The sequence below is a fragment of the Vibrio sp. PID23_8 genome, assembly GCF_003584965.1.
Classification (GTDB): domain Bacteria; phylum Pseudomonadota; class Gammaproteobacteria; order Enterobacterales; family Vibrionaceae; genus Vibrio.
Window position 1 is genome coordinate 57,672 of the sequence record NZ_LIXE01000010.1, and the last position, 57,671, is coordinate 115,342.

Sequence of the window (57,671 nt, forward strand, 5' to 3'; positions counted from 1 at the left end):
TTTTTGAGGAGCGAGAGACTCGGTATTTTCCACTCTAGGTGCAGGTGAAGTGGATTCGAGGTTTGGTAGAGAAATGACTTGCGCACCTTGGTTTGGTGTATCACTGAAGTGCACCTGCCCCTCTTTATCAACCCAAGTGTAAGCCACTTGGGCCAATGAAGCCGTGGTAATTAGCAAGCTGCTGATCGCGCATAGCGATGGTAAAAGCTGAACTTTCATTGCCCACCTTCTTCTGATCGATGATTTCACGTTTTGGTTGCTTACGCTTTGACTCATAAGAAAAAGAGTTTGAGTGTATTTCCGTTATTCCTCCATGTTAAACACCCTAGTTAGTCGAGCGAATACAAAAAAGGCCCACCTGCGAGGCGAGCCTAATATTTAGTAACCTGTGTTTACACCTTACACAGCGAGGGTCTTATACTGAGTAGTATAGTTCGAACTCAAGTGGGTGAGTCGCCATGTTGATACGCTCTACATCTTGAGATTTCAGTGCGATGTAAGAATCGATGAAGTCATCAGAGAATACGCCACCTGTAGTTAAGAACTCGCGATCTTCGTCAAGTGCTTTTAGTGCCACTTCTAGAGACTCTGCCACTTTTGGAATTTCTGCCGCTTCTTCTGCTGGTAAGTCGTACAAGTCTTTGTCCATCGCTTCACCTGGGTGAATCTTGTTCTTGATACCGTCAAGACCAGCCATTAGTAGACATGCAAACGCTAGGTATGGGTTTGCTGCTGGATCTGGGAAGCGAGCTTCTATACGACGCGCTTTCGGGCTTGGTACCACAGGGATACGGATAGAAGCACTACGGTTACGAGCAGAGTAAGCTAGCATAACTGGTGCTTCAAAGCCTGGTACAAGACGTTTGTATGAGTTCGTTGATGGGTTAGCAAACGCGTTGATAGCGCGAGCATGCTTGATGATACCACCGATGTAGTAAAGTGCAGTTTCAGATAGACCACCGTACTTGTCGCCAGCAAATAGGTTAACACCATCTTTTGCTAGAGATTGGTGAACGTGCATGCCGCTGCCGTTATCACCAACAAGAGGCTTAGGCATGAATGTTGCCGTCTTACCAAATGCGTGAGCTACGTTGTGTACCACGTATTTGTAGATTTGGATTTCGTCCGCTTTAGCCGTTAGTGTGTTGAAACGCGTCGCGATTTCGTTTTGACCTGCCGTTGCTACCTCGTGGTGGTGAGCTTCTACAACTAGGCCCATCTCTTCCATGACTAGACACATTGCAGAGCGGATGTCTTGAGATGAATCCACTGGTGCGACTGGGAAGTAACCGCCTTTCACGCCTGGACGGTGACCTTTGTTACCACCTTCGATTTCAGTACCGGTGTTCCAAGCTGCTTCTACGTCGTCGATCTTGAAGAAAGAACCAGACATGTCGTTAGAGAATTTCACATCGTCAAATAGGAAAAACTCTGGCTCAGGACCGACAAGAACAGTGTCTGCGATACCCGTAGAGCGCATGTAGTCTTCAGCACGTTTAGCGATTGAACGTGGGTCACGATCGTAACCTTGCATTGTTGCAGGCTCAAGAATGTCACAACGAACGTTTAGCGTTGCGTCTTCTGTGAATGGGTCAAGCACTGCAGAAGATGCGTCTGGCATCATCACCATATCTGACTCGTTGATACCTTTCCAGCCCGCTACTGAAGAACCATCGAACATCTTACCTTCTTCGAAGAAGTCTGCGTCGATTTGGTGAGCAGGGATAGAGATATGTTGCTCTTTACCTTTCGTATCAGTAAAGCGTAGGTCAACAAACTTAACTTCGTTTTCTTGGATCAGCGATAGAACGTTTTCTACTGACATCTTGGATAACCTCCAGTGTTAATAAAGCGGTAAACTCGATTGATGAATCGTTGATAAAATCCAGCATTGATTAATCTGTTTGACATATCGTTAATCGATGCTTGTTTATCTAAAGCCAAAACCGTGCCAAAAAAAATATTACTGTATTTTCAGTGCCTTGTGGTTTTTGGTGCTCATTTGGTGCAAACCTTTGCACCAAAATGATCTAATGATGCACAGGTTTGGTGCGTCAAACTAGTGTTGCACCATCATGTGACAAAATTATTGTTCATTCAGCCTGTTTTTTGAGCGTTGGTCAATTTCTATTAACGGTGATGGGGATAAAATTGAGCTGAATCAATCCGCTGTACATCAGAAAGTGAGCGTTAAGCGTAAATTTGACAGAAATGCTCGGGAGTAGATCACATATTTCTATGCTTTTTGCTAAAATCTGGTACATTATGGCCGTTTTTTTAATCAGCAAATGTCACCTAGAGAGCACCCGTTCTCAGTGTGGGGGCATTTCATCTATCTAAGTGAATCAAATCCATGGCTACTCCACAGATTGATAAATTAAGAAATATCGCGATCATCGCGCACGTTGACCACGGTAAAACAACACTGGTTGATAAACTACTACAACAATCAGGTACTCTAGAGTCTCGCGGCGAAGCTGAAGAGCGAGTCATGGACTCAAACGACATCGAAAAAGAACGTGGTATTACCATTCTTGCTAAAAACACAGCAATTAACTGGAATGATTACCGCATCAACATCGTTGATACTCCGGGACACGCGGACTTCGGTGGTGAAGTAGAACGTATCATGTCGATGGTAGACTCAGTACTACTTATCGTAGACGCAGTTGACGGCCCAATGCCACAAACGCGTTTCGTTACACAAAAAGCATTCGCGCATGGTCTTAAGCCAATCGTTGTAATCAACAAGATTGACCGTCCTGGCGCACGTCCTGATTGGGTTATGGACCAAGTGTTCGACCTATTCGACAACCTAGGTGCAACGGATGAACAGCTAGACTTTAAAGTGGTTTACGCATCAGCACTAAACGGCTGGGCGACGCTAGAAGAAGGCGAAACTGGCGAAAACATGGAACCACTGTTCCAAACTATCGTTGATCAAGTAGAAGCGCCAAATGTTGACCTTGACGGTCCACTACAGATGCAAATCTCTCAGCTAGATTACAGCTCATACGTTGGTGTAATCGGTGTGGCTCGTGTAACTCGTGGTACAGTGCGTCCTAACCAACAAGTGACTATCGTAAGCGCTGATGGTAAGAAACGTAACGGTAAAGTGGGCACAGTAATGGGCTACCTTGGCCTAGAACGTCATGACATCGAGCAAGCTAACGCAGGTGACATTATTGCGATCACAGGTCTTGGCGAACTTAAGATCTCTGACACTATCTGTGACGTGAACAACGTTGAAGCGATGATTCCGCTTTCTGTTGATGAACCAACAGTAACCATGACGTTCCAAGTAAACACTTCACCGTTCGCGGGTAAAGAAGGTAAGTTCGTTACTTCACGTAACATCCTTGAGCGTCTACAAAAAGAGCTTGTTCACAACGTTGCTCTACGCGTTGAGGAGACGGATAACCCAGATCGCTTCCGCGTATCAGGTCGTGGTGAACTTCACCTATCTATCCTGATCGAAAACATGCGTCGTGAAGGTTTCGAGCTAGCGGTATCTCGTCCTGAAGTAATCATCAAGCGTGATGAAAATGGTAACCTAGAAGAACCGTTTGAAACGGTAACTATCGACGTCATGGAAGAAAACCAAGGCGGTATCATGGAAGCTATCGGTCTTCGTAAAGGCGAACTGACTGATATGTCTCCAGATGGCAAAGGCCGTGTTCGTATGGACTTCATGATGCCTTCTCGTGGTCTGATTGGTTTCCAAACAGAATTCATGACACTGACTTCAGGTTCTGGTCTTCTTTACCATACGTTTGATCACTACGGCCCACACAAAGGCGGTACGATCGGTCAACGTAACAACGGTGTTCTAATTTCGAACGCAACAGGTAAAGCTCTGACTTACGCACTGTTCAACCTTCAAGAACGTGGTCGTTTATTTGCTGAGCACGCGGATGAAGTATACGAAGGTCAGGTTATCGGTATTCACAACCGTTCAAACGACCTAACAGTAAACTGTCTGAAAGGTAAGCAGCTCACCAACGTTCGTGCATCAGGTACTGATGAAGCGCAGGTTCTTACTCCAGCAATCAAATACACGCTAGAGCAAGCACTGGAGTTCATCGATGATGACGAACTAGTAGAAGTAACACCTGAAAGCATCCGTATTCGTAAACGTCACCTGACAGAAAACGATCGTAAACGTGCTTCACGTGATGCAAAGTAATCCTCTAATCTAGGTTAGTTGATATCAGAAAGCCCTAAGCCGCACTGCGACTTAGGGTTTTTTATTGCCTGATTCTCACCGATTCCGTATGACGACAGAATCGGTGAGAGATCTTAGATCGATGAGCAATGAGGTCATGAGTGAAACCCATCATCATTACTGGCGGACCGGGAGCCGGAAAAACCACACTTGTTAAGGCTCTGTCTGAATTTGGTTATGCCACTTTTGAAGAAGCGTCTCGTCGGTTAATTGCCGAGCAAAGTCGTATTCCTAATGGAGTGCTCCCTTGGACGAATTTGCCGGCGTTCGCTAAGTTATGTCTTGCATTGATGAGGAAGCAAAAACATCAGGCTTTGTGTCATGAGATTGCTTTTGTTGATCGCGCGATCCCAGATATCGCCGCATACTTGAAAATCGGCGGTTGTAGTGTGGAGAGAGCCTTTGCTGTTGAGGGGATAGGCTACCATCACCTGGTATTTGCCTGCCGACCTGAAGCGGCTATTTATGTGCAGGATGAGGTTCGTCCACACCGTTTTGAGGAAGCACTGCAGATTCATCAGACGTTAGTCGATACTTATGCAGGACAGGGTTACCAAGTGGTCGATGTGCCATGGGGAACGGTAGAAGACAGAGTCGCTTTTATTCGGCGTGCTAGTGGGTTGCTTGGGCGATAAGAAAATGAACCCCTCCTCACGAGGAGGAGGGGGTAGTTAGATATAGTCTGCTTATTTTTGGTTGAGCTTTTGCAGGAACTTGTCTGACTCAGCAATCGCCGCGTTCATCTGTTTGATCGCGTACTGAATGTCTTTCTCTAAGCTAGAAAACTCCCCCTTTAGAGAGCCGATAGCGCTGGCGTTGAGGTTATGTTTTAGGTAAAGGGTATTGTCGCGCAGCGTGTTCAATACTGGCGTCATTTTTTGCTCAGCACGTTTCATTGCACTTAGCATGCTTTTGTAAGACGATTTGGTTTCACGCAGCTTTTGCTCGCTCGAACGGCGCAGCTTTGCGTTGGTGTACAGCTCTAATTCATCTTGCCATTCATCAAACAGAGCATCAGAGACATCTTCAATTGCCGCAATACGATCGCGCACGTCTTGTGCTGCTTTCTCGCTGTCTTCGTACTTATCATTAATATTGTTGTAGACCGATTCTAGCTCACCACCATCGAAGTTGGTAAGAGCGGAAAGTGCTTCAAGCGCGCTGGTAAACTCTTCCTGTGCATCTTGTTGTGACTCTTTGGCATCTTCAACCCGGTCGACCATGATTTCTCGCTTGTGATAGCCCACTTGCTCCATCGCTGAGTAATAAGCGGACTGACATCCTGTCAAAGTGAAAATTGATAGTACAATTGCTAATAAATAAGGCATTCTTATGTCCTCGACGCTAATTTATGAGATGAACTATGAACCAGTTATCAGAGAGTTACAAGGTGAGATTGATCAAGCTCGTGCCGGGGAGCGTCGCATTTGTTAAATATTTGCTTAAGCGCATGACACATGATCGCGTGAATGTGAATGCCGGCTATCTTGCTTATATCACTCTGTTGTCTATTGTACCGATGTTGACCGTTCTGTTATCGATACTGTCTCAATTCCCGGTATTTGAAAACGTTGGTGATGTGCTTCAAGGCTATATCATCGACAACTTTGTCCCTGCATCAGGAGACGCAGTAAGAACGGCGCTACAAGAGTTTGTCGCGAATACCGGTAAGATGACGGCGGTTGGCGGTGCGTTTTTGTTTGTCGCGGCGTTAATGCTGATCTCCAATATTGATAAGAACTTAAACTATATCTGGCGAGTAAAAGATAAGCGTCGACCAGTTTTTTCATTCTCAATGTACTGGATGGTGCTTACGTTAGGGCCTATTTTGGTGGGGGCCAGTATTGCGGCGACGTCGTATGTGACATCGTTAAAAATTATCGACAATGAAACGCTTACAGGAGCCTATAACGTGTTCTTGCGTTGGCTACCATTTCTGTTGTCTTTCTTTGCTTTTATGGGCCTGTACTTACTTGTTCCGAATAAGAAAGTATACCTGTCCCATGGTACCGTTGGGGCGGCCATTGCGGCGTTATTGTTTGAGTTGAGTAAGAAGGGGTTTGCTTTTTACATTACTCAATTCCCATCTTATCAGCTCATTTACGGTGCATTAGCGGCCATTCCGATCCTATTTGTTTGGGTGTATTTGTGCTGGTTGATTGTACTGATTGGCGCAGAAGTCACGGCTGCACTTGGTGAAAGAGAGCACTGGAGTGATAACTTAGAAATGATACACTCGACCGCTGAATCTCAATTAACAAATGAAGGAAGCGAGAGTCGTGATAGCGCTAATCCAACGAGTCAGTGAAGCGGCCGTTCGAGTCGATGGTGAGGTAGTCGGTGCGATCGACCAAGGCCTACTTGTCCTACTTGGTGTCGAGAAGGATGATGATGAAGCAAAAGCAAAACGTTTGATGGAGCGTGTAACTACTTACCGTGTGTTTGAAGACGATGAAGGAAAAATGAACCTGAACGTCAAGCAAGTGAGCGGTAAGGTTTTGGTGGTGTCGCAGTTTACGTTACCAGCGGACACCAAAAAAGGCACTCGCGCGGGGTTCTCTCGTGGTGCACACCCTGCCGATGCAGAACGTCTGTATGACTATTTTTCTGATCTGTGTGAGCAAGAGTTGCCAACGCAGCGAGGCCGATTTGCGGCTGATATGAAGGTGTCTCTGGTAAATGATGGCCCAGTGACGTTTTGGCTGCAGGTTTAATTGCACTCGAAAAACCAATGTGCCCTAGCAACCATAACATCATGGTCTAAGCTTTAAGCCCAAGTGTATTGAATTTGCTTGGGTATTTTCCATAAGACTTTCATTTGATTTGTACTTTCAAGGATTGATATGTTCAAACTTATAACGCCAAAAACAGAAAATCAGCTTAATAAGTACTATCAGTTTCGTTGGCAGATGCTGCGAGAGCCTTGGCAGATGCCGGTCGGTTCGGAGCGCGATGAATTTGATGCGATGAGCCACCACCGGATGATTGTCGATGGTCGTGGCCGCCCGATGGCGATTGGGCGTTTGTACATCACCCCAGATAACGATGGTCAGATCCGTTATATGGCAGTGAAAAACAATCGTCGTAGTAAGGGGGTGGGCTCCTTGGTGTTGGTGGCATTAGAATCTTTGGCCCGTCAGGAGGGAGCAAAGCGCCTGGTGTGTAATGCGCGCGAAGACGCGATCGCTTTCTATGAAAAGAGTGGCTTTGAACGTCGAGGTGAACTGACCGATGAACGAGGTCCAGTTCGTCACCAGCAAATGGTGAAGCCGCTCGATCCAATGGCGGAGGTATTGCGTCGTCCTGATTGGTGTATGGAGTTGCAACAACGTTGGGAAGAGCAGATCCCAATTAGTGACAAAATGGGCATCAAAATCAATCAGTATACAGGCTATCAGTTTGAGTGCAGTGCGCAGCTCAATCCAAATTTGAATCCGCATAACACCTTATTTGCGGGATCTGCTTTCACCTTAGCGACATTGACTGGCTGGGGGATGACATGGCTGTTGATGAAAGAACGTGGTTTACATGGCGATATCGTTTTAGCCGACAGTTCGATTCGATATCGTCACCCAGTGGAGCAAAATCCCGTCGCTAGCACGTCACTTGATGGTATCAGTGGTGATTTGGATCGCTTAGCATCTGGGCGTAAAGCTCGCATTGTTATTCATGTGGTGATTTACAGTGGGGATGTGCCAGCCGTCGATTTTGTTGGCACTTACATGCTACTGCCTAACTACTCGAAATTACTCCGCTGTTAGTGTTTGTTCTGTTGCGTTATCTTTGTCACCTGAGGCAGATTGATCTTCGGAAATAGAGGGCTTAGCTGGCTCATTTTCTTCGATAATTTCTTCGGGGAACTCCTCTCTCGGTTCCTCTATAGTCGGTTTATCGAAGGCATTGTGCTTTGCGGGTTCACTTGTCATTTGGACCGCTTCCGCTTGAACTTGCGCCACTTCCTTCTGTTGCTTGGGGTTACTTACACATTCGTTTATCTCCACTTCTTTACTGAGTACGTCACCTCTGATGGCCCCGCATACGTCATTTAGCGTATATACAATGCCACTCAGTGGATTATTTGCCATATCAAACTCGCCCGATATTTTGCCAGTTATGCTTTTGCCAGAGAGGGCAATAGGCTGGATGGAGACCTCGCCACGCTGAGCATCTAAACGAAGTGGGCTCAATATGACGGCTTTGAGTGAATGGTCAGCTTGTGATTTCAAGGTGGTGTCACGCAAGTTGGCCTCAACATGGCCCGTTAAGCTATAGGCAAGCATATTGCGATCGCCAACCAAGCCTTGCAAATCTAGGCTCAGGTCGGAGAAACCATTCAGTGCCAGTGCCTTTGGCAAATATGGGTGGAATAGTTGCAATGGGATGCCATCGGCATTGAGATTGAGCGTCCACGGTTGGCTAGGGGGGCTTAATTCTACTTGGCCAAAGCCTTCAATATAGCCTTGTTCAAGCGGTGCAAATAAGCGAGTGAGCTGCCACTGACCGTTGTCACTTTGCATTGAAAGCGCCGCATGAGAGGACAGTACTTGGCCATAGCTGGCATTGACGACGCTGGCATCGAGTTTTCCATGCCACATCCCCCAGTGTCCGTGGCGATGTTTCACTTCAAGTTGGTCGCCTTCCAAATTCAAACCAGAAAGCTGCCAGTAAGGTTGTTTAGATAATTGGATGACTTGGCTGCGTTCAATCTCTAATTGCTTAATATCGACTTGGTGGAGTTTTTTTGTGGCGGTTTGCCACCAATCGGTCTTATCTTCGGGTTGAATTGCCCACTTCAAGCCACTGATGGTAGCGTTGCTGATTTGCCAATGGTGTGGCTCGAAGTGGCCTGATACTCGTACTGCGCCTTGCTGCCAATCTAAGCTCAGTTCTTGCAGCCGGATCTCGCCCGGTTTGAGTTGGGCATTCAGTCTAGGTTCTACCGCAGTTTGTTGTTGAAAATGCACGCTGTCTGCTTGCAGAGAAAGTTGAGCGGTTGTATTCCATAGTGAGAGCGGCAGTGTGGCATTTTCTAGTGACAATTCTAGGTTTTTCCAGTGCCAATCACCGTACTCGATATCGGCATTGAGCAGATCGAGACTATTGATATGAGTGATCGTAATTGGCAGTTCTTGCCAAGGCTTAGCGAGCAAGGATTGCAGTTGTAGGTTGTTGATATTCAGCTTATCTACGGTCACATTCACCAGTGACCAACCTTGTGGGTATTGCTCGCCTTGGCCTGAAACTTCGCTGCCGCGCCAGTTAAACGATGCACCATAGAGCGTGCTGTCTTGCGCTCTGTAGTCTACGTCCAGTAGGAGCTTATTAAACGCTTCTCCATTCCAATACCATTGTTCGGCAGAAAGTTGGATCTCTCCATATGGTATTTGCTGAGTGTCGCTTGACCAAGTTGGTTCCTGGATTTGTATGTTCACCCCATTGATGCTGAATGCATCATCGGCGTAGTCGAGGTTCTTCAAGGCAATTTGGTGGAAGTAAACCGTGGCTAGGTTTGGCAGAGTTGGCATCCCTTGCTGAAGATCTAGACCATCGATCAGCAAACTATCGAAAATCCATTGTCCATCTCGACGAATGTCTGGGTTAAGCCATATATCCACTTGATCAATGAACGGCAGGCTTTCTTGCTTGAACGCAATTCTGTTGAGGGTGAGATGGTATGGGAACTCGTACTGAACGTTATCTGCTTGCAGTGGTAGGTCGACCAGATCCGAAATCAGATGCCATGTTTGGCGAGAATAGGAGGTGGTCAGCATGGTTACAAAGGCCGCTGGAATTGCAATGGCGAGTATGAGTATAAAAAGTAGAATCCGACCTGCTGTTTTCATCCGACTAAAGCCTGTACGTAATGTGGAGTAAGTCGCGAGTCGTTGACTTACTTAGATAGGCTTAAGCTTGTATCAATCTTGGGTGGGATTCAATAAAAAGCCCCTCAAAATAGGGGCTTGACGATGGTTTTTGTAGCTAAGTCACGAAGACGTAGATCGTGGTTTAGTCGAGTTGAGGACCAGCAGTCACCAATGACTTACCTTCTGCGTTGTCAGTGTATTTATCAAAGTTATTGATGAAACGCTCTGCTAAATCTTTCGCTTTGCTTTCCCACTGTAGTGGGTCAACGTAGGTATCACGAGGATCAAGGATGCTTGGATCCACACCTGGTAGTGAAGTTGGCACTTCTAGGTTGAAGATTGGAATGTGCTTCGTTTGTGCGTTTTCAATTGAACCATCAAGGATGGCATCAATGATGCCGCGTGTATCTTGGATAGAGATACGTTTGCCACTACCATTCCAGCCCGTGTTCACCAGGTAAGCTTCTGCACCTGCCGCTTCCATGCGTTTCACCAGTACTTCTGCGTACTTAGTTGGGTGTAGCGTTAGGAACGCTGCGCCGAAACAGGCAGAGAAGGTTGGTGTTGGCTCTGTAATACCACGCTCTGTACCTGCTAGTTTGGCCGTAAAGCCTGATAGGAAGTGGTACTTAGTTTGCTCAGGTGTTAGTTTAGACACGGGAGGAAGTACGCCAAATGCGTCTGCCGATAGGAAGATCACTTTGTTTGCATGACCGCCTTTCGATACTGGCTTCACGATGTTGTCGATGTGATGCAATGGGTAAGACACGCGAGTGTTCTCTGTCTTAGAACCGTCATCAAAGTCGATAGAACCATCATTGCGAACCGTCACGTTCTCTAGCAGCGCATCGCGACGGATGGCGTTGTAGATATCTGGTTCCGCTTCTTTCGATAGTTTGATGGTCTTCGCGTAACAGCCGCCTTCGAAGTTGAACACGCCGTCATCATCCCAGCCGTGCTCATCATCACCAATCAGTGCACGTTTAGGATCGGTCGATAGGGTAGTTTTACCTGTACCAGATAGACCGAAGAAAATCGCTACGTCGCCTTCTTCACCCATGTTAGCACTACAGTGCATAGATGCGATGTCTTTTAGCGGCAGGAAGTAGTTCATCATCGCGAACATGCCTTTCTTCATCTCGCCGCCGTACCAAGTACCGCCGATCAGTTGCATGCGCTCTGTTAGGTTGAATACCGTGAAGTTTTCAGAGTTAAGACCGTGGTCTTCCCACTTCTCGTTAGTGCATTTCGCACCGTTCATTACCACGAAGTCTGGTTCAAACGTTGCCAACTCTTCTTCTGTTGGACGGATGAACATGTTTTTTACGAAGTGCGCTTGCCATGCGACTTCAGTGATCACTCGAATGCTCAGGCGAGTGTCTGGGTTTGCACCACAATAACCGTCAATCACAAATAGGCGCTTACCAGAAAGCTGGTTGGTCACGAGCGCTTTTAGGTCATTCCATACTGCTTTGTTGATTGGTTTGTTGTCGTTTTTCACTGCATCGGAAGTCCACCACATGTGCTCTTCAGTGGTTTCGTCTTTAACGATGTACTTATCTTTTGGTGAGCGACCAGTAAAGATGCCGGTATCTACGGCTACCGCACCGAGTTCTGTCACCACACCACGTTCATAACCTTCCAGGTCAGGACGGGTTTCTTCCTCGAACAGCATTTCATAGCTCGGGTTACGAATAACCTCTTTGACGTTATGCAGTCCATGCTTGGTTAGATCAAGTGTTGCAGCCTTTGTATGTTCCATAACGGTCATAGGTGCTCCTTATTAGGATTTTGTAGGGATTTTGTAATATTGTTTTTAAATTTATCTACTCACATGCTAGCAACGGGGCGGGGAGAAAACAGGGATATAGGTCAAAAAATACCCACTATTTACATGTGGATTTAGGTGTCCCGTCACATATTGGTTTGAGTAGTTTATCGTGTGCACAATCCATTGCGCCAGAGCAAAGTGATTATTAATCTTTTAAAATTAAGAGGTTGCTTTATTACATGCAAAGCTAGATGTTACGGGGGTTGGGTCACAAAAAGGCCAGCATAGCGCTGGCCTTTTGATAGGTAAATTACAAGCTTGGTAAGCTATGAAAATTAATGTAGCGTTTTGCTCTTTGGCTGAGCTTGTACATATAGCTCGGTGATCTCAGATTCGTCAAATGAATATGACGTGCCGCAGTAATCACAATGTAAAGAAACTGATCCTTCTTCGGCCAAAATGTCATAAATTTCAGACTTTTCTACCGTGATGATGGCTGCGCCACTGCGTTCGCGTGAGCAACCGCAATGGAACTCCACTGGTTGCGGCTCGTACAGGCGAACTTTGTCTTGGTTGTACAGTCGGTATAGCAGCTCATTGGCTTCTAGCGTGAACAACTCTTCATTTTTTACCGTGTCGGTTAGTTGCTCTAAGTGCTCGAAATCTTCAGGTGTGCCTGTACCATCTGGCATGGTTTGAATCATCATACCCGCCGCGTGTGCTTTACCTTCATGCTCGCCAGTGCGGATCCATAGACGCGTTTTTAGCTGCTCTGAGTTTGCGAAGTAACCTTCGATCACTTCTGCTAGCGTGTCACCTTCTAGGCCTACGACACCTTGGTAGCGCTCACCTTTCTTCGGCTCGATAGTGATCACTAGGTAGCCTTTACCCATCATGTCATGCAGGCTAGCGTCATCAGCAATGTTGCCTTCCCAGCGTGCAACGCCACGGATTTTCTGGTCATGGTCACCATTGATAACCGCGAGAGACACCGGACCATCACCTTGCAGTTGGATGGTGATTGAGCCTTCGAATTTCAAAGTTGCCGTCAAAAGTGTGGTTGAAACGAGTAGCTCACCCAACAGCTTTTGCAATGCTGCCGGATATTCCTTGCTGGAGATAATACGTTGGTATGCTTCATCCAATTGTACCAACTCGCCACGCACTGAAAGGTCTTCGAACAGGTAGCGGTTTAAAACATTATTTGCCATGGAGTGCTTTCCTCGTGGGTAATTCCGGCTTCTATTGGTGTTTGAACTTGATGATGTCACGACGCTGCTTTTTATCTGGGCGGCGCTCGGGACTTGGGTTATGGGCGTTCAGTTTACGTTGTGTCGCCATCTCTTCACGTTGACTGATGCTTGCTTCAGTTTCGCGATAGAGCGTTTGTGCGACAGGTGCACCCATACGTCGGTCGGAGATTTTCTCGATAACCACGGTTTTCTCTTCGTTACCCTGACGAAGGCGGATCTCTGCACCCAGCTCTACGATTTTACTCGGTTTGCTTCGTTGGCCATTATAGTGGACTTTGCCACCATCGACCATATTACGAGCGATAGAGCGGGTTTTATAGAATCGGGCTGCCCAAAGCCATTTATCTAGCCTTACGGCTTCATTTTCGGAACTCATAGAACTCTACACTATCTAATCACTGCACGAATGGTGCAATGACTGGTGGATTATTCACCTATAGATGGTGTTAAGGCGGTTTTTTTTCAAGGGAGTTGGCAAAAACTCAATAAGAAAAAAGGTACAAAATTTAAGTTGTGATATAGTTTGGCGCTCTTTGTTGAGTAGTAATTTTATTGCAAATTTAGCAACGTAGAGTCGTTTTCGCCTATAACAAGGACGGCTGACGTTAGAATAAAGGAATGAGTTCAGTGAAGCGTTTAGAGCTAAGTGCAGGATTATCAAGTAGCCCGCTACTGGCTCAGATCAAGTCCAATCATCGTGCTATTCAAGCAAAACTCAGTTTGTTTTTAACTTGCCTATTTATTGCCATTACTGGGTGGATTCTCGGTAAAGTGGTGTGGTTAGTCATGCCTCAAACGGCGGATGTGGCTCAATGGAAACCGTCAGTCAGCGACGTCTCATTGAACAACCAGCGTGATGTCATCGACTTTAATGCCCTCCAAAGCGCCAATTTATTCGGTCAATACACGGAGCAAAAGCCGGTCGTCATTGAGCAGCCCGTGGTGAAAGATGCGCCGAAAACTCGGTTAAACCTTACTTTGGTTGGGGCAGTGGCAAGTTCCAATGCCAACACGAGCCTGGCCGTTATCGCGAATCGTGGTAAACAAGCGACTTACGGCATTGGTGAAGAGATCGAAGGGACACGAGCGAAATTAAAAGCGGTATTGGTGGATCGTGTGATCATTGATAATCAAGGCCGTGATGAAACTCTGATGCTGCAGGGTATTGAATACAAAAAGTTGTCTGAAGCACTTCAGGCGACCCGACCACAAGCCACAAAGCCAAATAATGCGTCGGCAGAGGGTGATAAGTTAGATCAAATCCGAGCGGAGATTGCGCAAGACCCGCAGAGCGTATTTAAGTACATCAGCATTTCCCCTGTGAAAAATGACGGCGGAATTGTCGGTTATCGCGTCTCACCAGGTCGTGATCCGGCGCTGTTTAATGATGTCGGTCTAAAAGCGGGTGATATTGCCGTGCAACTAAATGGGATCGATTTAAGTGATCCGTCATCTTCAGTACAACTGATGCAGGTGATGAACGATCCGCAAGAGCTGAATTTGACTGTTGAGCGTGATGGCCAGCAGTACGACATCTATATCCAATTGTAATACTTAGGCAATCTGCGTAAGTTCAGGGAGACATACGTGAAACATTGGTTTAGCAAAAGTGCTTGGTTATTGGCAGGGACTCTTCTCTGCGCACCAAGTGCGATGGCGAACGAATACAGTGCCAGCTTTAAAGGCACGGATATTCAAGAATTCATCAACATTGTTGGTCGTAACTTAGAAAAGACCATTATTGTTGACCCCTCAGTACGCGGAAAAATCGACGTACGCAGCTATGACGTATTAAATGAAAAGCAGTACTACAGCTTTTTCCTTAATGTACTCGAAGTGTACGGTTACGCCGTGGTTGAAATGGAAGATGGTATTCTCAAGGTCATCAAAGCCAAAGATGCAAAAACGTCGGCGATTCCTGTGGTGAGCAGTAACGCGGAACCGGGTGATAGCGTCATCACTCGCGTTGTGGCGGTACGTAACGTTTCGGTGCGTGAGTTATCTCCTTTGCTGCGTCAGCTTATTGATAATGCTGGCGCGGGTAACGTGGTGCACTACGATCCAGCCAACATCATTTTGATCACAGGTCGCGCTGCGGTGGTCAACCGTTTAGCAGAGATCATCAAGCGTGTAGATCAAGCTGGCGACAAAGAAGTGGAACTGGTGGAGTTACGTAATGCTTCTGCTGCGGAAATGGTACGTATCGTTGATGCCTTGAATAAAACCACCAATCAGAAAAGCACACCTGAATTCCTCGAGCCAAAAATTGTGGCTGATGAGCGTACTAACTCGCTGTTGATTTCTGGTGATCCGAAAGTACGTGCTCGCCTGAAACGTTTGATTCGTCAACTTGATGTAGAAATGGCGACCAAAGGCAATAACCGAGTGGTTTACCTCAAGTATGCCAAAGCAGAAGACTTGGTTGACGTGCTTAAAGGCGTTTCTGACAACCTGCAAGCAGAGAAGCAAGCAGGTCAAAATGGTGCATCGAGTACGCAACGCGGTGAAGTCGTGATTGCGGCTCACGAAGCGACCAATTCACTCGTATTAACGGCGCCGCCAGATATCATGATGGCCTTGCAAGACGTGATTGCTCAATTAGACATTCGCCGCGCGCAGGTATTGATTGAGGCACTGATTGTCGAGATGGCTGAAGGCGACGGCGTGAACTTGGGCGTGCAGTGGGGTTCGCTAGAGACAGGCGCGGTGATTCAATATGGCAACACTGGCGCACCGATCGGCCAAGTTATGGTTGGTCTGGAAGAAGCGAAAGACATCACTAAAACAGAAAGTTTCTGGGATAGTGAAAACAATCAGTGGGAAACCCGTGAATACACTGAAGATGGGGATTACTCGACACTCGCCGCTGCACTCGGCGGTGTTAATGGCGCTGCAATGAGCATCGTTATGGGTGACTGGACGGCGCTGATCAGTGCGGTGGCGTCTGATTCAAATTCCAATATTTTGTCTTCACCAAGCATTACCGTGATGGACAACGGTGAAGCATCTTTTATCGTCGGTGAAGAAGTCCCCGTGATTACGGGCTCTACGGCGGGCTCAAATAACGATAACCCATTTCAAACCGTTGATCGTAAAGAAGTGGGCATCAAGCTGAAAGTGGTACCTCAAATCAACGAAGGTGATTCCGTGCAGTTGAACATTGAGCAAGAAGTCTCCAACGTTCTCGGTGCCAACGGCGCTGTTGATGTGCGCTTTGCTAAACGTCAATTGAATACCTCCGTCATGGTGCAAGACGGCCAAATGCTGGTACTTGGCGGCTTGATTGATGAGCGTGCGTTAGAAAGCGAATCGAAAGTGCCACTGCTTGGTGACATTCCCGTGCTTGGCCATTTGTTCAAATCGACCAGCACTCAGGTAGAAAAGAAAAATTTGATGGTGTTCATTAAGCCAACGATTATTCGCGATGGCGTGACGGCCGATGGCATTACGCAACGTAAGTACAACTTTATTCGTGCAGAGCAGCTGTACAAAGCTGACCAAGGCTTGAAACTGATGGCGGACGATAATATTCCAGTGCTTCCAGAGTTTGGTCACGAACGTAAGCACCCAGCAGAAATTCAAGTATTCATCGACCAAATGGAAGTGAAGTAATGGTGGATATGTTAGACACAGCGCCAAGCTTGCGTCGTCTGCCATTCAGTTTTGCCAATCGCTTTAAACTGGTATTGGAGACGGAGCACCCTGAGCGCCCTCCAATGTTGTATTACGTTGAGCCGCTTAATCCAGCGGCTCTGGTTGAAGTGCGCCGCGTACTCAAACAAAGCTTTATACCTCAGCCTATCGACAAAGAGGCATTTGATAAAAAGCTGACAGAAGCGTATCAACGCGACTCTTCTGAAGCACGTCAGTTGATGGAGGACATTGGTGCGGATAGCGATGACTTCTTCTCTCTGGCGGAAGAGCTGCCACATGATGAGGACTTGTTAGAGTCTGAAGATGACGCGCCAATCATCAAATTGATCAACGCCATGTTGGGTGAAGCGATCAAAGAAGGGGCGTCGGATATCCATATCGAGACATTTGAGAAAACCCTTTCTATTCGTTTCCGTGTCGATGGTGTTCTACGTGAAGTCTTAACCCCAAGCCGTAAGCTGGCACCGTTGCTGGTCTCCCGTGTGAAAGTCATGGCGAAACTGGATATCGCAGAAAAGCGCGTGCCTCAAGATGGTCGTATCTCACTACGTATTGGTGGGCGTGCCGTTGACGTGCGTGTCTCGACCATGCCTTCTTCACACGGCGAGCGTGTGGTAATGCGTCTATTAGACAAAAATGCCACTCGGCTTGATTTGCATAGCCTAGGTATGACGCCATCGGTGCATAGCAGCTTTGCTCACCTGATTCAGCGCCCTCACGGCATCATTTTGGTGACCGGCCCAACCGGTTCTGGTAAATCAACCACGTTGTATGCGGGCTTGCAAGAGATTAACAGCAACGAACGTAACATTCTGACGGTTGAAGACCCGATCGAATTTGATATCGATGGTATTGGTCAGACACAGGTCAATCCAAAAGTGGACATGACTTTCGCCCGTGGTTTGCGTGCGATTTTACGTCAGGACCCGGACGTGGTGATGGTGGGTGAGATCCGTGACTTGGAAACGGCGCAGATTGCCGTTCAAGCCTCGTTGACGGGTCACTTAGTGATGTCGACCCTGCACACCAATACCGCGATTGGTGCGGTTACGCGTCTGCGTGATATGGGTATTGAACCTTTCCTCATTTCATCTTCGCTACTTGGCGTACTTGCGCAACGCTTAGTTCGTACGCTTTGTCGAGACTGTAAAGAGCCTTACGAAGCGGACAAAGAACAGAAGAAATTGTTTGGCATGGCAGAGCATGAGTCTCTGGTTCTGCATCGTGCCAATGGCTGTGAAGCGTGTAACCATAAAGGCTATCGTGGCCGTACTGGTATTCACGAGCTACTGATGATGGATGAGAAAGTGCAAGAACTTATCCATCGCGAAGCGGGTGAACAAGAAATTGAAAAAGCGGTACGTGCGCACACGCCAAGTATTCGCAGCGATGGACTGAGTAAGGTACGTCTTGGTATTACTTCTCTTGAGGAAGTGATGCGCGTAACCAAGGAAGTGTAATGGCGGCATTTGAATACAAAGCGCTGGATGCGAAAGGCAAGCAAAAGAAAGGCACGATTGAAGGGGATAATGCCCGTCAGGTGCGCCAACGCCTAAAAGAGCAGGGAATGATCCCTGTGGAGGTGATGGAAGCCAAAGCAAAAGCCGCTAAGTCTTCAACGACGGTGGGGTTTAAGCGTGGCATCAAGACTGCCGAGCTCGCACTGATCACGCGCCAACTTTCTACGTTAGTACAGTCAGGCATGCCGCTTGAAGAGTGCCTCAAGGCGGTTTCAGAACAAGCAGAGAAGCCGCGTATTCGTTCGATGATTGCTGCTGTTCGCTCCAAGGTCACCGAAGGTTACCCACTGGCTGATAGCTTAGGTGATTACCCCCATGTGTTTGATGAGCTGTATCGTTCAATGGTGGCGGCGGGTGAAAAGTCGGGTCATCTTGATGCGGTTTTGGCGCGTTTGGCCGACTACGTAGAAAACCGTCAGAAGATGCGCTCTAAATTGCTGCAAGCGATGATTTACCCAGTGGTATTGGTGGTCTTTGCTGTGGGCATCGTCTCTTTGCTGCTCTCTTCTGTGGTGCCGAAAATCATCGAACCTATCATTCAAATGGGACAAGAATTACCGCAATCGACCCAAATTCTGCTGGCAGCCAGTGAGTTTGTTCAAGCGTGGGGCTTCATTATCTTTGTCGTGGTGGTGGTGTTTTTTTACGGCCTCAAACTCGCATTGCAAAAACCAAACTTTCGCTTGTCTTGGGATAGAAAAATACTCAGTTTGCCGCTGGTCGGCAAAATTTCAAAAGGACTCAACACGGCACGATTTGCGCGTACCTTGTCTATTTGTACATCAAGCGCGATTCCAATTCTTGAAGGCATGAGAGTGGCGGTGGACGTGATGTCGAACCGTTACGTGAAACAGCAAGTACTCATTGCGGCAGATAACGTACGAGAAGGGGCGAGCTTGCGTAAGGCATTGGATCAGACTCGTCTGTTTCCACCTATGATGCTGCATATGATCGCCAGTGGTGAACAAAGTGGTGAACTGGAAAGCATGTTGACTCGTGCGGCAGATAACCAAGATCAAAACTTTGAATCCACAGTTAATATTGCTTTAGGTATTTTTACGCCCGCATTGATTGCATTGATGGCTGGCCTGGTGCTTTTCATCGTGATGGCGACCTTGATGCCAATGTTGGAAATGAATAACTTGATGAGCGGATAAAATTCGGGTTAAGACGTGTCTATTGATGACATGGCTTGAATCTAACTTTTGGAGAAAACAATGAAATTTAAGCGTAGTAAACAGCAAGGCTTTACACTTTTAGAAGTGATGGTTGTTGTCGTTATCTTGGGTATTCTGGCGAGCTTTGTGGTGCCAAACCTACTTGGTAACAAAGAGAAAGCCGATCAACAAAAAGCGATCACAGACATTGTGGCGTTGGAAAACGCATTGGACATGTACAAGTTGGATAACAGCGTTTACCCAACGACAGACCAAGGTCTAGACGCATTAGTAAGCAAACCGTCTAACCCAGAGCCACGCAACTACCGTGATGGTGGTTACATTAAGCGTTTGCCAAACGATCCTTGGGGTAACGAGTACCAGTACCTAAGTCCTGGCGATAACGGTACGATTGATATTTTCACCCTAGGCGCAGATGGCCAAGAGGGTGGTGAAGGCCCTGCAACAGATATCGGCAACTGGAACATGCAAGATTTCCAATAATATTGAGCTTAAACCAGCACTAATGAAGCAAATGCAAAAACATCAAGGTTTTACATTAATAGAAATTCTATTGGTGCTGGTTTTGTTATCTCTTACCGCCGTTGCGGTGATCGCTACTTTGCCGACCAGTCAAAAAGACCTTTCTAAACAGTACGCACAAAGTTTTTTTCAGCGCTTACAACTGCTCAATGAAGAAGCGGTGCTAAGTGGCAAAGATTTCGGTCTGCGTGTTGATGACGTTAAATCTAGTTATGCATTGCTCAGTTTGACCCAAGACGGTTGGCAACCACTTGAATTAAAGCAGATCCCAAGCGAAACAAAGCTCGAGGGGGATATTTCACTGCAATTGGATTTAGGTGGCGGTGCGTGGGATAAAGACGAACGGTTGTTTGAACCTGGCTCTTTGTTTGATGAGGACATGTTTGCTGAGGAAGAGGACAAAGAGAAGAAAAAAGTGAAGCCACCTCAGGTGTTCATTTTTTCAAGTGCAGAGATTACGCCATTCACGCTTTCTTTCTTTCCTGAAGATGGTGATACGTTTAATGACGGTTGGCGAATCATTGGTAAAGAAACTGGTGAGATAAAACTACTCGCACCAGGAGAAGAAGCGGAAGACGATGACAATACGACATTCTAAGCCAAATCGTATTGGCGCATCGCACCGACAAACACGAGGCATGACGTTGCTTGAGGTGTTGGTAGCGCTCGCGATTTTTGCCACGGCGGCGATCAGTGTCATTCGCTCGGTGAGCCAGCACATCAATACCGTCAGCTATTTAGAAGAAAAAATGTTTGCAGCCATGGTTGTGGATAACCAAATGGCCAATGTGATGCTCGCAACTGAAAAGTTAAAAGCTAAAAACGGTACCGAAGAGCTAGCAGGGCGCACTTGGTACTGGAAAGTCACGCCGGTTGCCACTACGCAGCCATTGCTGAAAGCATTTGATATTAGCGTTGCGACGGAGAAAAACGCGAGTCCAGTGGTGACGGTGAGAAGTTATGTGGCTCAGTAGAATTCAACATACCGCTAAACGCGCCAATCGACAGCGTCAGCAACGTGGCTTTACGTTGATCGAAGTGTTGGTGTCCATTGCGATTTTTGCCAGTTTGAGCGTTGCAGCCTATCAAGTGGTGTCTCAGGTACAGCGCAGTAATGTGTTATCGCAAGAGCGTACACAGCGTTTGAATGAACTGCAGCGTGCCATGGTGATGATGGATAACGATTTTCGTCAGATGGCAATGCGGCAAATGCGCACCAACGGTGAAGAACCGTCGAATCAACTGATTTTTTGGTCGGATTATCTGTTGGATTCGGACGCGAAAGGGGTGATGTTTACGCGTGTTGGGTGGCACAACCCACAACAGCAATTCCCACGAGGCGAAGTGACGAAAGTGGGTTACCGCATTAAAGACAATGTGTTGCAGCGAGTCTGGTGGCGCTATCCTGACACGCCAGTTGGTCAAGAAGGGGTTATTACCCCACTTTTGACTCAGGTCGACGGGTTGGATATGCGATTTTACGATGGTAAATCGTGGAAAAAAACGTGGGAAAGCAATCAAGAATTACCCCAAGCCGTCTCGGTGATCTTGCAGTTGAAAGATTACGGTGAAATTACGCGTACTTATTTGACGCCCAATGGCAAGTTGATCGCAAGTGAACAAGAGGGAGCCTCGGGAAATGACTCTGCCAATGGCGGATCCGGAGGCAACAATGGCTAACCGTCAGCGCGGCGTTGCGCTCATTATTGTCCTGATGCTGCTCGCGATCATGACCACGATTGCAGCGAGCATGTCTGAGCGTTTGTTTTTGCAGTTTCAGCGCGGCGCAAATCAGATTCATTACCAGCAAGCCTATTGGTACAGCTTGGGAGTTGAAGCGTTGGCCGAAGTGGGTATCGAACAGAGCTATAAAGACAGCGATACCATTAACTTAAGCCAGCCTTGGGCAATCAAAGAACAAGTGTATCCGCTTGATTATGGCCAAGCCGCGGGGCGCATTATTGATAAGCAAGCTTGCTTCAATCTGAATGCACTCGCAAGTGTCCAACCGACAGGTGAACAAACAACACGGCCGTATTTAGTGCAAGTGCTCCAGCGTTTGTTGGAAGAGTCTGATGTTGAGCCGTATCAAGCGGAAGTTATTGCTGACTCCACCTGGGAATATGTTGACAGTGACAATAGCGTGCGTTCGACAACGGGCGTAGAAGACAGTACTTACGAAGCGATGAAGCCTGCTTACTTGCCGCCAAATGCTTGGATGGCGGATGCCAGTGAGCTTCGCGCGGTGTACCAGGTTTCGGGTGACATTTTTCAAAAGGTGGCGCCTTTAATTTGTGCACTCCCTAGCGATGATTGGCGATTGAATGTCAATACCATTGAGGTAGAGCAAGCGCCGATTCTGGTGGCGATGTTTACGCCAGGATTGAGCAACAGTGATGCGGTGCAGTTGATCGAGAAACGCCCTTTCGATGGTTGGGACAGTGTTGATGAATTTTTAGCCGAGTCAGAATTAGCTGGCTTAAGTGATGATGTAAAGAAAAAGGCCAAAGGCTATTTGGGTGTAGACAGCGCCTTTTTTGAGTTGGATGCGCAAGTGCTGGTGGATGAATCCCGAGTACGTATCCGCAGTCTTTTGCAAAGTACGAATAGAGAAACGGTGACAGTCGTTCGCCGTCGTTTTGGAGGAATCAGTGAGCGAGTTTCTGACCGTTCGGCTGAGTAGCGAACAACAAAGCACCATTCCATGGTTGGTTTGGTCGACACAACAGCAAGAAGTGATTGCCAGTGGTGAAATCGCCGGATGGGAACATCTGGATGAACTGGTCGCGTATGCTGAGCAGCGTCCCGTGGTGGCGTTGTTGGCAAGTAATGATGTGGTACTCACCGAAGTGGATATCCCACCGGGTGCCGCACGTCAGTTTGATAGCATGTTGCCGTACTTGGTTGAAGACGACGTCGCGCAAGATGTCGAAGGTTTGCATTTTACCGTATTAGGTAAGCAAGCTGACAAAGCGCAGATATGTGCGGTTGAACGGGCATGGATTCAAACCATTTTGAAGCGCTTTTCCAGTCAAGGTATTACGATTAAACGACTCTTACCGGATGTATTGGCGCTGCCAGCTGCGAATGAAAGCAGCACGGCGGTATCAATCGGAGAGCAATGGTTGATCCGTCATACGCACACTCAAGGTGTCGCGGTGGATACCTCTTGGCTGGACTTATATCTGTCGGCTTATCTGCAAAGTAACCCGGGGTGGAAGTTGGAGTGCTACAGTTCACTGCCAGAGTCAGCCGCCAATGAGCTTTGGGTTGCGAAGCCAGAAGAGATGGCCATGGCGTTACTCGCAAAAGGCGTGGCAGATAGCAAAACCAATCTTCTGACTGGTCGTTTTAAGCCAAAATCTTCATGGGGCAAATACGTGAAGGTATGGCAAACCACGGCGATCGCCGCTGGCGTGTTACTGGTTGTGATGGTGGCTCAACAATTGTTGATGGTGCACAAGTACGAGGCGCAAGCTCAAGCTTACCGAGATGAAAGTGAACGTATCTTCCGCCAAGTTTTTCCGGACAAGCGCCGCATTCCAACCGTTAGTTATCTGAAGCGTCAGATGACAGATGAAGAGCGTCGTTTATCCGGTGGTGCAAGTGATGAGCCTATGCTCTCTTGGTTGGCAGCGTTGCCTTCTACTCTTGGTCAGGTAAAAGCATTGCAGATCACCAGCTTCAAATATGATGGCCAACGAGGTGAAGTCCGAATTCAAGCGAGTAGCTCCGGCTTCCAACCATTTGAGGAAGCGCGAGTGAAGTTGGCCGAGAAATTTAATGTCGAACAAGGCCAGCTTAACCGCAACGGGGATGTGGTAATGGGCAGCTTTGTGTTGAAGCGTTTATGAGGTTGATGATGAAGAACTTAATCTCTCCAGTTCAAACTTGGTGGAGCAGCATCTCGCAACGCGAGCAACGTCTAGTGATGGGTTGCGGCGCGATGGCGGTGGTGGGCGTTCTCTATTGGGGAATTCTGCAACCAATGAATCAGCGTGCTGAGTTAGCTCAATCTCGCATTCAAAGTGAAAAGCAGTTGCTGAACTGGGTGCAAGATAAAGCCGATGACATTACAACGTTGCGCAAAAGCGGTGGTGTCAGCTTTTCTAGCCAGCCACTTAACCAAGTGGTGTCCTCTTCTGCCCGCCGATACAAGGTTGAATTAATTCGAGTGCAGCCACGAAATGACAGTGTTCAAGTTTGGATCAAGCCATTAGCGTTCAACCAGATGGTAGATTGGCTGCGATACTTGAAAGAACAGCAAGGCATTGAAGTGGAATTCCTAGATATCGATCGAACAGAGCAAGCCGGTATGATCGATGTCAACCGTCTGCAATTTAAGCGAGGTTAAGGTGAAACGAGCAGTACTTTACGTTGTTATTTTTATTGCCTTTTTCTCAGTTAGCTTACTTGCTGGTTTGCCTGTCTCTTGGGTGTTGAAGCAAGCACCTACCGTGAGAGGCTTGGATATTCAAGGTGCACAAGGCACAGTATGGCAAGGCAGTGCAACGAGCGTGCGTTGGCAGAACCAAGACATTGGAGAAGTGAACTGGGACTTCCAATTATCGAGCTTGTTTGCTGGTAAAACCGAGTTTTCGGTTCGCTTTGGCCGTGGCAGCGATATGGATGTGCGTGGCCGTGGCTTAGTGGGTTATAGCTTAACGAGCGGTCCTTATGCAGAAAACCTTGTTGCTTCGATCCCTGCTGCCAAAGTGGTTGAGCAAGCGCGAATTCCGGTACCAGTCGGTGTGGAAGGTCAGCTAGAGTTTAATATCCGTCATGCGACTTACGCCGCGCCTTGGTGTAAGACAGGCGAAGGTACGTTAGTTTGGAGTGCGAGTGGTATTCAAAGCCCGCTAGGTAGCCTTGAGCTTGGTCCTGTCATTGCAGATTTGAACTGTAAAGACAGTGTGCTAACCGCATCAGGCGAGCAGCAAAGTAAGCAGGTATCGGCCGCATTTTCTGCGGAGCTGACACCGAATCAGCAGTACTCAACCAAAGCATGGTTTAAGCCGGGGGCAGAGTTTCCTTCTGGCATGGCCGATCAGCTTAAGTGGTTGGGGAATCCAAACCCTCAAGGCCAATACGAGTTTGATTACAAAGGGCGTTTTTAATCACATCTAGAAACTATCTCATCGTCAAAGAGCTGCCAATGTGCAGCTCTTTTTGCTTTTAGATCATCATAGGCCAAAATCTAATTTTGCTGTACAGTCATTTTTATCCAACATTGCCGCATTGGTTAAAAAATTGATTTTTAAATGCTTATCTGGTTGGCGTACAGGTATGAAAGTCTTTGGGTTGCCATAGGAAAAATGTGCTTAACGCTGTACCGTCGATAAAAAGGAAGGTCACGAACAGACTTCGTGACCTTATTGAATGAATGGAAAGAATGGTGAGCCTGGCAATTAATCTTTGCGTTGTAAAATCTCATCCCAAGGTAAGTCTGCATCCCCAAGAACGATGAAGTTCGGGTTCTCCAGCGTCTCGCGTTTGTTGTAAGACAGGGGCTCAAGTTGGGTGCTTAGAATGCGTCCACCGGCTTCTTCCACAATACACTGAGTCGCGGCGGTATCCCATTCTCCCGTCGGGCCCAAGCGCAGATAGCAATCCACGGCACCTTCTGCAACCAAACATGCTTTCAGTGCTGCTGAACCGAGTGGAATTAAGTCGTAGTTCCAAGCGCTGCTCATGCGGCTGGTGATGCGGTTGATATCTTGACGGCGGCTGATGGCAATCGCGATGTTTTGCCCTGGTTGTTCATGCTTGTGCGTGTGAATTTTCACGCTCTCAGACATGTCAGGAATTTTCCATGCACCTTTGCCGCTATAGGCGTAGTAAGTGACACCTGAGACAGGGCCATAAACGACGCCCATGGTCGGTTTGTTGTTGTCGACCAAAGCGATAATGGTTGCGAAGTCACCACTACCTGCAATGAATTCTTGTGTGCCATCGAGAGGGTCGACTAGCCAGTAGCGCTGCCATTGAGCGCGTTGTTCTAAGCTGATGTCTGCATCTTCTTCAGAAAGTACCGGAATATCAGGGGTTAGCTCGCTTAGGCGTTCTGTGATCAGTTTGTGCGCAGCAATGTCGGCACTGGTGACTGGGGTTTTGTCACTTTTGGTGTAGGCTTTGAACTGCTTATTTTCGTAGATATCCAAAATCATTTGCCCAGCGCTGCGGGCGACCTCGATAACTTGCGGAAGCAGATGAGATAAATCTTTGGTCATTGGCATAAGTATGGATCCTTTCTCACAATGATTGCTCGGTTTTTAAAACCGTTATTGGTTTTGGATGTGAGTGGTGTTTTGTAAGTGTTTTAGTGCCAACATTAACGCTGTGATGCTTCGTGCTTCACAAAAATCCAAGTGGGCTAATAGCTCTTCAGCTTGCGCCAGTGGCCAGCGAACGATTTCCAAGGATTCTGGCTCGTCACCTTGTTGTTTCTCTGGATAAAGAGCTTGCCCTAAAAACAGCGTCATCTTACTTGAGAAGTAGGATGGTGCGAGGATCACCCGTTTTAGAGGGACTAAGTCTTGAGAACCAAAGCCGATTTCTTCTTTGAGCTCGCGATCGGCCGCTTGTTGTGGTGTTTCCCCTGGATCGATGAGTCCTTTAGGAAAACCTAACTCATAGCGTTCCGTTCCTGCAGCATACTCGCGTACCAGCAGCAAATCGCCTTGCTCTGTGACTGGCACTATCATCACGGCATCGCGTCCGCTTGGTTTCAAGCGCTCATAAATACGGTGTTCGCCATTGGAGAAGCGAAGGTCGAGGGCTTCCACTACAAACAGGTTTGATTTTGCGACCGTCTGGCAAGAGAGAATCTCTGGTGGGGTCCTTTTCGACATAGTGCTGGTTCCTTGGTGCATTGACTCAATAAGGGAAATGAGATTTCTTAATATATGAGAAGAACGCTTGAGTTTCTAGTTTGATAAACGGGTGAAAACAAAAATAGGAGGCAAATGCCTCCCATTTTATTCAGTTAAATCGATCTAAATAAGTAGCAGGTCGCTTTCGCAAGTACTCGGTGCAGACGTATTCAGAAGACGATGGTTGATGCTCTTAATAGTAAGAGTGGTCGCCACGGTCATGTTCCGTTGCGTCGCGCACGGCCGTCAGTTCACCAGCGAATTGGTTCAATAGCTCTTTTTCGATGCCTTCTTTCAATGTTACATCAACCATTGAACAGCCATTACAACCGCCACCGAATGCAACGATAGCAATGCCATCGTCTGTAATTTCAACGAGGTTTACGTGGCCACCGTGACCAGCCAGTTGTGGGTTCACCTGAGTTTGAAGTGCGTACTCAACACGTTCTACTAATGGTGCATCGTCAGCCACTTTACGCATTTTCGCGTTAGGTGCTTTTAGGGTCAGTTGTGAACCCATTTTGTCATTGACGAAGTCGATTTCCGCGTCTTCAAGGAAAGGCAAGCTTAGCTCATCTACGAATGCTGAAAAGCCGCTGTAAGCGATCTCAGTATCGGTTGCTTCAACCGCTTCCGGTGGGCAGTAAGATACGCCACACTCAGCGTTTTGTGTTCCTGGGTTTACGACAAATACACGAATGTTAGTCCCTTCAGGCTGTTGGCCTAAGAGGTTGGCGAAGTGTGTTTGCGCAGATTCTGTAATAGTAATATTTGACACGACGAATACCTGAGTGAATTTGTAGGTTATTGATGCTATTTTACTCCTGTTTATGTCTCGGTCTAGTCTTTTTGATGCTAAGGCATGGCGAAGTCATCTAAGTTGAACCGGGAGCAGGAGTTCTGCATATGCAGTAAATATCAATGCTTTCTACGCCAACTTCAAGTAGTAAATGACATAATTGTCGAACGGTACTGCCTGTTGTCACCACATCATCAACAATGGCGACATGAGAGTAATCTATTTGGGTTCGCAACGAAAACGCCCCTTTTAGGTTCTGCTTACGGGTGATTTTTTTGTTGCCACGCTGAGTTTTTGTCGGCTTTGCGCGTTGAAAAATCTCGCCATCAAATGACACATTCAGGTGATGAGCGAGGTGCGTGGCTAAGACGTGGCTTTGATTAAAACCTCGTCGTAAGTACCTTTGCCAGTGTAGTGGCACGCTTGTCACGACAGGGGCCGGTTGTACTATTCGTTCTGCCAGCAGTTGGGTTAACGCACTCACATGCCAAGACTCACCATGGTCTTTAAAGCGCTTCACTTCATTTGCAAGAGGAAAGTCATAATCGCCAAGTGTGAACAGCCGTTGCCAAGGCGGAGGCTCTTTGAGACATCCCCCGCACTCAGTTCCCAAGGGTAGCTCCTCTTCATTGAGTACGAGGCCACAGCGATGGCAGCGCTTGATAGGGGCTAATAATTCAAAACAGCTGCCACACCAACGGATGCTATTCGTTTGGTGAGTGACATCGAGAGGAAATCGGCATAAGCCACATTGGCTGCCGAGTACGCGATGCATGATGTTTTGCCATTGATGAGATAACATACATTTTATTCAAGGTTGGAGTCTAGTTAGGCTAACGCTTGTTTAAAGTGCTAAGGAATAAAAATAGTGGGGGAGAACGAGAGCATGAACACGAATTTACACTGGCAGTCGTTTGGTCAAGGGCCCGACTTGGTGTTGCTTCATGGCTGGGGTATGAATGGTGCTGTGTGGCAGCAAACCGTAGAATCACTTCAGCCTTACTTTCGTTTGCATGTCGTTGATCTACCTGGCTATGGACACAGTGCCGAACATCACGCACAGGATTTAGCACAGATCGCAGAGATGGTCTTGCAAGGCGCGCCATCAAAAGCAGTTTGGCTAGGTTGGTCTCTGGGAGGCTTAGTTGCGACACATATTGCGCTCAATACACCGGAGCGAGTCAGTAAGTTAATTACCGTAGCCAGCTCACCTAAGTTTGCGGCTGAGCGTCCTTGGCGAGGGATTCAACCTAATGTACTCAGTGCTTTTACCGAACAGTTAATGGAAGACTTTTCTCTTACTGTTGAGCGCTTTATGGCATTGCAAGCCATGGGCAGTCCATCTGCGCGTCAAGATGTGAAGCAACTTAAACAAGCGGTATTATCGCGTCCCCAACCGAACCCCAACTCGTTGTTAGTGGGCTTGAATATTCTTGCTGACGTTGATCTGAGAGATGCTTTAACGGCTCTGACGATGCCAATGCTGCGCCTTTATGGTCGACTGGATGGTTTAGTGCCGATAAAAGTGGCTACGGATTTGAACGAGCAGTTGCCTAACACACAACAGTTTGTATTTAATCAATCTTCTCATGCGCCATTTATGACTGAACATGACGCGTTCTGCTCACAAGTTCGAGATTTTGCTCACAGATAAAGAAGCACCGAAAAACACTAAAGCTGTTCAAAAAGTGGTCGATATAAATATTGACCTCGTTTTATGTGAATAAACCGGTCATATTGATGAGTGGGCGGCTCTGAGGAGGGTTCGCAATGATTGTGTCACCGGCGAACGTAAGTGTGCCGTTGATCGCCCCATCTGTGAATGTGCAAACGGAACAAGCGGCTCGGGATAATAAAATCCGAGAACCTGTGACACCGACAGTCGCATTAGCGAAAGCCAATGCAGAGCGCAAAGTAAAAAGTGATGAGAAAAGGCGACGCCAGTCGGCTTGGGATCCTTCAGAACATCCAGGTTATGAAGTGGAGCCAGAAGTGGATAGCCGTTATCACAACGAATCTGAGGATGCGCTTGAGCGTCTTTTCGGTTTGCTAGCGCTCAAGTCCTACAGTGAAGAGCAGGGGAAGGGTTACACGATACGCTTTCGGTTACCTAAGCGCATTTTGGATGCAGCGATCAAAGAGGGATTGATGGAAAAGCGCAGGAAGGTGATTAAGTTTCATTATGGTCACTCAGTTGCGCCCCATACACCGTCAGAAGTGATTGCAGTACTATGACGACTCAAACAAAAACGCACCAGTCAGAGCTTCTGACTGGTGCGTTTTTTAGCAATAGCGCGGTTGAATGCGATTACTTCTTCGCTTTAGCAAATGCGGCGGCAAAAGCGCCACCCATCGCATTGTTTTGTGAGGCATCATCACGGCGAGGCTGGCGACGTTGTTGGTCATTGCGGCTTGGCGCGGAGGCGCGCTGGCTGCGATTGTCTTGGCCTGGTTCGTCGTTCAAACGCATCGACAGACCAATACGCTTACGCTGTACGTCGACTTCCATCACCTTGACTTTTACGATGTCGCCCGCTTTCACCACTTCTCGTGGATCAGACACAAAGCGGTCGGTTAGGGCAGAGATATGCACCAGGCCATCTTGGTGAACACCGATGTCGACAAACGCACCAAAGTTCGCGACGTTAGAGACCACGCCCTCTAGAATCATACCAGGCTCTAGATCGGACACGGAATTGACGCCGTCGGTGAATGTGGCAGTTTTGAACTCTGGACGCGGGTCACGACCTGGCTTATCCAGCTCTTTGATAATGTCGGTGACGGTTGGGATACCAAAACTGTCATTGGTGTAATCCACGGCGTGCAGACCTTTTAGGAAGCTCGAATCGCCAATCAGTGCTTTGATGTCTTTGTTGTTTTTCTCAGAAATCGCTTTGATCACTGGGTACGCTTCAGGGTGAACCGCAGAGGCATCAAGTGGGTTCTTGCCATCCATAATACGTAAGAAACCTGCACACTGTTCGAACGCTTTTGGCCCTAAGCGCGGCACCTTTTTCAAGGTGGTGCGTGCGTCAAAGCGGCCATTTTCATCACGGTAATCGACAATATTTTGTGCGATGGTGGTGGATAGACCTGCCACCCGCGTTAATAGTGCCGCAGAGGCGGTGTTCACATCCACACCCACTGCGTTTACACAGTCTTCGACAATGGCATCTAGACGTTTCGCGAGCATCGATTGGCTGACATCGTGTTGGTATTGGCCTACACCGATCGATTTCGGATCGATTTTCACCAGCTCTGCAAGTGGATCTTGCAGGCGGCGTGCAATCGAAACCGCACCGCGCAGCGATACGTCCATATTCGGGAATTCCTTCGCCGCGAGTTCAGAGGCAGAGTAAACCGATGCACCGGCTTCGCTAACCATGATCTTCTGTACTTTGAGGTTGCCGCGTTTGATGAGATCTGCGACAAAACTGTCCGTCTCACGCGAAGCGGTGCCGTTACCAATCGCAATCAAATCCACATTGTACTTGCGCACTAACTGATCAACGATTTGCGCTGATTTGTCGTATTGTTTTTGCGGTGGGTGAGGGTAGATGGTTTCTGTGGTCAGAACCTTACCGGTTGAATCGACAACGGCGATTTTTGAGCCTGTACGCAGCCCCGGATCCAGACCCAGAGTGGCGCGAGGACCAGCCGGCGCAGCCATCAACAAATCTTTGAGGTTGGTCGCGAACACTTCAATAGCTTCGAGTTCTGCGCGCTCTTTCATTGCGCCCATCAGCTCGGTTTCCATGTGCATCGACACTTTGATGCGCCATGCCCAACTGATCACTTGCTTGCGCCATGTATCCGCTGGTGCGCTGCTCAGTGTTACGCCATAGTGATCCGCGATAATCGTTTCACAATAAGACTGACGAGCGCCTTCTTCCTGCTCAGGGTCGGCATTCATCGCTAGCGTTAGGAAGCCTTCGTTACGACCACGTAGCATCGCTAGAGCACGGTGTGATGGCACTTTGCTTAGTGCTTCGTTGTGGTTGAAGTAGTCTTTAAACTTCTCACCTTCTTGCTCTTTGCCTTCCACAACTCGCGCCACTATATCGGCATGACGGTTTAGGTGACCGCGGATTTTTTCCAGTAAGTTTGCGTCCTCAGCAATGCGTTCCATGATGATGGCACGTGCACCATCAAGGGCGGCTTTGGTATCGGCAATGCCCTTATCTGCATCTAGGTATTTGGCGGCTTCGCTTTCTGGCTCGGTCTGTGGGTGATCCCAAAGCTGATCCGCTAATGGTTCAAGCCCGGCTTCAATGGCTATCTGGCCTTTAGTACGGCGCTTCGGTTTGTATGGGAGATACAGGTCTTCTAGGCGAGTTTTGCTGTCTGCCTGAGTAATCGCTTGCTCAAGCTCGGGCGTTAGTTTGCCTTGCTCTTGAATCGATTTCAGAATGGTCTGGCGGCGATCGTTTAATTCACGAAGGTAAGACAGACGGCTGTCCAGATTACGCAGTTGGGTGTCATCAAGACCGCCCGTTACCTCTTTACGGTAACGGGCAATAAAAGGGACGGTATTGCCGTCATCAATTAAGGTGACAGCAGCAGTGACTTGCTCTGGGCGAACATTCAGCTCTTGAGCGATCATGCGACAGATAGCTTGGCTCATCCGTGTATTCTCTTTAATTCTCTATAAACCAAGCATCTCGAGGTGACTTGGGTATAGTGGGTTTGTATTGTTAGGTTTAAACATTGGGGTCATTGCGGGAATTTGCAATGTTTTATCCCCAATGAGCTTCGAAATACGAGGTGCTGCGCTTTATCAGCGACTTTTGTGCAACAATGATTCAACGTAACTCTAAACCGAGCAAAAATTTACCTAGCGCTGATGGACATTGGTCAGATTTATGTCAAAACTGTAATTAAATTGAGAACTTATACGCCTGGTTGTCAACTAACCCTTGTAATTTTGCCCATACGGAAAACACTGATGAAGAAAATCCCTTTGGCTTTAGCGCTTTCGGCAGCCTTGCTGGGGGCACCATTCGCGTGGTCACAATCGCTTTCTGCGACCACGCAAAACCCAATTTATCAACTGGATGACAAACCTGTTCTGGGGCGAGTAGAAAGCGTCTATTACAGTGATATCCCTGAGTTAAGTGGCGTTCCTTTTATCGGTAAGATCGATACTGGTGCGGATACCACATCGATGCATGCTGAAAATATTCATTTATACAGCAATCATCCTCAGTTCAATAAACTGAAAGATAACGAGTTAATGTGGGCAGTACTCGGCGATCTCATTGGCACAGATGGAACGTGGGATGCGGAGAAATTTGCTCGTGCAGATTGGGATAAAGAGGATTTTGATGCTTATCAAGTGCATGTCACATTTACCATGCAGCACCCATTTACGGGTGAGCAGATCAAGGTGGATGATGAGCTCGAGAGGCTGAGCATTATCCGCAATCGTACTAGTGAAACGCCGATTTTACGACCAACCATCAGTTTGCCGATGACCATTGCGGGTAAAACGGTCGATACCGAGGTGAATTTAACCAAGCGTAGTCAGTTTTCTGCCCCTATTTTAATTGGTAAAACGTACCTTGATAATAACGCTTGGGTGTTTGCAGGCTACGACTATCTGCAAGAGCAACCCAATGCGCAGATGATTGGCAAAAATGAGACCGTCGACGTTGAAGGGGTTCCGTACAAAGTCAGCGTTTCGACCACCAGTCGTTACACCAACGTACATGCGCTGGATATTCACGTTGATAAAAATAAAAAACAGGTCTCCTTTACCTTAGAAGGTGAAAACGGTAAGCGTCACTCTATGACATTGCCTCTGGTACGTATGCTGAAAACCAGTAAGACTGAGCGTCCGTTGGTCTACTTACCGGTTAAAGTGGGTGAAAACGAAACGCAACAATGGCTGGTTTACTTGCGAGATCGCAGTAAGCTCAGCTCACAAATTCGCCTTGGCAAAGATGTCGCTAGCCAACATTTTGTGATTGATACAGATAAAGAAAACTTGTTAGGTGGTGTTGAGAAATCCTATAAGAGCGCACTGAAGTCCAAGCCTCTGGTGATTTCCCCACAAGAGTCGATCAATATTGATGGCTATCTACTGCCTGCTTATCCCACCTTTGCGGTAAAAACACCACTATTGCGCGTCAATGGATTTGAGCTGAGTGAAAAAGGCAAAGAAGAAGTGGTGACCTTCTACCTACCGACAAGTAAAGGAAAAGAAGAGAAAATCACCAAACCCGTACTGAAAAAGTTAAAAGTGGGTGAGGCGGTTCGTCCGGTCGTCGAGGGGGACTTTATGCTTGGAGGCAAAGAGAAACCCATCGAATTCGCGATTGATGTGCTGGAGAAAGAGAATCAAACGCAGCCATTTTTTGTCTTTGGCCACAATATGGCCAAGGGGGGCGTTCTCTTAAATACCCGCACAGACCATTTACTGGATGCGAGACCACTGTTTAAAGCGGGCCACATTGAAGTGGCAGAAGTCGAAGGCATGTTGTTCCCTGTCAAACTGGATACGGGCGCGGATGTGAGTTCGATTAACGCGAAGAACATCAAACAGTTTAAGAAAGATGGTGTTGATATGGTGAGCTTTACCTACGAGAACGATTTGGGGATGACGAAATCATTCACTAAAGAAGTGGTGGAGGTAATGCGCATTACTGCCAAGAAAGGCGAAAAAGCGAATGTGCGCCCGGTCGTCGAAATGCATGTCAAACTTGGTGAGTTAGAGAAGAAAGTTCGAGTGAATTTACAAGATCGTAGCCGCTTCCATTACAGCATGATTTTGGGCAATAACTTCTTAAAAAATGGCGCGTTGGTGGCCAGTGATACGAACTATATCTTGACGGATAAACCGGATTACGAAGAGTGATCTGTATGAGAAATAAACAATGCCGCCCTTTTGAACAAAAAGGGCGGCATTGTTTTACTGTTCGTCTGCTTGGTAGCGAATGTTATTCACAAACCATTCTTTGTACCCTTCCGGGGTTTTTACCGCGAACTCGTCGTCGACTTCTTTTTTTAGTAGAGCGCGTGCCATTGGTGAGTCAATGGAGATGTAGCCCTTTGCATCGCCGTAGATTTCATCCGGTCCAACAATGCGGAAGCTTTTGACATCACCTGCTTCGTTTTCAATTTCTACCCATGCCCCAAAGAAGACTTTTCCTTCCTGCTGGGGGGCATAATCCACGACTTTGACTTGCTCAAGGCGTTTGCGTAAATATCTGACTCTACGGTCAATTTCACGCAGACGTTTTTTGTTGTACTGGTAATCTGCGTTCTCACTGCGATCGCCCAAACTTGCTGCCCAAGTGACTTTCTTGGTGACTTCCGGCCGTTCTTCTCGCCACAAAAAATCGAGTTCAGTTTTTAAGCGGTTGTAGCCTTCGCGAGTAATTAGATTGGTTTTCATCAGACGTAAATCAGAGGTTATTGGGTTCTGCTGCTCATATTAGCCTTGAATTAAGCCGACTGTAAATTGTTGTGAAAGGGAGATAAAGCCTCTAGCAACCCGAAATAAATGCAAAAACAGTGGCTAAGATAAAAAGAGTAACAATTTGCACAAGCACGTTTGAAAAAACAGTGATACATTTTTGCCATTAGATGCTTTTGAAAGGATGTTTCAATGCAGGAAAATCATAAAATTTTAGTGGTTGATGACGATGCTCGTTTGCGTGCTCTTTTGGAGCGTTACCTTTCTGAGCAAGGTTTTCAGGTGAGAAGTGTTGCTAATGGCGAACAGATGGACCGTCTTCTGACCCGTGAAAATTTCCACCTTATGGTGCTCGATTTAATGCTGCCGGGCGAGGATGGCTTGTCGATTTGTCGTCGTCTTCGTCATGCAAATAACATGTTACCGATCTTGATGCTGACCGCAAAAGGTGACGAAGTCGACCGTATCGTTGGCTTGGAAGTCGGGGCTGATGATTACCTGCCGAAGCCGTTCAACCCTCGTGAGCTGCTCGCACGCATTAAGGCGGTATTGCGTCGCCAAACGGTTGAACTGCCAGGCGCGCCAAGCACGGAAGAAAAAGTGGTGGAATTCGGTGACTTCCGTCTGAACTTAGGTACGCGCGAAATGTTCCGTGGTGAAGAGGCAATGCCGCTCACTTCTGGTGAGTTTGCGGTACTGAAAGCCTTGGTAACAAACGCTCGTGAGCCTATGTCTCGCGATAAGCTGATGAACATGGCTCGTGGTCGCGAGTACTCAGCAATGGAGCGTTCAATTGACGTGCAAATTTCGCGTTTGCGCCGCATGTTGGAAGATGATCCAAGCAAGCCTCGCTACATTCAGACAGTATGGGGCTTAGGCTACGTATTTGTCCCAGACGGTAAAGAGACATAATCTTTCAAAAAGGTTTGCCGATATTCGCAACCCATATTCCGCCCTCAAGCCTCCTTCCTGATTGAGGGCTGGAACCTCGCAATTAAGGCTTTCCACTAGGAACGGTCCATTAGGAACTCTCCATGCGAATCCGAAGTTCATTTACACAATCTATCCTGTTGTTTATCTCCTTGCTGCTCGCTAGCCAAGTCTTTTCTTATTACGCTGTTTTTAATTATGCGTTGATGCCAAGTTTGCAGCAGTTCAACAAAATTCTCGCTCATGAATTGAATCTAGTACTGGATGAAAATGGTCCACTCAAATCGGATGCACCATTGCGTCATCAGCTGTTAGAAAGCTTGGGTGTGACGGTGCATAGCGTAGATAGTGAGGTGATGAATGAATTCAATCATGCGATGCCTATCGACCTGATGTCTGAAGAGATGACGCAGGAACTGGGTTCACCAACGGAAGTACGCTTACAGCTAGGCAGCGAGAGCTACATCTTGTGGATGCGTATTGATCAACTACCGAATTCCATTATTCGCATTCCACTTTCTGAACTGCAAGAAGAGGACTTTGCACCGCTGTTCCGTAATAGCTTAATCATGGCACTGCTGATCATTGCGGGAGGGTGGCTGTTTATTCGCTTGCAGAATCGTCCACTTATCGCACTGGAGAAGGCGGCAAAAGGCGTCGGTCGAGGTGAAATTCCACCACTATTGCCGGAGAAAGGCGCATCGGAGATTCGTTCAGTAACCCGTGCGTTTAACCAGATGTCAAAAGGCATCCAAGAACTGGAAGAAGACCGTGCGCTATTGATGGCGGGTATCAGTCATGACTTACGGACGCCACTGACGCGTATTCGCCTCGCGACAGAAATGATGTCGCCAGAAGACAGTTATTTAGCCGAAGGCATCATCAGCGATACTGAAGAGTGTAATGAGATCATCAGCCAGTTTATGGACTACCTCAAGCCGGTAAATAAAGAATCGTTTGAGCAGGTGGACATCAATACCATCACTAGCGATGTCGCGACGTCGGAAGGGGGTTATGAAGTCGAAATCGAAACTGAGTTCAACCCAACGATGCCGACCGCCAAGGGCAGCCCAATCGCAATTAAACGCGCGGTGAGTAACCTTGTGGTCAATGCTCTGCGTTACGGTAATGGCTGGGTGAAAATCAGTACTGGCGTGACTGCGGACAAACAGCTGGTGTGGGTGTGCGTTGAAGATAATGGTCCGGGTATCGAGCAATCCCAAATTGCGCGTTTGTTTGAACCTTTCACTCGTGGCGATACGGCGCGAGGCAGTGAAGGGACGGGGTTGGGCCTAGCTATCGTGAAGCGCATCGTTAGTCAGCATTCAGGCTCGGTTGTGGTGCGTAACCGCAGCGAAGGCGGCTTAATTGCACAGATCAGTTTCCCTACCAAGTAATCTTTTCTCAAACGCTTCCAATAAAAAAGCCCAACCTATTGCTAGGCTGGGCTACCCGATAATCCTAGGCAAGGTTAGGATTTTTGTCCCTCTTGAGCAACGAGCTCATCTTCCTCTTCCAATTTCTCTGGAAGCAACAGGTTCAATACGATCGCAGTGATACCGCCAGCGGCGACACCGGTTGAAAAAATGCTCTTAATGAATTCCGGCATAAACTGAAGAATTTCCGGTTTTTGTGCGATTCCCAACCCCATTGAGAATGACAGTGCCATGATCAGGACAGCACGGCGGTCTAACTCAACACGAGAGATGATGCGTACACCTGCTGCCGCGATCGTACCGAACATCACAATCGTTGCTCCGCCAAGCACGGGTTCAGGAATCAACTGCACGAAGCTTGCGACCCCAGGGAATAGCCCGAGAATAACCAACATACCCGCAATGAAGTAACCCACATAACGGCTTGCAACGCCCGTTAGCATAATGATGCCGTTATTTTGGCTGAAGGTAGAGTTTGGGAAGCTGTTGAATACGGCTGCGATTGCTGAGTTGAGGCCATCGGATAAAACACCACCCTTAATACGTTTCATGTAGACCGGGCCTTTTACTGGCTCGCCGGACACTTCAGACGTTGCGGTGATGTCGCCAATCGCCTCTAGTGCGGTAATGAAGAAGATCAGCACTAATGGAATGAACAGTGACCAGTCGAAGCTAAGGCCGTATTGCATTGGGATCGGTAGCGCAATCAGCTCTGTTTTACCGAGCTTAGCGGTATCGACCATGCCCATAAAGTACGCCATCACATAGCCAACCAGCATCGCAATCACGATAGAAGCAACGCGTAAGTATGGGTTTTTAGAGCGGTTTAGTATCACGATCAAGCCAAGCACGGTACCGGCTAGCGCGAGTTTATCTAAGCTGCCAAATGTACCATCACTCATCGCTGCGTAGCCGCCGCCCATCGATACCAAGCCCACTTGGATTAGGGTTAGGCCGATAAGCGTTACGACGATCCCTGACACTAAGGGGGTAATAATGCGGCGTGCGTGTTCTAGAACGCGAGATAAGAACACCTCTGCAAATGAGGCGACCAAAATAGTACCGAAAATGGCCGCCATCATGGTGTTGATATCAGCCCCACCGGCTTTAAGCGACAATCCTGCACCAATAATTGGACCTAAGAAGTTAAAGCTGGTGCCTTGTACTGATAACAAGCCAGAGCCAATAGGGCCAATAGTACGAATCTGAATGAATGAAGATACCCCGGATGCAAATAAGGACATGCTGATGATGGTGTTGGTTTGGTCTGCTGGCACCCCCAATGACTGACATATGATCAGAGATGGGGTGATGACCGCGACGAACATCGCCAATAGATGCTGAAGTGCCGCAAAAAGAGTTTGAGGTAGTGGTGGACGATCGTTTAACTGATAGACCAGTTCCGAAGCTCGGTTTGAAGTTGTCATTGTTTGTCTCGCTAGTCGCAATAGTTCTTGCCCAGAGCTCGCTGAATGGGAGTGCTGGGTGGAGTTGACGTTATTGCCTGTGATTGCTGTTAATCAGTGTCAACTCAGGTTGGTTTGATGTGACAAGGCGCACATCATCAATTTTGAGCGCGATTATAGAGGGATTTATTTGAAAGGCAAACGTTTGCTTGTGTAAAAAAAGGCGATAACCGTGCAGTTATCACCTTTTGATGTTTAAGTTAGCTGATTAGTTCTTCAGATGCTTGTCGAAGAAATTGAGCACATGAGCATAGTATTTTGCTCGATGCTCATCTTTGTAAAAACCATGCCCCTCATCATCAAGCACAAAGGACTCATAAGGGTAGTTGATGTTGTCTAATGCTTTGGCCATCGCATTAAAGTGCTCAATTGGCGCGCGCTGATCTTTACCACCGTGAACCAGTAGAATCGACGCTTTCAGCTTATCGACATTGTGCGTAGGGGACATCGCTCTTAGGGTTTTAGGATCCGTACCAAGAACCTTAGTTAAAAAGCTAAGTCCCATTTTACTATCTGGGACATCTCCTTCTTTGAACATCAGTTCAAGGTCGTAGACACCTGCGCTCCCAACGGCGCATTGAAACAGTGCTGGCGCGACGGTTGCTGATTGCAAGGCGCTGTATCCACCAAAGCTACCACCAGAAATACAAATTCTGTTCTTATCTGCGATCCCTTCTCCGATGATGTACTTGGTCGCATCGATAATGTCATACTGGATGTTGGTTCCCCATTTTCTATAGCCCGCTTCTTCAAATTGTTTACCAAAGCCACCACTTCCGCGGAAGTTAACTTGTAATACCGCATAGCCATGCTTTGCAAGGAATTGGTTTTCTTCCGTAAAGCCCCACCAATCTCTTGGTCCATGCGGCCCCCCATGTGGGTTGACGATGAGTGGTAGGTTTTTGGCTTCTGAGTTCGGTGGAAGGGTGAGGTAACCTGTGATGTTCTTACCATCACGACTGGTAAATTCGATTGGCTTCACTTCTGCCATTTGTGCTGGATCTAACCATTCTCTTGCGGAGAATAGGTAGCGTATTTCTTTTGGCTGTGTTGTAAACAGGTAGTAGTCACCTGGGTTTCTATCATTAAACGCCATGATAACGTAAGCATCGCCAGCGTCGGTTTCACTGACTAATCTGACTTGGTGTCCCGGTAGGGAGGTTAATATTTGCTGTAGGTATTCACTGCGCTTGTTTTTGGGATCCACAAAGGCATAGGTTGGGTAATCACTCTCAAACTCTACCGCATAAAGCTGCTTTGAGTCAGGATCTAGCCAAAACGCTTTAGGATCGACGGCGCTATCTGATGCAACTTTGGTGCTTTCACCTGTTTTAAGGTTTAAGTGATGTACCGCTCTTGGCTCGCCACTATGGCTGACCGCTGCATAAACTGCGTCTTGATTTTCAGAAAAAGAGATAGGGTAGAATTCTTTGAAACTTTTCAATGACTTAATGTTATCTGAGATTTCCCATTGGCCGTTGACACGGTAATAAAGTTCAACCTCATCCTTGCTGTTTCGGCCAGAAACAAAGCGAACGTCGCCATCATGGTCAGTAAGAAAACGGCTAAAACCAACCGGAGAAGTGGTTATCTTAGAGCGCCGCCCATTGTATACGTTAACGCGATAAACCTCTCTAGGCGCTTCCATATTGAAGCTATATTCTCCGAAAGGTAAGGAAGAAACCAAGATATGGCGATCGTCATCAGGTAAAACATCCATGACTTCACCATAGGCTCGCACGATAGAAGAGGCGCGTACAAGTCGGCTGGATTTTGGTGGGTTGTAGCCAAAGATGTAGGCGTATTTTTTTCCGTCTACGTTAGCGGAGACTAACTCACCATAGTTCACTGGAGCTGTCGACCAACTCTTTAAATATTCTTTGGAGGCAACGACGCGCTCGTTGTTGATCCAATAGTAATCGCCCACTTGTTCATTGCCATTGAAACGTAAAACGCTGCTAGGTTGCATGGTTTTACTGTCGAGTATGACCAAAGCATCTTTACCATCGATGCTGGATTCGAACGCTAAGTGCTTTCCGTCCGGAGATATTTTGGGGTTGAAATAAGCAGAGCTTTTGGCAAACAGTTCTGCGGATTTGAGAATGGAATCCTGTCCATCTTGAGCCGCAAAGGATGCCGTGTGAGTAAAGCCAACTAGCGCTGCACTAGCGGCGAGCAAAGTACTTTTCTTCATGCATCTATCCTTGATGACATTGATTTCTTGATTGAATGTTAGGTACGAAGACCTTGAGGTAATATTTTGACTAATTTGAAGTATCTAAATTGTCGTAATTATTGAATAAAGTCGAGTGGTGTTTTATTTAATGAGAGATAGATTGGTGAAATAAATGTATATGAAACCAGTCTTACAGAATTCCATCTGTAAGACGTGTCATCCACATAAGGGTTGTTCAATAGATACGGTTTACGCTTTGGAGTAAATATCGCGCTCACCAAGCCAGCGATCGATGATGGCACTCGCATTGTCTGGGTAAGTATCATGAATATGGCGAGCAATGCGCTGAACTTCTGGAATTAAGCGCTGATCTCGCACTAAATCGGCAATTTTAAAGTCTGCCAAGCCGGTTTGCTTGGTTCCTAGTAGTTCACCCGGCCCACGAATCTCCAAGTCTTTCTGTGCAATCACAAAGCCATCGTTGCTTTCACGCAGTACGCCTAAGCGTTTCTGGGCGGTTTTCGATAGGGGAGAGTGGTAGAGGAGCACGCAGTGGCTGGCAACTGAGCCTCGCCCTACACGACCTCGTAATTGGTGCAGTTGAGCCAGGCCTAATCGCTCTGGGTTTTCGATGATCATCAAGCTAGAGTTTGGTACGTCCACGCCGACCTCAATAACGGTGGTTGCGACGAGCAGGTGCAGCTTGTTGTCTTTGAAATCTTGCATTACCGCTTGTTTCTCTGTCGGCTTCATTCGTCCGTGCACTAGACCAATTTTTACGTCGGGCAGTTTACGTTGCAGCTCTTCGGCGGTGTCGGCGGCGGCTTGAGCTTCCAGCACTTCGGATTCATCAATCAAGGTACATACCCAATACGCTTGTTTGCCTTCGTTTAAGCAGGCATTGCGCACACGTTCGACGATGTCATCACGTTTGGTGTCAGGGATCGCCACGGTTTGAATGGGTGTTCGCCCTGGTGGCAACTCATCAATCACAGAGGTTTCCAAGTCAGCGTAGGCGGTCATCGCTAACGTCCGCGGAATCGGCGTTGCTGTCATGATGAGCTGATGTGGATAAGCGCCTTGTTTCGCGCCTTTCTCGCGCAACTCCAAGCGCTGGTGGACACCAAAGCGGTGCTGTTCATCAATGATGACCAAAGCGAGATGATGGAAATCAACATGTTCTTGGAATAGGGCGTGAGTACCCACTACCATTTGTGCTTCACCACTGGCAATGCGTGCCATCTCGGCTTCTCTAGCTTTGCCTTTGAGCTTGCCCGCGAGCCAACCAACTTGAATGCCCATTGTTTTAAACCAGTTGGCGAAGTTCGTTGCGTGCTGCTCAGCAAGCAGTTCGGTCGGTGCCATCAAGGCGACTTGGTAGCCATGTTCGATGGCTCTGACGGCGGCTAAAGCGGCAACCAAAGTTTTACCTGAGCCCACATCACCTTGCACTAGGCGCATCATTGGGTGGGCTTTTTCTAAGTCGGCTTCAATTTCTTTCACCACTCGTGCTTGCGCATTGGTCGGTGAAAACGGCAGCTGTGCTAGCAAGTTCTTTTTGAGCTTATCGCAAGGAGGGAGTGGCAGCGCCACATCTTGTTGGCCTTTACTGCGTACCGCCAGCATAGAAAGGTTTTGCGCCAATAACTCTTCCATGATCAGGCGAATTTGTGCAGGGTGTTTACCTTGGTCAAATTCATCTAAGTTGATGTTTGGTGGTGGGCGATGGATGGTGTGCAGCGCTTGCGACATGGTGATTTGGTGATTGTACAAGCCAGATGGCAGCAACTCTTGTACCGCCGCTTTGTCGAGTAGAGCCAGTGCCTGCTGGGTAAGATTACGCAGGGTGATTTGACGCAGCCCATCAGTGGTTGGATAAACCGGTGTTAAGCTTTGCTCCACATCGGGCTTTTGTTCGCTAGCATAAAATTTATAGTCAGGGTGAACAATCTCTAGGCCCATACCGCCACGCTTAATCTCGCCGTAAGCATGCACTAACTTACCTTGCGAGAAGTTGTTTTTCATTGCGGCGGTGAAGTTGAAAAAACGCAGTGTGATGGTGCCATTGCCGTCACTGATTTTTACCGTCAACATTTTACGCTTGCCGAAAATGGTATCGACAGCCATGACCTTGCCTTGCACAGCAGCCCAAAGGCCAGCATGCAGCTTGACTATTGGGTAAATGCGCGTGCGGTCTTCGTACCGTAAAGGAAGGTGGAATAGCAGATCTTGAACCGTATGTAAGCCGACCTTGGCCAGTTTTTCTGCGACTTTAGCGCCAACCCCAGACAGTGAGGTTAAAGGAATAGCAGATAACAGTTGGGCAGACATAATGGGCTCAAGAAAATGGTTAACATAGCAGTATGTTAACCATGGAGCTGTGTTTTTGTACAGGAAAAAAATAGGTAAGTCTTCATGAGGAGTAGGATTTCGCTGCCCCGTCATTCCGAGGAGCCGGAGCGACATCAGGAATCTACTTGTCGCTAGTGTGCCAGCGAAGTTAACGCCAGTAACATTAGTGCACTCAGATAGTCGATCCTGAATCACGCTCCTTCGTCGCTGTTCAGGATGACAAGAGTTGATTATTTACTTTGCATCTCTTTCCACCACGCTTCATCGGCCATGATTTGGCCTTCATCATCGAGTTGTGGGTAATCAAGCCCTTTACGTTTTGCAACTTTCGCCAATACCGGATGGCCACGCTCAAATAGAATGCGGTTGATGGTCTCTTTTGGCAGTGTGCTTTCTTCTTTATCGTACATGCCTGCTGCTTGGCGTTGACGCTGCGCTTCATACAGAATCACAGCGCTGGCGACGGAGACATTCAAAGACTGCACCATACCGATCATTGGAATAATGATGTCTTGATCAGCCAGTTTTTTCGCTTGTTCTGATGCCCCTATTTTTTCGCTGCCCAATATGATTGCGGTTGGCTTGGTGTAGTCGATGTCACGAAAATCAACCGCTGTGTCTGACAGGTTGGTGACCAACACTTGCATGCCTTGCGCTTTGAGCTCGGTGATGGCCGTTTCAATCGAGCGATGCGTCTCGACCTCTACCCAGTTACGCGCACCTGCGGAAGTGTGGGTGAGTGTGCGCATTTTATCAGGCCAGATAGCATGAACTTTGTGTAATCCAGTTGCGTCGGCAGTGCGGATCACGGCAGAGACGTTATTGGGCTTGTGTACTTCTTCAAGGCAAAGAGTCAGATCGGTCTGGCGTGCGGTAAGGACTTGATGGATGCGGTTGTAACGTTCTAGATTCATAGTCAATTTGGGATATAAAAAATCGCCACCCAGTTTGAGTGGGTGGCGATAAAGGTTAGTTCTTTCTGCGTCTGACGCGTGTCGCCTGTGGCATCGCTTTGATTTTTCGCATGATACTAGCAAGATGAACACGGTCTTTGGTGGTGAGCAGTACCGTAACGGTATACAAACGTCCGTCGCGTTCCTCCGTCGAGAGACCATGGATGTTCGAGCCTGTTTTCGAAATCACATTGGTTAACTCAGCAAGGGCACCTTGGTGATTGAGCATGTCGACTTTCAGTTCAGCAATGAACTCTTTGTCGTAATCCTCAGACCAAGCGACGGCCATGTACTTGTCTGGCTCTCTTTGGTAACCACGTACGTTTGGACACGTTTCTCGGTGAACCACTAAGCCACGACCCGGTGATACGTGCGCAATGATATGGTCATCCGGGATCGGGTGACAGCAGTTAGCGAAGGTCAGTAATATGCCTTCAGCCCCACGAATTGGCAGCTTTTTCTTCGAGTCGGTTGGAATGGAGCTTGTCGTGGTGAGCTCTTCCGTATCACCCAACAAACGACGAGCGATGACGATACTCATTAATTCGCCCAAACCAATCGCGGCTAACAGATCATCGACGCTTTCTAGGCGTAGATCCGCTAAAACTTCCTGGATATTTTCAGGGTAGATAGAATCAATCGAGTGTCGACCTAGTGCATGGTTTAGCAGACGACGCCCAAGCGTAATCGACTCTTCACGACGCATGGTCTTCAATACTTGACGGATCTTGGTGCGGGCACGCGATGTCACCACGTAGTTTAGCCATGCGGCATTTGGGCGAGCCCCCGGCGCGCTGATGATTTCCACCGTTTGACCGTTTTTCAGCGCCTTACTCAGTGGGTAAGGATTACGGTCTACACGAGCACCAACGCATGAGTTGCCCACGTCAGTATGCACCGCGTAAGCGAAGTCAACGGCTGTTGCGCCTAATGGTAATTCGACAATGCGGCCTTTTGGCGTGAAGACGTAAATCTCATCAGGAAACAGATCGGATTTTACGTTTTCGATGAATTCGAACGAGTTACCTGCACTTTGTTGTAGCTCAAGTAAGCTTTGCATCCAACGCTGTGCTTTCACTTGTGCTGTAGTGCCAGACTTTTCGCCTTTGTCTTTGTAAGACCAGTGAGCCGCGACCCCTTTATCCGCCATTTGATCCATATCTTCGGTACGGATTTGGACCTCAACCGGCACGCCGTGAGGACCAACCATTGAAGTGTGCAGCGATTGGTAGCCGTTCGCTTTTGGTACCGCGATGTAATCTTTCATGCGGCTCGGGCGTGGCTTATACAAGCTATGCACTTGGCCTAACACGCGATAGCAGGTATCCGGCGTATCAACAACCACTCGGAAGGCGTAGATATCCATGATAGTGTGAAAGCGCTGTTCTTTGGTCTTCATCTTGTTGTAGATGGAGAACAGGTTCTTTTCACGGCCCAACACGCGAGCATTTAAACCCACATCTTGCAGTCGACCTTCAATCTCGCTGTGGATACGTTGGATCATCTCTTTACGATTACCACGTGCCGCTCGTACCACTTCTTTTAGAACACGGTAGCGGTTCGGGTAAAGCGCTTCAAAACCAAGCTCTTCGAGTTCTGTTTTGATATTGTGAATACCAAGACGGTGAGCCAGTGGCGAGTAGATCTCGAGGGTTTCACGAGCAATGCGACGCTTTTTATCTGGGCGAAGTGCGCCTAGCGTGCGCATGTTGTGCGTACGGTCAGCCAGTTTGATCAAAATAACGCGGATGTCTTGCACCATCGCCAGAACCATCTTACGGAAGTTCTCAGCTTGCGCCTCTTTTCTATCGCGGAATTTGAGTTTGTCAAGTTTAGAGACACCATCAACCAATTCTGCGACGGTCGTGCCGAACTTCTCTTCGAGATCTTCTTTGGTTACGTCACAGTCTTCGATGACGTCATGCAGTAAAGCAGCTTGGAGGGTTTCGATATCAAGACGCATCTCAGCTAAGATACGAGCAACAGCGACGGGGTGGATGATATATGGTTCCCCGCTTGAACGGGTTTGCCCTTCATGGGCATCTCTCGCTACCACATAAGATTGACGCAGAGCCTCAATTTGAGGCTCTGTTAGGTATTCTTGGGCAACGTCTTTGAGGCTATCAAATAGATACAAATTATAGGCCCGGGAGGTTGTTGAATTCTAAAGCCAGAATTAACGGTTGTGAGCGATGCTGCTTACTGCCGCTAGCTCTGCCGCTTCTTGTTCTTGTTGTTCTTGACGTTCGCGAGCGTCTAGAACTTCTTTAGTAATTAAACCTTCTTCGATTTCGCGTAGAGCGATAACCGTTGGCTTATCGTTCTCTTCTGGCACTAGTGCATCTTTACCGCCAGTTTGCATTTGACGAGCGCGGCGAGCCGCAATCAGTACTAGGTCGAAACGGTTGCCAACTTTTTCAACAGCGTCTTGAACAGTTACGCGTGCCATGAGGACTCCAAATAGTTAACTAAATTTTGAATGACGAGAAAGTATACAGTCTCAGCGTAATATTTACTAGCGATAAGACGTGCAACAACAATGACTTTCTATATAAGCAATATAAGCTTCCTTACCGTAATAAAGAAGCGAAAATTTGTATTTTAGTGCAGAATTACTCTGCTAGAAGCGCATCAAGCATACCTTTATATTTAGCAGCTTGTTTTTCTTGCTTCAATCTTTCCGCACGTAGGATGGCTTTAAAGTCCATCAATGCTGTATCGAAATCGTCGTTTACGATCACGTAATCGTACTCGTTGTAGTGCGAGATTTCTGACTTGGCTTCTGCCATGCGTTTTGCGATCACTTCTTCGCTGTCTTGACCACGAGTGTTTAGACGGCGCTCTAGCTCACCATTTGATGGTGGCAGGATAAAGATGCTTCTCGCTTCTGGCATTTGCTCGCGGATTTGACGCGCGCCTTGCCAGTCGATGTCTAAGAAAACGTCGATGCCTTTGTTTAGCGTTTCTTCAATCCATACGCGTGATGTGCCGTAGTAGTTACCAAACACTTCTGCGTACTCTAAGAAGTCGCCTTGTGCAATCAGAGCTTCAAACTCTTCTTTTGCTACGAAGTGGTAGTGAATACCGTTCTCTTCGCCTGGGCGCATGCCACGAGTGGTGTGAGACACAGACACTTTCATTGCGTACGTTGGGTTACGTTCCAACATTGCTGAGATCAAGCTAGATTTACCTGCGCCGCTAGGTGCAGATACGATATAGAGAGTACCTTTGCCCATTGTACTGTTCCACTTTTGGTTGGATTGAGTGAGTGCCGAACGAAAGTCTCGACAATTTATAACGATAGCACTGGCATAAGAGTGTTCACCATCAAATGGATTGAGGTTGGTGATAATCTCGCCAGAAAAATGGAGGCGAAGAGTATCACGATCTCTTATTTGTTGCTAGCCGATCTTTTGGATCTTTGGTGAGCGGTTATGATTGCATATCGAAACGAAAAAAGGGGAAGCTTTCACTTCCCCAGGCGTGCGACTGACTCACACTTAATTTTCGGTGCAACGGATAGATTCGATTGCGACTTACATTTATCTCTAAGTCAAATTAGCCTTGAGACTCGAGGAAATTGATCCAAGGGTTCGCTGCTGCTTTCATGTCTGGAGATTGAGCGGCACTTTTCATCGCTTTGAGTGCATTAACGGGTTGGTTTAGCTCAAAGTAAGCCATGCCTCGAATGTAATTCAACTCACCCTTTTGCTCACGATTGGCGTCGGGGGCGATATTATTGGCAAACTTTGTGGCCGCCATATATTGCTTATCCAAGACCATTAAACGGGCAATCTTGATCTGAGTCTTTGCCTTTGGTGCAAGTCGGTAGGCTTGCTGGTAGACATCAATCGATAATCCAAGCTCTTGAGCTTGCTGCCAAAACGACCCCAACTTCTCTAGGTTGTCGACGTTACCTTCAACATGGCCTTGTTCTATTGCCTCTTTCAACGTCTTGGCCGCACGGTATGGTACGCCTTGGTAAGCTTGAAAGTTGACTAAGCGTAAATACTCTTTCTCTTTATCAAATAGGCCCATTTTATGTGCCATTTCTAACGTAGAAAGTGCATTTCGCTCCTGATTAAGCTCCATGTAGATACCAGATAACTGTGTCCAGTAACGTTTGTTCTTTGGATACTTCGTCGTCAGAATTTTAAGTACACCAGCAACACTCTTAAACTGCTTGAGTTCGTAGTGGGCTGACATCAGCAATTGGTACCAAGATTCACTAGGGTTTTTACTCATTGCGATTGCCTTCTTCGTTGGCGGAATCGCATTTTTGTAATCTTCTAGCTGAATATAGGCACTGGCTAACGTGATGTAAGCGTGTGCTTGTGGTTTTTCTTCTGTCGTTTCCGCAATTTTGAACCACTCGTTCATCGTGTTGACGGATTTTTTGAATTGCCCTTCAGCAAGATACAACTGAGCAAGGCTATAGCGAACCTGTTGTGCAACCGGCACTGGCAGTGCGTTCAGTTTGAGTGCATCAGCAAAGTACTTGGCTGCTTTCGGGTAGTCATCCTTTAACGAGTAAAGAAATCCCATCTGTTGCAACAAGACCGCTTTGTCATATTGCTTTTTACCTGAACTCTCGAGTGCAGAATTTATCTTTGATATCGCTTGAGAGTATTTTTCCTCGGCGATAAGTTCTTGAACTTTGTTCACCGTGCGGAATGTTCTGTCAGACAACTCAGGGTTACTGGCAAAAGCAGGCGCGCCGTACGCGCCTGACATCAACACCAGAGAAGCCAACAATTTTGTGTATGCTTTCATATTGCGACTCCTTAATTGGTAGAGAACTCGATTTCTTGAGATAAGCGAGAGGTCACCGGCTTACCATCCACCATTTTTGGTTTGAAGGTCCATTTCGACACGGTTTTCTTCGCCGCTTTACCCAAACCTAACTTACGCGGTGTCTCTTTCAGTACTTTGACGTCTTGAACACTGCCACGCTCGTTAACGGTAAATTCGATCAGTACAATACCTTTTTCAATTCCAGCTCTAGTTGCTTTACGCGGCATTTGCGGTTGGAATGTCGCAAGAGGAACGGGGCCTCCGCTGCCTGCCATTTGAGCACCACCGCCTTGGGTATAGTGTCCTAGTACAGAACCGCCCGTAACGTTGACCGGCAAGTCCAGTTTTGGCATATCCATCGGAATTTGATCCATCACCGGTTTGACTGTCGACGTCACCTTCATTTCTGGTGGCGGCGGCGGACGCTTCGGTGGTGGTGGTTTCGGGAGTTCGCGTTTTTTCTCCTGTATTTTTTCGTCCGGTTTAATGCGGATAAATTCCACCATACGGAGGTCATCATCCGACACTAGCTCGTGGCGCTCTTTGTTTACCAGCTTGTCCATCCCCCAGAATAATCCGAGGGAGACAACGAGCGCCAGTGCAATTGAGGCCAGATACCGCATAGGCTTAATCCTTACTGGTTGCGGCAATGGAGATGCTTTCTACACCTGCCATCTTGATCTGGTCCATGACTTTCACGACTACGCCCGCGTTTGATTCGGTATCCGCTTGAATAACAACGGCACCATCAGGGCTCTCTGCACGTAGACGTTCGATGTTGGCGCGAACCGCGTCGACTTCAATACGACGTTTATCTACCCAAACATCACCAGCTGCGCCAATGGCAACCATAATGTTCCCTTTCTTCACGGTCTGCGCGGAGCTTGCCGTAGGACGATTTACTTCTAGACCCGCTTCTTTAACGAACGATGTTGTTACGATAAAGAAGATCAACATGATGAATACGATGTCGAGCATCGGTGTCATATCGATAGCGGCTTCTTCACTGCTATCACTGCTATAGCGTCTCTTCATGACCTATACCTCTAATTCCGTTTACTCAGGCAATTCCCATTTACTTAGCTAACGTGCTTTAGCTTGTCTTCAAGCTTCTGCGTGGTGACTTTGGCTAAATGATCAAGACGAGTACTAAAAAACAGTCCTGATAGCGAAGCCACCATCCCGGCTAAGGTTGGGATTGTTGCCTTTGAGATCCCCGAGGCCATTGCTCGAGGGCTTCCTGTACCTGTTACCGCTAAGATGTCGAATACCTGGATCATGCCGACAACCGTGCCGAGCAGACCGAGTAGGGGACAAAGCGCAATCAATACTTTAACGATTGGTAGTCCCTTTTTATTCTCAATATCCTGACGAGAAACGATTTCTTGTCGGATCATCTTCGCGTTCCAGCTTTTATGTTCTGAACGCGCTTCCCAAAAGCCAACGGCTTTTTTCATTGCTTTAGGAGCGACGGCAGCAAAGTAAAACCAACGTTCTAACAGCACTGCCCATAACATGAAGCTGAGGATAAAGATGACGACGAGTACATCGCCACCCATGCCCAAGAAGCGCCTAATTGATTCAAGTTCTCCAACTAACCACCACATAATGCCTCCTTAGCTTTCGGCTTTATGCAGTTTTTCCTGATAGCGAGCGATGAAGCCTGCACTCTGTTCTTCAAGAGTTTGAACCAAACGGCGACCTTTACTGTGTACGATGGTGTAAAAGAACAGCAGAGGAATTGCGACAACCAGGCCAAGCATTGTTGTTACTAGTGCTTCTGAGATACCGCCAGCCATGAGTTTTGGATCGCCAGTACCAAATAGGGTGATGGCTTGGAATGTGCCGATCATACCCATCACCGTACCCAGTAGACCGAGAAGTGGTGCGACAGAAGCAAACAGTTTGATTGAGCTGATAAAGCGTTCAATGCTTGGTGCATTACGTAGGATGATTTCGTCCAGTTTCGCTTCAAGATCTTCTAGGTTGTCACCTTTGTGCTCTTGGTAAGCTTGGATAACTTCACCCAGTGGGTTGCCAGGAATCACGGTGTCAGATTTGGCTTGCTTACGCATCTTGCCACCAATCACCAATAGGCGTAGGTAACAAGCGAGAGCAATCAGCGCACCAACGGTACCCATAGCGAGGATGACGTAACCAACGATACCACCTTGGTCAATACGCTCTTGAACGGTAGGGCTTTGGACTAGTAGAGACAGAATCACACCACGAGATGGGTCGATAAACAGTGGTTCGTATGTGCCATCTGCTGATTCAAAACCGCCAACTAGGCCAGTAATGTTTTTGCTTGGTTGACGTGATAGCTCTTCGAACTTACCCGTTTGTGGTACGTAAGTGACGTATTTACCATCTGCGATTGCGTTGAACTCACCAACTAGAGTGACGTCACGTACTGCTTCTTTACCTTCACCGTATACAACGGTTGCTGGTGTGGTTGTTGTGTCACCTGAAGCCACGACTTGTTGTAGGATTGTGTGCCAAAACGCTTCAAGCTCTTGCGTTGATGGGAGTTCTTTACTTTCGGCAAGTTTCGCTAGCAGTTCATTACGCTCTGGGAATTGAACTGCGTTTTGAGAGGCAGCAAACAGACCTTTAAATTCACCCGCGTACTGACGAACGACACCAAACATCTCGCCTAGCGTACCAGAACGAACGCGTAGTGTTTCGGTTAGCTCAGTCAACTGCTTGTCGTTTTCATCAAACGTGGTTTTTAGTTGATCACCTAGCGCTTGCTGCGATGCTAACTCTTGACGAGCTTGCTGCAGTAACGCAGCTTGCTGATCGCGGTCACGCTTGAACGCCGCTTCACGTTCTTTGTTCTCTTTTGATTCAACAATACTCTCTGACTTGACGTTTTTCAGTAGCTCAGAAAGGTTTTGTGGTGCTTCAGCTTGTGCACCTGAAATCATGAATAAGCTCGCTAGTAGGCCAGCGGCTAGAGTTTTGAATCCTTTCATATCTTATTCCTCCCCAGCAAATACAGGCAGTTTGATCAAGGCTGGTGGCGCTTGCTTCTTAGCGATGCGAAGGCCTTGCTGTACCGCGATACGGTAGCTTTCTGGTAGTGATTCCCATTGACGGGTTTGTTGATTCCACATACCAGTTTCACCACCATCCGGAGATTGGAATAGTAGCGCCGTACGACCAATGCGTAGGAAGTCGTAAGTCACGGTTTCACCGTTGCGCTCTAGGCTCGCTTTGTAAGATTCAATCGAGCGAGAGAAGCCTTCTTCGATTTGGTAGGCTTCCATTACTTTACGGAACTTTTCTGAAGTGGTGACATCAGCGCGATCCATTAGGTCACGGAGCTCTACCACACGTTTGTTACGTTCTTCTTTTTGGAATGGAAGGTCCAAAGTCACGAACTCGTCCAGAGCATCGATCATTTTCAGTGTGAGAGGCACCACCTCTGTTGCGGTTTGATCGATTTGAGCAATTTGGTTGTTCAGTGAATCCAGCTCTCCCTGCTGAGACTGAACCATACGATTGATTTGCTCGTTGTAGACTTTCATGCTGTCGATTTGACGCAGTAGGCCCTTGTACTCGGCCAACATGCTTTCAGCACTTTCAGCATAGTTGTCGATTTTTTGCTGTGAAGCCTGAGAAGACTTCGTGGTTTTTGCTTGGTTAGCGACGACCGTACCAGAGTCGGCAGCAAACGCTGCGCCACTTACTGATAAAATCGCGGCAGTAACTGCACTTACGCCAAATTCCTTTAACGTCATAGTTGCATCCTTGTCAGTGTAAAAAGTCAGTCGAAAAGGGGCGCAGGAAAAGCTCCTGCGCCAAAGTTTTTAATTAAAAGTTTTGAGAGTAGTTCAAGAAGAAAACTCGGCCTTGAATACTGTATAGGTCAGAGTTGTAAGTAACGCCGTCTGATTCAAACGCTGGGTCTTCGTCAGTTAGGTTACGTACACCTGCTGTTAGTTTTGCATCCCAAGGCGCCATGTAGTTGTAGGCTACGTTGAACGTAGTGTGGCTTGGAATTTTACCTGTCTTGTTGTAATTCTTGTCGACATCTTGCGCTTGAGACGCAATGTAGTCTGCAGATACGTAGATGTCATGATCGCTCATCACATTGAAGCCAACACCCGTTTGGAAACGGTACTCAGGAAGACCGTTACGGCCAACTTGGTTGTTTGTTGGACCATCGACATACTCTGGGCTGCTGTAATCAAGTACATAAGAACCCATGAAGTCGTAACGAACGGTTGCCACATCAAAGTCGTACAGGTAGTTCACTTTCAGATCGAGACCTGATGTATTAAGGTCACCGATGTTTGATAGCGGCACGATAGCGTGTGTAATACTACCCGCTGCATCACGCGTGATATTTGAGTTAGGCTGACCGCTGCTGCGCTCTTGGTCAATCATGCTCTGAAGCGTGTTCATTACGATGGTGTCTTCAATACTGATGTTGTAGTAGTCCACAGTAAGATCGAGGTTTTCAACTGGCGAGTAGCTCACACCAAAGTTAAATGATGTTGAGGTTTCTGCATCCAAGTCTTCGTTTGAAGTACGTGTAGTTGTGTACTGCGTCTCAGGACAGTCTGCATCAGAAATGCCGTTCGCTTCACAGTAAACGTAGTCTTTTGCGAAGTCGTTTGACTCACTGTCCGCACCATAAAGGTTACTTAGAGAAGGCGCGCGGAAGCCCATGCCCGCACCGGCACGGAACATTAGGTTATCAAGTGGCTGGTAACGGAAAGACGCTTTTGGTGAAACGGCACTACCAAAATCACTGTAGTGGTCATAACGTACAGCGACGTTCATCTCGAGCTCATCAGTGAAGGCTACCAATGATTCTGCGAAGAATGCGTAGGTTTCGCGATCACCTGCCGCAGAGTTACCCGCGCTACCAATGATGTTACCTGCTTCACTTTGTGAATCGTATTGGTCAAAGTAGTCGTAGGTTGTCATTTCAGCACCGACATACAGAGGAATCGTAATATCACCGACTTCTGCTACGTCGAACTGTAAACCACCATTGAACTGGTGCATTTCCATCTGAGATTCACGTGCCGTTGTTGCCGCGAGATCGGCATTTGCATCGGCACTGAACTCACCACCTACAAACTCACCAGCATTTGCCAGTGCTTCTGCAGGTGAACGTAGAACGTAACCGGTGCCACGCTCATTACTGTTTGAGTAATTCAAGTGGTAACCCGCTTCCCAAATCACCTCACCAAAGCCATCGGTGTAGAATGATCCGTCTAGGCCCGCTTTCATGTCCGCTTGGAAATCAGTAACCGTGGTATCACGAGTGCCAACACCAGTAAAGCGGTAGTAAATGCTTGCTGGGCCAGCGGTAGGGTCAAGTTGGTTCTGCTCGAAGAATACTTTACCGCCATCGCTTTCAGGGTCAATTTCAAAGTAACCGGCTGCAGGTGCGAAGCGACCAAAGCTTTGGTTACGGCTCAATAGCATTTGTGCATTGAACGTTGTGGTATCCGTTAGGAAAATATTACCGTTAACGAAAACCGTGTTTCGCTCAAGAGAAGCGGTTTGCGCGGCATCTGCGGTGTAGTCGTAACCACACATTGGGCCTAAGCCTGGGTATTCAGTGATGCCAACAAAGCCTTTTGATGAATCACACTTTGCGTCTGTGTCGTAACCTGCAATTGGTTTTAACGCGCCATTGTGGTACACGTTACGGCCGTAGATACTCACGCCAGACATGTCAAAGTAGTTTGCAGAATCTGTGTTTTTAGAGCTTAGGTAATCACGATCGCGATAATAGATTTCATCTTTTGCGTCGTGCTCGAACGAGAAGTAGATATTACCTTTCTCGCCAGATGTACCCGTTACGATAGAGAAGTTCTTCTCATCACCACCTTCCTGAGATGGGATACCGCCACCGACAGTTACGTTGATGCCTTCAAACTCGTCTTTTAAAATAATGTTTACCACACCAGCTACCGCGTCAGAACCGTAGACAGCAGAACCACCGTCGGCCATGACTTCAACACGCTCAACGATTGCCGCCGGAATGACGTTCAAGTTAGCAGCACCACCACCCATGGTTGCTGAACCAGGCAGGCGTTTACCGTTGATCAGAACCAACGTACGAGATGCACCTAGGCCGCGTAGCGACATGGTCGCTTGGCTCTGCCACGAGCTACCAGAACTCTCACTGTATGAACCAAAAGAGTTGAATGAAGATTTTCGTAGTACATCCGCGATAGAGATGTCACCAGCTCGTTCGATTTCAGCGCGACCAATAACTGCTACCGGCGTGCTTCCTTCCATAGATGCACGCGTTAGACGCGAACCTGTCACTTTCATTTTTTGCAGCTTTTCGACTTGCTGCTCTTCTGCCTGTGCCGCGATTGGGGCCACTGCTGCTGTTCCCAATGCAATACTAATCGCAACAGACAAAGCGGTTGTGTTTTTAGACATCCTTGTTGCTCCGTTTCTTATAATTCCTTGTGTCGGTTGCCTACCGACTTTTTTATGACGTTAATATTTCGTTAACGCTTACGTCATATATACCTGAGATGGAAAAAGGAAGTCAAACCAGTGGTAAAAAGAGATGATGAAATGTAAAAATGATGTAAAAAACCAAAGTGAGCTAAATGTGTAGAGTTATCATCTATTTGTGGATTAAGTGTCGATGTATTATGTTGGCAAAATGCCGTATTTTGTGTTTCTTGCCGGCAGTAATGACTTATCTCGCTTATGGATTTTCATTGGGTTTATCGCTCTTTGAATTCCCGTTGAAATAGTGGATTATCCTGCGGGGTGAGTTTCATAGAATAGTGGAATTGTTAATGTATTTGAGTAGATGAGTATCAGAATATGATACCCATTGTAACAAAAGGGCTCACTCGTATTATGGCGTCAAATGTTACTTTAGGACGATGTTTTTTTATGCGATATAATTGGGTTTTTATGCGCCCTGTGAGCTCTTGATTGACCAGGTTGATATTCTGTATGAATTGATTTTGTGGTTTTTTATAATTTTTTACAAAAATATTTCGGTTTTTCGACACTGGTGGGGATTTGTCATGTTTTAGCTTCAATTACTTGAAGCTGCACAAGAATCAAGATAAATATGAGCCTGGAATTATTGCAGTAGTGTAAAAAACTGGTTATTGAAACGCAGGGAGTGTGTTTCAACAGCTTTAGTTACTACGGGATAGAGAAGCACCATTTGGGTTCGGAAATCTCCAGATTGAAGCCGACTCATAATGCACAGTAGACAAGGAGCAAGTTGTATATGCTGTCGTACTTTTTACGCCGATTGGCGTTGGTCATTCCAACGTTTCTCGGGATAACCATTCTTATCTTTGCTATCACACGTTTTGTACCCGGTGGCCCCGTAGAGCGCATGCTTTCTCAGATGCAGGCTCAAGGGGATGGTGCTGCGGCCATGACCTCTGCGGGTGGTAATACCGCGCTTTCTGATGATCAAATTGCCGAGCTGAATGCGTTTTATGGCTTGGATAAGCCTGTCGTTGAAGCTTATGTTGAGTGGTTGAGCCGTTTAGTTCAGCTCGATCTCGGTGAGTCGACGCGTTACTACGAACCCGTATCCGATATGATTGCAGAGCGTCTGCCCGTGTCACTTTTTTATGGTGGGATGACCTTCTTTATTAGTTATTTTATTTCCATCCCTCTGGGCTACTACAAAGCACTTAAGCACGGGTCGGTGTTTGATTCAGCTTCTTCCATCCTTATCTTTGTTGGTTATGCTTTACCGGGCTATGTTGTTGGTGTCTTACTGATTACCTTATTTAGCTATCACTTAGAGTGGTTCCCTATGGGCGGCTTTGTTGGTGATGATTTTGACGACTATGAAACCTTCTTTGAACGTGCAAAAGACGTGATGTGGCATGCGGTACTGCCTCTGATCTGTTACTTGATTGGTGACTTCGCAACACTAACCATGACGATGAAAAACAACCTGATGGAAAACTTGTCGTCAGATTACATTCGTACTGCAATTGCTAAAGGCTTACCGTTTAAGAAAGCGGTACGTAAACACGCGCTGCGCAATAGCTTGATTCCTATCGCTTCTCACTTTGGTAATTCGCTTCTGTTCTTTATGACGGGGGCATTCCTTATCGAAGTGATTTTCAATATCGATGGTATTGGTTTGTTGGGCTATGAGTCCATCATGGAACGTGACTACCCTGTAGTAATGGGTATCGTGGCAATCAACGCGGTATTGCTGCTTATCGGTAATATCGTTTCTGATATCTGTGTTGCTTTAGTCGACCCACGTGTGAAGTTTGGAGCGTAATATGATTAAAGTTAGCCCATTAACTGAAAAGAAATTTCGTAACTTTAAAGAGATTAAGCGTGGTTACTGGTCGTTTCTGATCTTATCCACCATGTTGATCCTTTCTCTGTTTGCAGAACTGTTGATCAACAGTAAAGCGCTGGTTGTTAAGTACGAGGGGAGCTTTTACTTTCCGGTCGTTAGTGATGTCCGTCTAGGCTCTGAATTTGGTCAGGCTGCTTCT

The 57,671-nt window shown here is 47.3% G+C and carries 51 protein-coding genes (2 of these 51 cut by a window edge); 24 read left to right on the forward strand and 27 right to left on the reverse strand.

The window, feature by feature from the left end; all coding sequences use genetic code 11:
* A protein-coding gene (locus AK966_RS15505) for a DUF4124 domain-containing protein (RefSeq protein WP_119464496.1) crosses the window boundary here: on the reverse strand, positions 1 to 219 show its beginning. Its footprint begins 363 nt before the window's first position; the window shows 219 of its 582 coding nt (coding positions 1–219); the start codon lies at positions 217 to 219; the stop codon falls past the left edge of the window.
* Between the two features lie 196 nt (positions 220 to 415).
* Positions 416 to 1,825, reverse strand: coding sequence for a glutamate--ammonia ligase (gene glnA / locus AK966_RS15510; protein ID WP_099079149.1), 1,410 nt, complete (start codon positions 1,823 to 1,825; stop codon positions 416 to 418).
* 528 nt (positions 1,826 to 2,353) lie between these two features.
* On the opposite strand from glnA, the gene typA reads away from it, so the two are divergent.
* Positions 2,354 to 4,186, forward strand: a complete 1,833-nt coding sequence (gene typA / locus AK966_RS15515) for a translational GTPase TypA (protein ID WP_099079150.1) — start codon at positions 2,354 to 2,356, stop codon at positions 4,184 to 4,186.
* 140 nt (positions 4,187 to 4,326) lie between these two features.
* Complete coding sequence (locus AK966_RS15520; protein ID WP_119464497.1) at positions 4,327 to 4,860, forward strand: AAA family ATPase; 534 nt, start codon at positions 4,327 to 4,329, stop codon at positions 4,858 to 4,860.
* 51 nt (positions 4,861 to 4,911) lie between these two features.
* Here the strand turns inward: AK966_RS15520 and AK966_RS15525 are convergent, their stop codons facing one another.
* A complete protein-coding gene (locus tag AK966_RS15525; RefSeq protein WP_099079152.1) occupies positions 4,912 to 5,553 on the reverse strand; it encodes a DUF2959 domain-containing protein in 642 nt (213 codons plus the stop codon).
* Between the two features lie 35 nt (positions 5,554 to 5,588).
* On the opposite strand from AK966_RS15525, the gene AK966_RS15530 reads away from it, so the two are divergent.
* The 3 genes from AK966_RS15530 (at position 5,589) to AK966_RS15540 (ending at position 7,986) form a co-directional block, all read left to right on the forward strand.
* Positions 5,589 to 6,533, forward strand: a complete 945-nt coding sequence (locus AK966_RS15530; protein WP_099079153.1) for a virulence factor BrkB family protein — start codon at positions 5,589 to 5,591, stop codon at positions 6,531 to 6,533.
* Positions 6,505 to 6,939 carry a D-aminoacyl-tRNA deacylase gene (gene dtd / locus AK966_RS15535; RefSeq protein WP_099079154.1) on the forward strand — a complete coding sequence of 145 codons (435 nt, stop codon included), beginning with the start codon at positions 6,505 to 6,507 and terminating at the stop codon, positions 6,937 to 6,939. Before AK966_RS15530 ends, dtd begins: the two co-directional genes overlap by 29 nt.
* Before the next feature lie 129 nt (positions 6,940 to 7,068).
* Positions 7,069 to 7,986 (forward strand): bifunctional GNAT family N-acetyltransferase/hotdog fold thioesterase, encoded by a 918-nt coding sequence (locus tag AK966_RS15540; protein ID WP_099079155.1) that lies wholly within the window; start codon positions 7,069 to 7,071, stop codon positions 7,984 to 7,986.
* On the opposite strand, the gene AK966_RS15545 is transcribed toward AK966_RS15540, so the two are convergent.
* The 4 genes from AK966_RS15545 to hslR form a co-directional block, all read right to left on the reverse strand.
* Positions 7,972 to 10,068 (reverse strand): AsmA family protein, encoded by a 2,097-nt coding sequence (locus AK966_RS15545; RefSeq protein ID WP_119464498.1) that lies wholly within the window; start codon positions 10,066 to 10,068, stop codon positions 7,972 to 7,974. The genes AK966_RS15540 and AK966_RS15545 overlap by 15 nt on opposite strands.
* Before the next feature lie 163 nt (positions 10,069 to 10,231).
* Positions 10,232 to 11,860, reverse strand: a complete 1,629-nt coding sequence (pckA, locus tag AK966_RS15550; RefSeq protein WP_099079157.1) for a phosphoenolpyruvate carboxykinase (ATP) — start codon at positions 11,858 to 11,860, stop codon at positions 10,232 to 10,234.
* Positions 11,861 to 12,195: 335 nt separating this feature from the next.
* The gene (gene hslO, locus AK966_RS15555) at positions 12,196 to 13,071 is read right to left on the reverse strand and encodes an Hsp33 family molecular chaperone HslO (protein ID WP_099079158.1); all 876 of its coding nucleotides are present in this window, start codon (positions 13,069 to 13,071) and stop codon (positions 12,196 to 12,198) included.
* A 31-nt stretch (positions 13,072 to 13,102) separates the two neighbouring features.
* Positions 13,103 to 13,489 (reverse strand): ribosome-associated heat shock protein Hsp15, encoded by a 387-nt coding sequence (gene hslR / locus AK966_RS15560; RefSeq protein WP_099079159.1) that lies wholly within the window; start codon positions 13,487 to 13,489, stop codon positions 13,103 to 13,105.
* 251 nt (positions 13,490 to 13,740) lie between these two features.
* Between hslR and gspC the strand changes: the two genes are divergently transcribed.
* From gspC to AK966_RS15620, 12 genes are read left to right on the forward strand one after another with little or no spacing between them, the layout of a single operon-like run.
* Positions 13,741 to 14,664: a type II secretion system protein GspC gene (gspC, locus tag AK966_RS15565; RefSeq protein ID WP_119464499.1), complete on the forward strand. Its 924-nt coding sequence runs from the start codon at positions 13,741 to 13,743 to the stop codon at positions 14,662 to 14,664.
* Positions 14,665 to 14,700: 36 nt separating this feature from the next.
* The gene (gene gspD, locus AK966_RS15570) at positions 14,701 to 16,725 is read left to right on the forward strand and encodes a type II secretion system secretin GspD (RefSeq protein WP_119464500.1); all 2,025 of its coding nucleotides are present in this window, start codon (positions 14,701 to 14,703) and stop codon (positions 16,723 to 16,725) included.
* A complete protein-coding gene (gene gspE / locus AK966_RS15575; RefSeq protein WP_119464501.1) occupies positions 16,725 to 18,227 on the forward strand; it encodes a type II secretion system ATPase GspE in 1,503 nt (500 codons plus the stop codon). Before gspD ends, gspE begins: the two co-directional genes overlap by 1 nt.
* On the forward strand, positions 18,227 to 19,444 hold the full coding sequence (gene gspF / locus AK966_RS15580; RefSeq protein WP_099079163.1) for a type II secretion system inner membrane protein GspF: 1,218 nt from the start codon (positions 18,227 to 18,229) through the stop codon (positions 19,442 to 19,444). The genes gspE and gspF overlap by 1 nt, the downstream gene beginning before the upstream one ends.
* Positions 19,445 to 19,504: 60 nt before the next feature.
* Positions 19,505 to 19,948, forward strand: a complete 444-nt coding sequence (gene gspG / locus AK966_RS15585) for a type II secretion system major pseudopilin GspG (RefSeq protein WP_099079164.1) — start codon at positions 19,505 to 19,507, stop codon at positions 19,946 to 19,948.
* Positions 19,949 to 19,979: 31 nt separating this feature from the next.
* Positions 19,980 to 20,585: a type II secretion system minor pseudopilin GspH gene (gene gspH, locus AK966_RS15590; protein ID WP_099079165.1), complete on the forward strand. Its 606-nt coding sequence runs from the start codon at positions 19,980 to 19,982 to the stop codon at positions 20,583 to 20,585.
* Positions 20,566 to 20,961, forward strand: coding sequence for a type II secretion system minor pseudopilin GspI (gspI, locus tag AK966_RS15595; protein WP_172438106.1), 396 nt, complete (start codon positions 20,566 to 20,568; stop codon positions 20,959 to 20,961). Before gspH ends, gspI begins: the two co-directional genes overlap by 20 nt.
* Complete coding sequence (gene gspJ / locus AK966_RS15600; RefSeq protein ID WP_119464502.1) at positions 20,948 to 21,667, forward strand: type II secretion system minor pseudopilin GspJ; 720 nt, start codon at positions 20,948 to 20,950, stop codon at positions 21,665 to 21,667. The genes gspI and gspJ overlap by 14 nt, the downstream gene beginning before the upstream one ends.
* Positions 21,660 to 22,670, forward strand: coding sequence for a type II secretion system minor pseudopilin GspK (gene gspK, locus AK966_RS15605; RefSeq protein WP_119464503.1), 1,011 nt, complete (start codon positions 21,660 to 21,662; stop codon positions 22,668 to 22,670). Before gspJ ends, gspK begins: the two co-directional genes overlap by 8 nt.
* Entirely contained in the window at positions 22,639 to 23,841 is a 1,203-nt protein-coding gene (gene gspL / locus AK966_RS15610) for a type II secretion system protein GspL (RefSeq protein ID WP_182852715.1), read from the forward strand. Before gspK ends, gspL begins: the two co-directional genes overlap by 32 nt.
* A gap of 8 nt (positions 23,842 to 23,849) precedes the next feature.
* Complete coding sequence (locus AK966_RS15615) at positions 23,850 to 24,341, forward strand: type II secretion system protein M (RefSeq protein WP_182852737.1); 492 nt, start codon at positions 23,850 to 23,852, stop codon at positions 24,339 to 24,341.
* A gap of 1 nt (position 24,342) precedes the next feature.
* Positions 24,343 to 25,104, forward strand: coding sequence for a type II secretion system protein N (locus AK966_RS15620; RefSeq protein ID WP_119464506.1), 762 nt, complete (start codon positions 24,343 to 24,345; stop codon positions 25,102 to 25,104).
* Between the two features lie 291 nt (positions 25,105 to 25,395).
* On the opposite strand, the gene cysQ is transcribed toward AK966_RS15620, so the two are convergent.
* The 4 genes from cysQ to AK966_RS15640 form a co-directional block, all read right to left on the reverse strand.
* Positions 25,396 to 26,223: a 3'(2'),5'-bisphosphate nucleotidase CysQ gene (gene cysQ / locus AK966_RS15625; protein ID WP_119464507.1), complete on the reverse strand. Its 828-nt coding sequence runs from the start codon at positions 26,221 to 26,223 to the stop codon at positions 25,396 to 25,398.
* A gap of 45 nt (positions 26,224 to 26,268) precedes the next feature.
* Complete coding sequence (gene nudE, locus AK966_RS15630) at positions 26,269 to 26,838, reverse strand: ADP compounds hydrolase NudE (RefSeq protein ID WP_119464508.1); 570 nt, start codon at positions 26,836 to 26,838, stop codon at positions 26,269 to 26,271.
* Positions 26,839 to 27,052: 214 nt separating this feature from the next.
* A complete protein-coding gene (nfuA, locus tag AK966_RS15635) occupies positions 27,053 to 27,637 on the reverse strand; it encodes a Fe-S biogenesis protein NfuA (protein ID WP_099079173.1) in 585 nt (194 codons plus the stop codon).
* Between the two features lie 97 nt (positions 27,638 to 27,734).
* Entirely contained in the window at positions 27,735 to 28,460 is a 726-nt protein-coding gene (locus tag AK966_RS15640) for a phosphoribosyltransferase family protein (RefSeq protein WP_119464509.1), read from the reverse strand.
* Between the two features lie 84 nt (positions 28,461 to 28,544).
* Here AK966_RS15640 and bioH point away from each other — a divergent pair, with 84 nt between their 5' ends.
* Both bioH and AK966_RS15650 read left to right on the forward strand, forming a co-directional pair.
* Positions 28,545 to 29,312 carry a pimeloyl-ACP methyl ester esterase BioH gene (gene bioH, locus AK966_RS15645; protein WP_182852731.1) on the forward strand — a complete coding sequence of 256 codons (768 nt, stop codon included), beginning with the start codon at positions 28,545 to 28,547 and terminating at the stop codon, positions 29,310 to 29,312.
* A gap of 116 nt (positions 29,313 to 29,428) precedes the next feature.
* Positions 29,429 to 29,893 carry an ATP-dependent Lon protease gene (locus AK966_RS15650; protein ID WP_099079176.1) on the forward strand — a complete coding sequence of 155 codons (465 nt, stop codon included), beginning with the start codon at positions 29,429 to 29,431 and terminating at the stop codon, positions 29,891 to 29,893.
* 73 nt (positions 29,894 to 29,966) lie between these two features.
* Here AK966_RS15650 and AK966_RS15655 read toward each other — a convergent pair whose 3' ends face one another.
* The gene (locus tag AK966_RS15655) at positions 29,967 to 32,282 is read right to left on the reverse strand and encodes a Tex family protein (RefSeq protein ID WP_119464511.1); all 2,316 of its coding nucleotides are present in this window, start codon (positions 32,280 to 32,282) and stop codon (positions 29,967 to 29,969) included.
* 321 nt (positions 32,283 to 32,603) lie between these two features.
* Here AK966_RS15655 and AK966_RS15660 point away from each other — a divergent pair, with 321 nt between their 5' ends.
* Positions 32,604 to 34,514, forward strand: a complete 1,911-nt coding sequence (locus AK966_RS15660; RefSeq protein ID WP_182852733.1) for a RimK/LysX family protein — start codon at positions 32,604 to 32,606, stop codon at positions 34,512 to 34,514.
* Between the two features lie 54 nt (positions 34,515 to 34,568).
* Here the strand turns inward: AK966_RS15660 and greB are convergent, their stop codons facing one another.
* Positions 34,569 to 35,054: a transcription elongation factor GreB gene (gene greB, locus AK966_RS15665; RefSeq protein WP_099079178.1), complete on the reverse strand. Its 486-nt coding sequence runs from the start codon at positions 35,052 to 35,054 to the stop codon at positions 34,569 to 34,571.
* 213 nt (positions 35,055 to 35,267) lie between these two features.
* On the opposite strand from greB, the gene ompR reads away from it, so the two are divergent.
* Both ompR and envZ read left to right on the forward strand, forming a co-directional pair.
* Positions 35,268 to 35,987: a two-component system response regulator OmpR gene (gene ompR, locus AK966_RS15670; RefSeq protein WP_119464512.1), complete on the forward strand. Its 720-nt coding sequence runs from the start codon at positions 35,268 to 35,270 to the stop codon at positions 35,985 to 35,987.
* A gap of 122 nt (positions 35,988 to 36,109) precedes the next feature.
* Complete coding sequence (gene envZ, locus AK966_RS15675) at positions 36,110 to 37,402, forward strand: two-component system sensor histidine kinase EnvZ (RefSeq protein WP_099079180.1); 1,293 nt, start codon at positions 36,110 to 36,112, stop codon at positions 37,400 to 37,402.
* A 74-nt stretch (positions 37,403 to 37,476) separates the two neighbouring features.
* On the opposite strand, the gene AK966_RS15680 is transcribed toward envZ, so the two are convergent.
* The 14 genes from AK966_RS15680 to AK966_RS15750 all read right to left on the reverse strand — a co-directional run bounded on the left by AK966_RS15680 (position 37,477) and on the right by AK966_RS15750 (position 55,602).
* Positions 37,477 to 38,868 (reverse strand): uracil-xanthine permease family protein, encoded by a 1,392-nt coding sequence (locus AK966_RS15680; protein ID WP_182852735.1) that lies wholly within the window; start codon positions 38,866 to 38,868, stop codon positions 37,477 to 37,479.
* Between the two features lie 247 nt (positions 38,869 to 39,115).
* Positions 39,116 to 41,101, reverse strand: coding sequence for a S9 family peptidase (locus AK966_RS15690; RefSeq protein ID WP_119464514.1), 1,986 nt, complete (start codon positions 41,099 to 41,101; stop codon positions 39,116 to 39,118).
* A gap of 231 nt (positions 41,102 to 41,332) precedes the next feature.
* Positions 41,333 to 43,414, reverse strand: a complete 2,082-nt coding sequence (gene recG / locus AK966_RS15695; RefSeq protein WP_099079182.1) for an ATP-dependent DNA helicase RecG — start codon at positions 43,412 to 43,414, stop codon at positions 41,333 to 41,335.
* 251 nt (positions 43,415 to 43,665) lie between these two features.
* On the reverse strand, positions 43,666 to 44,349 hold the full coding sequence (trmH, locus tag AK966_RS15700; protein ID WP_099079183.1) for a tRNA (guanosine(18)-2'-O)-methyltransferase TrmH: 684 nt from the start codon (positions 44,347 to 44,349) through the stop codon (positions 43,666 to 43,668).
* Between the two features lie 55 nt (positions 44,350 to 44,404).
* Positions 44,405 to 46,525 (reverse strand): bifunctional GTP diphosphokinase/guanosine-3',5'-bis pyrophosphate 3'-pyrophosphohydrolase, encoded by a 2,121-nt coding sequence (gene spoT, locus AK966_RS15705; RefSeq protein WP_099079184.1) that lies wholly within the window; start codon positions 46,523 to 46,525, stop codon positions 44,405 to 44,407.
* A gap of 39 nt (positions 46,526 to 46,564) precedes the next feature.
* On the reverse strand, positions 46,565 to 46,837 hold the full coding sequence (gene rpoZ, locus AK966_RS15710; protein ID WP_005379346.1) for a DNA-directed RNA polymerase subunit omega: 273 nt from the start codon (positions 46,835 to 46,837) through the stop codon (positions 46,565 to 46,567).
* 163 nt (positions 46,838 to 47,000) lie between these two features.
* On the reverse strand, positions 47,001 to 47,624 hold the full coding sequence (gene gmk / locus AK966_RS15715; RefSeq protein WP_099079185.1) for a guanylate kinase: 624 nt from the start codon (positions 47,622 to 47,624) through the stop codon (positions 47,001 to 47,003).
* 322 nt (positions 47,625 to 47,946) lie between these two features.
* Positions 47,947 to 49,161: a lipopolysaccharide assembly protein LapB gene (locus tag AK966_RS15720; protein ID WP_119464515.1), complete on the reverse strand. Its 1,215-nt coding sequence runs from the start codon at positions 49,159 to 49,161 to the stop codon at positions 47,947 to 47,949.
* Between the two features lie 11 nt (positions 49,162 to 49,172).
* Positions 49,173 to 49,805, reverse strand: coding sequence for an energy transducer TonB (locus tag AK966_RS15725; protein WP_119464516.1), 633 nt, complete (start codon positions 49,803 to 49,805; stop codon positions 49,173 to 49,175).
* 4 nt (positions 49,806 to 49,809) lie between these two features.
* Positions 49,810 to 50,217: a biopolymer transporter ExbD gene (locus tag AK966_RS15730; RefSeq protein ID WP_119464517.1), complete on the reverse strand. Its 408-nt coding sequence runs from the start codon at positions 50,215 to 50,217 to the stop codon at positions 49,810 to 49,812.
* 44 nt (positions 50,218 to 50,261) lie between these two features.
* On the reverse strand, positions 50,262 to 50,789 hold the full coding sequence (locus AK966_RS15735; protein ID WP_119464518.1) for a MotA/TolQ/ExbB proton channel family protein: 528 nt from the start codon (positions 50,787 to 50,789) through the stop codon (positions 50,262 to 50,264).
* Between the two features lie 9 nt (positions 50,790 to 50,798).
* Entirely contained in the window at positions 50,799 to 52,160 is a 1,362-nt protein-coding gene (locus AK966_RS15740; protein ID WP_119464519.1) for a MotA/TolQ/ExbB proton channel family protein, read from the reverse strand.
* Positions 52,161 to 52,163: 3 nt separating this feature from the next.
* Positions 52,164 to 52,928: a DUF3450 domain-containing protein gene (locus AK966_RS15745; protein WP_119464520.1), complete on the reverse strand. Its 765-nt coding sequence runs from the start codon at positions 52,926 to 52,928 to the stop codon at positions 52,164 to 52,166.
* Positions 52,929 to 53,001: 73 nt separating this feature from the next.
* Positions 53,002 to 55,602: a TonB-dependent siderophore receptor gene (locus AK966_RS15750; protein WP_119464521.1), complete on the reverse strand. Its 2,601-nt coding sequence runs from the start codon at positions 55,600 to 55,602 to the stop codon at positions 53,002 to 53,004.
* A gap of 820 nt (positions 55,603 to 56,422) precedes the next feature.
* Between AK966_RS15750 and AK966_RS15755 the strand changes: the two genes are divergently transcribed.
* Positions 56,423 to 57,448, forward strand: coding sequence for an ABC transporter permease subunit (locus tag AK966_RS15755; protein ID WP_099079191.1), 1,026 nt, complete (start codon positions 56,423 to 56,425; stop codon positions 57,446 to 57,448).
* A gap of 1 nt (position 57,449) precedes the next feature.
* Positions 57,450 to 57,671: the 5' portion of an ABC transporter permease gene (locus tag AK966_RS15760; protein ID WP_099079192.1), read on the forward strand. Its footprint extends 822 nt past the window's final position; only the first 222 of its 1,044 coding nucleotides appear in the window; its start codon is at positions 57,450 to 57,452; its stop codon lies beyond the right edge, outside the window.

Excerpts from the sequence above, each read along its gene's own strand:
- glnA (WP_099079149.1), bottom strand. The coding sequence starts at position 1,825 with ATGTCAGTAGAAAACGTTCTATCGCTGATCCAAGAAAACGAAGTTAAG.
- typA (WP_099079150.1), top strand. The coding sequence starts at position 2,354 with ATGGCTACTCCACAGATTGATAAATTAAGAAATATCGCGATCATCGCG.
- AK966_RS15525 (WP_099079152.1), bottom strand. The coding sequence starts at position 5,553 with ATGCCTTATTTATTAGCAATTGTACTATCAATTTTCACTTTGACAGGA.
- AK966_RS15530 (WP_099079153.1), top strand. The coding sequence starts at position 5,589 with ATGAACCAGTTATCAGAGAGTTACAAGGTGAGATTGATCAAGCTCGTG.
- AK966_RS15540 (WP_099079155.1), top strand. The coding sequence starts at position 7,069 with ATGTTCAAACTTATAACGCCAAAAACAGAAAATCAGCTTAATAAGTAC.
- AK966_RS15545 (WP_119464498.1), bottom strand. The coding sequence starts at position 10,068 with ATGAAAACAGCAGGTCGGATTCTACTTTTTATACTCATACTCGCCATT.
- pckA (WP_099079157.1), bottom strand. The coding sequence starts at position 11,860 with ATGACCGTTATGGAACATACAAAGGCTGCAACACTTGATCTAACCAAG.
- hslO (WP_099079158.1), bottom strand. The coding sequence starts at position 13,071 with ATGGCAAATAATGTTTTAAACCGCTACCTGTTCGAAGACCTTTCAGTG.
- hslR (WP_099079159.1), bottom strand. The coding sequence starts at position 13,489 with ATGAGTTCCGAAAATGAAGCCGTAAGGCTAGATAAATGGCTTTGGGCA.
- gspE (WP_119464501.1), top strand. The coding sequence starts at position 16,725 with ATGGTGGATATGTTAGACACAGCGCCAAGCTTGCGTCGTCTGCCATTC.
- gspF (WP_099079163.1), top strand. The coding sequence starts at position 18,227 with ATGGCGGCATTTGAATACAAAGCGCTGGATGCGAAAGGCAAGCAAAAG.
- gspG (WP_099079164.1), top strand. The coding sequence starts at position 19,505 with ATGAAATTTAAGCGTAGTAAACAGCAAGGCTTTACACTTTTAGAAGTG.
- gspH (WP_099079165.1), top strand. The coding sequence starts at position 19,980 with ATGCAAAAACATCAAGGTTTTACATTAATAGAAATTCTATTGGTGCTG.
- gspI (WP_172438106.1), top strand. The coding sequence starts at position 20,566 with ATGACAATACGACATTCTAAGCCAAATCGTATTGGCGCATCGCACCGA.
- gspJ (WP_119464502.1), top strand. The coding sequence starts at position 20,948 with ATGTGGCTCAGTAGAATTCAACATACCGCTAAACGCGCCAATCGACAG.
- gspK (WP_119464503.1), top strand. The coding sequence starts at position 21,660 with ATGGCTAACCGTCAGCGCGGCGTTGCGCTCATTATTGTCCTGATGCTG.
- AK966_RS15615 (WP_182852737.1), top strand. The coding sequence starts at position 23,850 with ATGAAGAACTTAATCTCTCCAGTTCAAACTTGGTGGAGCAGCATCTCG.
- cysQ (WP_119464507.1), bottom strand. The coding sequence starts at position 26,223 with ATGCCAATGACCAAAGATTTATCTCATCTGCTTCCGCAAGTTATCGAG.
- nudE (WP_119464508.1), bottom strand. The coding sequence starts at position 26,838 with ATGTCGAAAAGGACCCCACCAGAGATTCTCTCTTGCCAGACGGTCGCA.
- AK966_RS15640 (WP_119464509.1), bottom strand. The coding sequence starts at position 28,460 with ATGTTATCTCATCAATGGCAAAACATCATGCATCGCGTACTCGGCAGC.
- bioH (WP_182852731.1), top strand. The coding sequence starts at position 28,545 with ATGAACACGAATTTACACTGGCAGTCGTTTGGTCAAGGGCCCGACTTG.
- AK966_RS15650 (WP_099079176.1), top strand. The coding sequence starts at position 29,429 with ATGATTGTGTCACCGGCGAACGTAAGTGTGCCGTTGATCGCCCCATCT.
- AK966_RS15655 (WP_119464511.1), bottom strand. The coding sequence starts at position 32,282 with ATGAGCCAAGCTATCTGTCGCATGATCGCTCAAGAGCTGAATGTTCGC.
- AK966_RS15660 (WP_182852733.1), top strand. The coding sequence starts at position 32,604 with ATGAAGAAAATCCCTTTGGCTTTAGCGCTTTCGGCAGCCTTGCTGGGG.
- greB (WP_099079178.1), bottom strand. The coding sequence starts at position 35,054 with ATGAAAACCAATCTAATTACTCGCGAAGGCTACAACCGCTTAAAAACT.
- ompR (WP_119464512.1), top strand. The coding sequence starts at position 35,268 with ATGCAGGAAAATCATAAAATTTTAGTGGTTGATGACGATGCTCGTTTG.
- envZ (WP_099079180.1), top strand. The coding sequence starts at position 36,110 with ATGCGAATCCGAAGTTCATTTACACAATCTATCCTGTTGTTTATCTCC.
- AK966_RS15680 (WP_182852735.1), bottom strand. The coding sequence starts at position 38,868 with ATGACAACTTCAAACCGAGCTTCGGAACTGGTCTATCAGTTAAACGAT.
- AK966_RS15690 (WP_119464514.1), bottom strand. The coding sequence starts at position 41,101 with ATGAAGAAAAGTACTTTGCTCGCCGCTAGTGCAGCGCTAGTTGGCTTT.
- recG (WP_099079182.1), bottom strand. The coding sequence starts at position 43,414 with ATGTCTGCCCAACTGTTATCTGCTATTCCTTTAACCTCACTGTCTGGG.
- trmH (WP_099079183.1), bottom strand. The coding sequence starts at position 44,349 with ATGAATCTAGAACGTTACAACCGCATCCATCAAGTCCTTACCGCACGC.
- rpoZ (WP_005379346.1), bottom strand. The coding sequence starts at position 46,837 with ATGGCACGCGTAACTGTTCAAGACGCTGTTGAAAAAGTTGGCAACCGT.
- gmk (WP_099079185.1), bottom strand. The coding sequence starts at position 47,624 with ATGGGCAAAGGTACTCTCTATATCGTATCTGCACCTAGCGGCGCAGGT.
- AK966_RS15720 (WP_119464515.1), bottom strand. The coding sequence starts at position 49,161 with ATGAAAGCATACACAAAATTGTTGGCTTCTCTGGTGTTGATGTCAGGC.
- AK966_RS15725 (WP_119464516.1), bottom strand. The coding sequence starts at position 49,805 with ATGCGGTATCTGGCCTCAATTGCACTGGCGCTCGTTGTCTCCCTCGGA.
- AK966_RS15730 (WP_119464517.1), bottom strand. The coding sequence starts at position 50,217 with ATGAAGAGACGCTATAGCAGTGATAGCAGTGAAGAAGCCGCTATCGAT.
- AK966_RS15735 (WP_119464518.1), bottom strand. The coding sequence starts at position 50,789 with ATGTGGTGGTTAGTTGGAGAACTTGAATCAATTAGGCGCTTCTTGGGC.
- AK966_RS15740 (WP_119464519.1), bottom strand. The coding sequence starts at position 52,160 with ATGAAAGGATTCAAAACTCTAGCCGCTGGCCTACTAGCGAGCTTATTC.
- AK966_RS15745 (WP_119464520.1), bottom strand. The coding sequence starts at position 52,928 with ATGACGTTAAAGGAATTTGGCGTAAGTGCAGTTACTGCCGCGATTTTA.
- AK966_RS15750 (WP_119464521.1), bottom strand. The coding sequence starts at position 55,602 with ATGTCTAAAAACACAACCGCTTTGTCTGTTGCGATTAGTATTGCATTG.
- AK966_RS15755 (WP_099079191.1), top strand. The coding sequence starts at position 56,423 with ATGCTGTCGTACTTTTTACGCCGATTGGCGTTGGTCATTCCAACGTTT.